General features: G+C 64.7%; 53 protein-coding genes (1 of these 53 cut by a window edge). 34 read left to right on the top strand and 19 right to left on the bottom strand.

Annotation, left to right across the window (positions count from 1 at the left end; genetic code table 11):
• The 5 genes from ileS to dut form a co-directional block, all read left to right on the top strand.
• Positions 1-733, top strand: partial view of an isoleucine--tRNA ligase gene (gene ileS / locus G5S42_RS01615; RefSeq protein ID WP_176105243.1) — the final stretch only. The gene continues 2,105 nt to the left of window position 1, outside the view; only the last 733 of its 2,838 coding nucleotides appear in the window; the start codon falls outside the window, past its left edge; it ends in the stop codon at positions 731-733.
• Entirely contained in the window at positions 733-1,239 is a 507-nt protein-coding gene (lspA, locus tag G5S42_RS01610) for a signal peptidase II (RefSeq protein ID WP_013090301.1), read from the top strand. The genes ileS and lspA overlap by 1 nt, the downstream gene beginning before the upstream one ends.
• 127 nt (positions 1,240-1,366) lie before the next feature.
• Positions 1,367-2,584, top strand: a complete 1,218-nt coding sequence (gene coaBC / locus G5S42_RS01605) for a bifunctional phosphopantothenoylcysteine decarboxylase/phosphopantothenate--cysteine ligase CoaBC (protein ID WP_176105242.1) — start codon at positions 1,367-1,369, stop codon at positions 2,582-2,584.
• 81 nt (positions 2,585-2,665) lie between these two features.
• Positions 2,666-3,682: an LLM class flavin-dependent oxidoreductase gene (locus tag G5S42_RS01600; protein WP_176105241.1), complete on the top strand. Its 1,017-nt coding sequence runs from the start codon at positions 2,666-2,668 to the stop codon at positions 3,680-3,682.
• A 65-nt stretch (positions 3,683-3,747) separates the two neighbouring features.
• Positions 3,748-4,194, top strand: coding sequence for a dUTP diphosphatase (gene dut / locus G5S42_RS01595; RefSeq protein WP_176105240.1), 447 nt, complete (start codon positions 3,748-3,750; stop codon positions 4,192-4,194).
• Between the two features lie 144 nt (positions 4,195-4,338).
• Here the strand turns inward: dut and clpA are convergent, their stop codons facing one another.
• Both clpA and clpS read right to left on the bottom strand, forming a co-directional pair.
• Positions 4,339-6,636 carry an ATP-dependent Clp protease ATP-binding subunit ClpA gene (clpA, locus tag G5S42_RS01590; protein ID WP_176105239.1) on the bottom strand — a complete coding sequence of 766 codons (2,298 nt, stop codon included), beginning with the start codon at positions 6,634-6,636 and terminating at the stop codon, positions 4,339-4,341.
• Positions 6,633-6,947 carry an ATP-dependent Clp protease adapter ClpS gene (gene clpS / locus G5S42_RS01585; protein WP_008919570.1) on the bottom strand — a complete coding sequence of 105 codons (315 nt, stop codon included), beginning with the start codon at positions 6,945-6,947 and terminating at the stop codon, positions 6,633-6,635. The genes clpA and clpS overlap by 4 nt, the downstream gene beginning before the upstream one ends.
• Positions 6,948-7,504: 557 nt before the next feature.
• On the opposite strand from clpS, the gene cspD reads away from it, so the two are divergent.
• On the top strand, positions 7,505-7,711 hold the full coding sequence (gene cspD / locus G5S42_RS01580) for a cold shock domain-containing protein CspD (protein ID WP_176105238.1): 207 nt from the start codon (positions 7,505-7,507) through the stop codon (positions 7,709-7,711).
• Between the two features lie 20 nt (positions 7,712-7,731).
• Here the strand turns inward: cspD and G5S42_RS01575 are convergent, their stop codons facing one another.
• A complete protein-coding gene (locus tag G5S42_RS01575) occupies positions 7,732-7,944 on the bottom strand; it encodes a hypothetical protein (protein ID WP_176105237.1) in 213 nt (70 codons plus the stop codon).
• Positions 7,905-9,161 (bottom strand): NADP-dependent isocitrate dehydrogenase, encoded by a 1,257-nt coding sequence (gene icd / locus G5S42_RS01570; protein WP_176105236.1) that lies wholly within the window; start codon positions 9,159-9,161, stop codon positions 7,905-7,907. The genes G5S42_RS01575 and icd overlap by 40 nt, the downstream gene beginning before the upstream one ends.
• A gap of 261 nt (positions 9,162-9,422) precedes the next feature.
• Here icd and G5S42_RS01565 point away from each other — a divergent pair, with 261 nt between their 5' ends.
• The 12 genes from G5S42_RS01565 (at position 9,423) to G5S42_RS01510 (ending at position 23,665) form a co-directional block, all read left to right on the top strand.
• Positions 9,423-9,992 (top strand): pseudouridine synthase, encoded by a 570-nt coding sequence (locus G5S42_RS01565; RefSeq protein WP_176105235.1) that lies wholly within the window; start codon positions 9,423-9,425, stop codon positions 9,990-9,992.
• 441 nt (positions 9,993-10,433) lie between these two features.
• Positions 10,434-10,625: a hypothetical protein gene (locus G5S42_RS01560; RefSeq protein ID WP_121315523.1), complete on the top strand. Its 192-nt coding sequence runs from the start codon at positions 10,434-10,436 to the stop codon at positions 10,623-10,625.
• Positions 10,626-10,769: 144 nt separating this feature from the next.
• Positions 10,770-11,285 carry a DUF192 domain-containing protein gene (locus G5S42_RS01555; RefSeq protein ID WP_176105234.1) on the top strand — a complete coding sequence of 172 codons (516 nt, stop codon included), beginning with the start codon at positions 10,770-10,772 and terminating at the stop codon, positions 11,283-11,285.
• A 334-nt stretch (positions 11,286-11,619) separates the two neighbouring features.
• Positions 11,620-13,728, top strand: a complete 2,109-nt coding sequence (gene fusA / locus G5S42_RS01550) for an elongation factor G (protein ID WP_176105233.1) — start codon at positions 11,620-11,622, stop codon at positions 13,726-13,728.
• A 159-nt stretch (positions 13,729-13,887) separates the two neighbouring features.
• Positions 13,888-14,415: a cupin domain-containing protein gene (locus G5S42_RS01545; protein WP_176105232.1), complete on the top strand. Its 528-nt coding sequence runs from the start codon at positions 13,888-13,890 to the stop codon at positions 14,413-14,415.
• A 50-nt stretch (positions 14,416-14,465) separates the two neighbouring features.
• The gene (locus G5S42_RS01540; RefSeq protein ID WP_176105231.1) at positions 14,466-15,509 is read left to right on the top strand and encodes a HoxN/HupN/NixA family nickel/cobalt transporter; all 1,044 of its coding nucleotides are present in this window, start codon (positions 14,466-14,468) and stop codon (positions 15,507-15,509) included.
• 288 nt (positions 15,510-15,797) lie between these two features.
• Positions 15,798-17,471 (top strand): ABC transporter substrate-binding protein, encoded by a 1,674-nt coding sequence (locus tag G5S42_RS01535; RefSeq protein ID WP_176105230.1) that lies wholly within the window; start codon positions 15,798-15,800, stop codon positions 17,469-17,471.
• A gap of 41 nt (positions 17,472-17,512) precedes the next feature.
• A complete protein-coding gene (locus tag G5S42_RS01530; protein WP_176105229.1) occupies positions 17,513-18,541 on the top strand; it encodes an ABC transporter permease in 1,029 nt (342 codons plus the stop codon).
• Positions 18,538-19,452: an ABC transporter permease gene (locus tag G5S42_RS01525; RefSeq protein ID WP_176105228.1), complete on the top strand. Its 915-nt coding sequence runs from the start codon at positions 18,538-18,540 to the stop codon at positions 19,450-19,452. The genes G5S42_RS01530 and G5S42_RS01525 overlap by 4 nt, the downstream gene beginning before the upstream one ends.
• Complete coding sequence (locus G5S42_RS01520; protein WP_176105227.1) at positions 19,449-21,638, top strand: ABC transporter ATP-binding protein; 2,190 nt, start codon at positions 19,449-19,451, stop codon at positions 21,636-21,638. Before G5S42_RS01525 ends, G5S42_RS01520 begins: the two co-directional genes overlap by 4 nt.
• A 405-nt stretch (positions 21,639-22,043) precedes the next feature.
• A complete protein-coding gene (locus G5S42_RS01515; protein WP_176105226.1) occupies positions 22,044-22,874 on the top strand; it encodes a hypothetical protein in 831 nt (276 codons plus the stop codon).
• A 329-nt stretch (positions 22,875-23,203) separates the two neighbouring features.
• Entirely contained in the window at positions 23,204-23,665 is a 462-nt protein-coding gene (locus tag G5S42_RS01510; RefSeq protein WP_176105225.1) for a Rap1a/Tai family immunity protein, read from the top strand.
• 93 nt (positions 23,666-23,758) lie between these two features.
• Here G5S42_RS01510 and G5S42_RS01505 read toward each other — a convergent pair whose 3' ends face one another.
• Entirely contained in the window at positions 23,759-24,604 is an 846-nt protein-coding gene (locus tag G5S42_RS01505; protein WP_176105224.1) for an aldo/keto reductase, read from the bottom strand.
• A gap of 196 nt (positions 24,605-24,800) precedes the next feature.
• On the opposite strand from G5S42_RS01505, the gene G5S42_RS01500 reads away from it, so the two are divergent.
• Positions 24,801-25,547, top strand: a complete 747-nt coding sequence (locus G5S42_RS01500) for a GntR family transcriptional regulator (RefSeq protein WP_013090333.1) — start codon at positions 24,801-24,803, stop codon at positions 25,545-25,547.
• A gap of 73 nt (positions 25,548-25,620) precedes the next feature.
• Here the strand turns inward: G5S42_RS01500 and G5S42_RS01495 are convergent, their stop codons facing one another.
• Complete coding sequence (locus G5S42_RS01495; RefSeq protein WP_176105223.1) at positions 25,621-27,036, bottom strand: CoA transferase; 1,416 nt, start codon at positions 27,034-27,036, stop codon at positions 25,621-25,623.
• Between the two features lie 126 nt (positions 27,037-27,162).
• On the opposite strand from G5S42_RS01495, the gene G5S42_RS01490 reads away from it, so the two are divergent.
• Positions 27,163-28,404 carry a citrate/2-methylcitrate synthase gene (locus G5S42_RS01490; RefSeq protein WP_176105222.1) on the top strand — a complete coding sequence of 414 codons (1,242 nt, stop codon included), beginning with the start codon at positions 27,163-27,165 and terminating at the stop codon, positions 28,402-28,404.
• 58 nt (positions 28,405-28,462) lie between these two features.
• On the opposite strand, the gene G5S42_RS01485 is transcribed toward G5S42_RS01490, so the two are convergent.
• Positions 28,463-28,768: a DUF2917 domain-containing protein gene (locus tag G5S42_RS01485; RefSeq protein WP_176105221.1), complete on the bottom strand. Its 306-nt coding sequence runs from the start codon at positions 28,766-28,768 to the stop codon at positions 28,463-28,465.
• 183 nt (positions 28,769-28,951) lie between these two features.
• Between G5S42_RS01485 and G5S42_RS01480 the strand changes: the two genes are divergently transcribed.
• From G5S42_RS01480 to G5S42_RS01470, 3 genes are all read left to right on the top strand, one after another.
• Positions 28,952-30,370, top strand: a complete 1,419-nt coding sequence (locus G5S42_RS01480) for an aminotransferase-like domain-containing protein (protein ID WP_176105220.1) — start codon at positions 28,952-28,954, stop codon at positions 30,368-30,370.
• Positions 30,371-30,499: 129 nt separating this feature from the next.
• Positions 30,500-31,960: a multidrug transporter subunit MdtD gene (gene mdtD / locus G5S42_RS01475; RefSeq protein ID WP_376776856.1), complete on the top strand. Its 1,461-nt coding sequence runs from the start codon at positions 30,500-30,502 to the stop codon at positions 31,958-31,960.
• A 320-nt stretch (positions 31,961-32,280) separates the two neighbouring features.
• Positions 32,281-33,555: an EAL domain-containing protein gene (locus tag G5S42_RS01470; protein ID WP_176105219.1), complete on the top strand. Its 1,275-nt coding sequence runs from the start codon at positions 32,281-32,283 to the stop codon at positions 33,553-33,555.
• On the opposite strand, the gene G5S42_RS01465 is transcribed toward G5S42_RS01470, so the two are convergent.
• Positions 33,511-34,566: a sigma-70 family RNA polymerase sigma factor gene (locus G5S42_RS01465; protein ID WP_176105218.1), complete on the bottom strand. Its 1,056-nt coding sequence runs from the start codon at positions 34,564-34,566 to the stop codon at positions 33,511-33,513. The two genes, G5S42_RS01470 and G5S42_RS01465, sit on opposite strands and share 45 nt — an antisense overlap.
• A gap of 262 nt (positions 34,567-34,828) precedes the next feature.
• On the opposite strand from G5S42_RS01465, the gene clpP reads away from it, so the two are divergent.
• Together clpP and G5S42_RS01450 are read left to right on the top strand one after the other, a co-directional pair.
• Complete coding sequence (gene clpP, locus G5S42_RS01455) at positions 34,829-35,476, top strand: ATP-dependent Clp endopeptidase proteolytic subunit ClpP (RefSeq protein WP_176105216.1); 648 nt, start codon at positions 34,829-34,831, stop codon at positions 35,474-35,476.
• 164 nt (positions 35,477-35,640) lie between these two features.
• Complete coding sequence (locus tag G5S42_RS01450) at positions 35,641-37,188, top strand: NYN domain-containing protein (protein ID WP_176110262.1); 1,548 nt, start codon at positions 35,641-35,643, stop codon at positions 37,186-37,188.
• Positions 37,189-37,307: 119 nt separating this feature from the next.
• On the opposite strand, the gene G5S42_RS01445 is transcribed toward G5S42_RS01450, so the two are convergent.
• The 3 genes from G5S42_RS01445 to xseA form a co-directional block, all read right to left on the bottom strand.
• The gene (locus tag G5S42_RS01445) at positions 37,308-37,862 is read right to left on the bottom strand and encodes a glycine zipper family protein (protein WP_176105215.1); all 555 of its coding nucleotides are present in this window, start codon (positions 37,860-37,862) and stop codon (positions 37,308-37,310) included.
• Positions 37,863-38,396: 534 nt separating this feature from the next.
• Complete coding sequence (gene sodB, locus G5S42_RS01440) at positions 38,397-38,975, bottom strand: superoxide dismutase [Fe] (protein ID WP_013090345.1); 579 nt, start codon at positions 38,973-38,975, stop codon at positions 38,397-38,399.
• A 225-nt stretch (positions 38,976-39,200) separates the two neighbouring features.
• A complete protein-coding gene (gene xseA / locus G5S42_RS01435) occupies positions 39,201-40,580 on the bottom strand; it encodes an exodeoxyribonuclease VII large subunit (protein WP_176105214.1) in 1,380 nt (459 codons plus the stop codon).
• A gap of 548 nt (positions 40,581-41,128) precedes the next feature.
• Here xseA and lpxK point away from each other — a divergent pair.
• From lpxK to G5S42_RS01410, 5 genes are all read left to right on the top strand, one after another.
• On the top strand, positions 41,129-42,145 hold the full coding sequence (gene lpxK / locus G5S42_RS01430) for a tetraacyldisaccharide 4'-kinase (RefSeq protein ID WP_176105213.1): 1,017 nt from the start codon (positions 41,129-41,131) through the stop codon (positions 42,143-42,145).
• Positions 42,126-42,329, top strand: coding sequence for a Trm112 family protein (locus G5S42_RS01425; protein WP_007180583.1), 204 nt, complete (start codon positions 42,126-42,128; stop codon positions 42,327-42,329). Before lpxK ends, G5S42_RS01425 begins: the two co-directional genes overlap by 20 nt.
• 191 nt (positions 42,330-42,520) lie before the next feature.
• A complete protein-coding gene (kdsB, locus tag G5S42_RS01420) occupies positions 42,521-43,315 on the top strand; it encodes a 3-deoxy-manno-octulosonate cytidylyltransferase (RefSeq protein ID WP_176105212.1) in 795 nt (264 codons plus the stop codon).
• Positions 43,316-43,525: 210 nt separating this feature from the next.
• Entirely contained in the window at positions 43,526-44,191 is a 666-nt protein-coding gene (adk, locus tag G5S42_RS01415) for an adenylate kinase (RefSeq protein ID WP_176105211.1), read from the top strand.
• Between the two features lie 261 nt (positions 44,192-44,452).
• Complete coding sequence (locus tag G5S42_RS01410) at positions 44,453-45,211, top strand: 3-hydroxyacyl-CoA dehydrogenase (RefSeq protein WP_176105210.1); 759 nt, start codon at positions 44,453-44,455, stop codon at positions 45,209-45,211.
• Positions 45,212-45,294: 83 nt separating this feature from the next.
• On the opposite strand, the gene G5S42_RS01405 is transcribed toward G5S42_RS01410, so the two are convergent.
• Positions 45,295-46,137, bottom strand: coding sequence for a SirB1 family protein (locus tag G5S42_RS01405; protein WP_176110260.1), 843 nt, complete (start codon positions 46,135-46,137; stop codon positions 45,295-45,297).
• 5 nt (positions 46,138-46,142) lie between these two features.
• Positions 46,143-47,693: a murein biosynthesis integral membrane protein MurJ gene (gene murJ, locus G5S42_RS01400; RefSeq protein ID WP_176105209.1), complete on the bottom strand. Its 1,551-nt coding sequence runs from the start codon at positions 47,691-47,693 to the stop codon at positions 46,143-46,145.
• 473 nt (positions 47,694-48,166) lie between these two features.
• Between murJ and rpsT the strand changes: the two genes are divergently transcribed.
• On the top strand, positions 48,167-48,445 hold the full coding sequence (rpsT, locus tag G5S42_RS01395) for a 30S ribosomal protein S20 (RefSeq protein WP_013090353.1): 279 nt from the start codon (positions 48,167-48,169) through the stop codon (positions 48,443-48,445).
• Between the two features lie 157 nt (positions 48,446-48,602).
• Here the strand turns inward: rpsT and G5S42_RS01390 are convergent, their stop codons facing one another.
• Positions 48,603-48,950, bottom strand: a complete 348-nt coding sequence (locus tag G5S42_RS01390) for a DUF3579 domain-containing protein (protein ID WP_176105208.1) — start codon at positions 48,948-48,950, stop codon at positions 48,603-48,605.
• 509 nt (positions 48,951-49,459) lie between these two features.
• Between G5S42_RS01390 and argF the strand changes: the two genes are divergently transcribed.
• A complete protein-coding gene (gene argF, locus G5S42_RS01385; RefSeq protein WP_176105207.1) occupies positions 49,460-50,389 on the top strand; it encodes an ornithine carbamoyltransferase in 930 nt (309 codons plus the stop codon).
• A gap of 135 nt (positions 50,390-50,524) precedes the next feature.
• On the opposite strand, the gene murB is transcribed toward argF, so the two are convergent.
• Positions 50,525-51,607: a UDP-N-acetylmuramate dehydrogenase gene (gene murB / locus G5S42_RS01380; protein WP_176105206.1), complete on the bottom strand. Its 1,083-nt coding sequence runs from the start codon at positions 51,605-51,607 to the stop codon at positions 50,525-50,527.
• A 202-nt stretch (positions 51,608-51,809) separates the two neighbouring features.
• Here murB and G5S42_RS01375 point away from each other — a divergent pair, with 202 nt between their 5' ends.
• Positions 51,810-52,295, top strand: coding sequence for a YajQ family cyclic di-GMP-binding protein (locus G5S42_RS01375; protein WP_018421633.1), 486 nt, complete (start codon positions 51,810-51,812; stop codon positions 52,293-52,295).
• Positions 52,296-52,393: 98 nt separating this feature from the next.
• On the opposite strand, the gene plsY is transcribed toward G5S42_RS01375, so the two are convergent.
• Complete coding sequence (gene plsY / locus G5S42_RS01370) at positions 52,394-53,029, bottom strand: glycerol-3-phosphate 1-O-acyltransferase PlsY (protein ID WP_176105205.1); 636 nt, start codon at positions 53,027-53,029, stop codon at positions 52,394-52,396.
• 142 nt (positions 53,030-53,171) lie between these two features.
• Positions 53,172-53,663 carry a Cys-tRNA(Pro) deacylase gene (ybaK, locus tag G5S42_RS01365; RefSeq protein WP_176105204.1) on the bottom strand — a complete coding sequence of 164 codons (492 nt, stop codon included), beginning with the start codon at positions 53,661-53,663 and terminating at the stop codon, positions 53,172-53,174.
• Positions 53,664-53,800: 137 nt separating this feature from the next.
• Between ybaK and G5S42_RS01360 the strand changes: the two genes are divergently transcribed.
• Entirely contained in the window at positions 53,801-55,363 is a 1,563-nt protein-coding gene (locus tag G5S42_RS01360) for a class I adenylate-forming enzyme family protein (protein WP_176105203.1), read from the top strand.
• Positions 55,364-55,396: 33 nt separating this feature from the next.
• Here G5S42_RS01360 and xerD read toward each other — a convergent pair whose 3' ends face one another.
• Entirely contained in the window at positions 55,397-56,347 is a 951-nt protein-coding gene (gene xerD, locus G5S42_RS01355; RefSeq protein ID WP_176105202.1) for a site-specific tyrosine recombinase XerD, read from the bottom strand.
• Entirely contained in the window at positions 56,344-56,814 is a 471-nt protein-coding gene (locus G5S42_RS01350) for a methylated-DNA--[protein]-cysteine S-methyltransferase (RefSeq protein ID WP_176105201.1), read from the bottom strand. Before G5S42_RS01350 ends, xerD begins: the two co-directional genes overlap by 4 nt.
• Positions 56,815-56,838 lie beyond the last annotated feature (24 nt).

The following is a 56,838-nucleotide window of genomic DNA, read 5'->3' as shown; positions in this document are numbered from 1 at the left end:
TGAAATCGACCGTTACGCGGTGGCGCTGTCGGCGAATCTGCAGAACGACATCCTCGCGCACTACGAGAAGTACGAGTTCCACCCGGTCGTCGCCAAGCTGCAGACGTTCTGCTCGGAAGACCTGGGCGGCTTCTACCTCGACGTGCTGAAGGACCGCCTGTACACGACCGCGGCGGATTCGGTCGCGCGCCGCTCGGCGCAGACCGCGCTCTACCACATCGCGCACGGCCTGCTGCGCGTGATGGCGCCGTTCCTGTCGTTCACCGCGGAAGAAGCGTGGAAGGTGTTCCAGCCGGACAGCGAAACGATCTTCACCGAGACTTACCACGCGTATCCGGCCGTGCCGGACGCGGGCGCGCTGCTCGACAAGTGGACGCTGCTGCGCGCGGTCCGCGGCGACGTGACCAAGGCGCTCGAAGAGGCGCGGGTCGCGAACCTGATCGGCTCGTCGCTGCAGGCGGAAGTCGAAATCCGCGCGAGCGGCGCGCGTTACGACGCGCTCGCGAGCCTCGGCGACGACCTGAAGTTCGTACTGATCACGTCGGCGGCGACCGTCGTCAAGGTCGATAGCGAAGCGGACGAAGGTGTCGAAGTGATCGCCTCGAAGTACCTGAAGTGCGAACGCTGCTGGCACTATCGCGCGGACGTCGGCGCGAACCCCGAGCATCCGTCGCTGTGCGGCCGCTGCTTCAGCAATCTGTTCGGCAGTGGCGAAACGAGGAGCGCGGCATAATGGCGAGAACCATGTCGAAAACGTCCACCGCAAGCGGCTCGCTCGCACCTTGGCTCGGCATCGCGCTGATCGTCATCCTGTTCGACCAGCTGACGAAAATCGCGGTGCGCAAAGTGTTCGCCTACGGTGTGCCGCACGAAGTTACGCCGTTCTTCAACCTGATTCTCGTGTTCAACCGCGGCGCCGCGTTCAGCTTCCTGGCGATGGCGGGCGGCTGGCAGCGCTGGGCGTTCACCGCGCTCGGCGTGGTCGCGGCGCTCGTGATCTGCTACCTGCTCAAGCGGCATAGCGGGCAAAAAATGTTCTGCACGGCGCTCGCGCTGATTCTCGGCGGCGCGCTCGGCAATGTGATCGACCGGCTCGCGTACGGCCACGTGATCGACTTCCTCGACTTCCACGTGGGCGGCTGGCACTGGCCGGCGTTCAATCTCGCCGACAGCGCGATCACGATCGGTGCGATTCTGCTCGTGATCGACGAGTTGCGGCGGGTACGCGGCACACGCTAACGTCGCCGACGTGAGGCACGGCCGCGGTTGCGAGAGCCGCGCCTCACGTCCGGTTTGAAACGTGCGGCGACGGCGACGGGCAACGCCCTCGCGCCGCCTCGCGATCACGCTTTGTCGGAGGCTTTCGTTGGCAACCGCTGAACTCGCAGGCAAACATCTCGTCCTCGGCATGACGGGCGGCATCGCCTGCTACAAGATCGCCGAACTCACGCGTCTGCTGACCAAGGCAGGCGCGACCGTGCAGGTCGTCATGACCGATGCGGCCACCCAGTTCATCACCCCCATCACGATGCAGGCGCTGTCGGGCCGGCCGGTCTACACGAGCCAGTGGGACGCTCGCGTGCCGAACAACATGGCGCACATCGATCTGTCGCGCGAAGCCGATGCGATCGTGATCGCGCCGGCGTCGACCGACTTCCTCGCCAAGCTCGCGCACGGCATGGCCGACGATCTGCTGTCGACTCTGTGCATCGCGCGCGACTGCCCGCTGCTCGTCGTTCCGGCGATGAACCGGCAGATGTGGCAAAACCCGGCCACGCAGCGCAACGTCGCGCAATTGCGCGCGGACGGCATCGCCGTGCTCGGCCCCGATTCGGGCCCGCAGGCTTGCGGCGAAATCGGCGACGGCCGCATGCTCGAAGCGGCCGCGACCTACGAGGCGATCGCGTCGTTCTTCGCGCCGAAGATCCTGTCCGGCCGCCGTGTGCTCCTGACCGCCGGGCCGACCTTCGAACCGCTCGACCCGGTGCGCGGCATCACCAATCGCTCGAGCGGCAAGATGGGCTTCGCGCTCGCGCGCGCCGCGCAGCAGGCCGGCGCCGACGTGCATCTGGTCGCTGGTCCGGTCGCGCTGGAAACGCCGTGGGGCGTATTGCGCGAGGACGTGCAGACCGCGCAGCAGATGCACGACGCGGTGATGCGCGCGGTCGCCCAAGCGGACATCTTTATCGGCGTCGCGGCGGTGGCCGACTGGCGCGTCGACCACGTGAGCGATCAGAAGATCAAGAAGACCGCCGAGCGCACGCTGCCGAGCTTTTCATTCGTCGAAAATCCGGACATCCTCGCGGCGGTCGCCCGGCTGCCGAAGCCGCCGTTCGCGGTCGGCTTCGCCGCCGAAAGCGACAATCTCGAAGTCCACGGCGAGGAAAAGCGCGCGCGCAAGAACGTGCCGCTGCTGATCGGCAATCTGGGGCCGCAAACGTTCGGGCTCGACGACAATGAAGTGATTCTGTTCGAAGCAGGCCGCGCGACGAAGCTGCCACGCGCCGACAAGCAGACGCTGGCGCGCGCGCTGATCGCGGAAATCGCGAAGCGTGTGCCGGCCGGCATCAGTCCGGTTGGCTGAACGAGCGAGCGGCATTGGGCCCGTGTGGCCCTGCTGCCTTTGCCCGGCTAGCCGACAGGAACCATCTGGAGCACTACTGCCATGACGCTACTCTCCGTGCTCGATCAAACACCGGTGATCGCCGGCCATTCGGTGGCGGACGCGATCGCCGCGACCATCGAACTCGCGCAGCTTGCCGACGACCTCGGCTACACGCGCTACTGGTGCGCCGAGCACCACGGCCTGCGCGGCGTGTCGAATCCCTGCCCTGAAGTGATGCTGGCGCGCCTCGGCAGCGTGACCAAACGCATTCGCATCGGCTCGGGCGGCATCATGCTGCCGTACTACAGCCCGTTCAAAGTCGCCGAGCAGTTCATGATGCTCGAGGCGCTATTTCCGAACCGCGTCGATCTCGGCGTCGGACGCGCGCCGGGCGGCGACATGCGCACCGCGCAGGCGGTCGCGGCCGGCGCTTACAATCGCGGCGAGATTTTTCCGCAGCAGGTCGCCGAGCTGCTCGGCCTCATGCACGGCGCGCTGCCCGTCGATCATCTCGCGCAGGGTGTGCTGCTGCAGCCGCAGATCGATACGCGCCCGCAACTGTGGATGCTCGGCTCGAGCGAATTCGGCGGTCTGCTCGCGGCGCAGCTCGGCATCCGCTTCTCGTTCGCGCATTTCATCAACGCGCATTTCGGCAAGCAAGTCGCGCTGGCGTATCGCGAACGCTTCCAGCCTGGCAACGAGGCGTCGCAGCCGTATCTGGCGGCCGCGGTCTTCGTGATCTGCGCGGATACCGAGCAGGAAGCCGCGGACCTCGAAAAAGCCGTCGATCTACGTCGCGTGCAGATGGCGTATGGTCTGAACGAACCGATTCCGTCGATCGAGCAAGGCATCGCGCAGGAATATGGCGAACGCGAACAGCTCGTGATCGACCGCGAAAAGCCGCGCAGCATCATCGGCACGCCTGAGCGCGTGACCGAGCGGCTCACGGATTTGCAGCAGCAGTTCCAGGCCGACGAGCTGATGGTGCTGACCGTCGCGGGCAGCTATCGCGCGCGCTTGCGCTCCTACGAACTGCTCGCCGACGCATTTCAGCTCGGCTCGAACCAGGCGGCTTGATCGCAGAGGTTTTGCCGGTCAGCCGTGTGCCCCTCCACCAAACCCACCCCCACTCTCGAACCTGAATGAAACTCGACCTGAAGATTCTCGATCAGCGCATGCGCGAACAGCTCCCCGCCTACGCGACGACCGGTAGCGCCGGCCTCGATCTGCGCGCCTGCCTCGACGAACCGCTGACGCTGAAACCCGGCGAAACTGCGCTGGTGCCGACCGGACTCGCGATCCACGTCGGCGACCCCGGTTATGCGGCGCTGATTCTGCCGCGCTCTGGTCTCGGCCATAAGCATGGGATCGTGTTAGGCAATCTGGTCGGCCTGATCGATTCCGACTATCAGGGGCAACTGATGATTTCGACGTGGAATCGCGGCGAAACGACGTTCGTGCTGAATCCGATGGAACGCCTCGCGCAACTGGTGATCGTCCCGGTCGTGCAGGCCAGGTTCAACATCGTCGATGACTTCGAGGAAAGCGTGCGCGGCGCGGGCGGGTTTGGCAGCACCGGCAAGCATTGATCGATTGCTGCGACGCGGCGGCTGCGGCGTTAAGCGCGCGCCGCGACCAGAAGATCAGAGCATAAAAAAACGGCGCGGGATAAAACCCGCGCCGTTCTGTTTTTGGCGTCTGGCCAGCTTAAGTCAACGCCGGCCTGACTGATATCACTCGACTTCCACCGCCTCCGGATTCGGATTACGCGGCGCCGGATGCTCGTCGAAGGTCAACTGCACCTTGTCGTCCGCATCGACGTCGACCGTCACGCGGCCGCCGTTCATCAGCTTGCCGAACAGCAGCTCGTCGGCGAGCGCGCGACGGATCGTGTCCTGGATCAGGCGCTGCATTGGCCGCGCGCCCATCAACGGATCGAAACCGTGCTTCGCCAGATGCTTGCGCAGCGCATCGGTGAACAGCGCATCGACCTTCTTCTCGTGCAACTGATCTTCCAGCTGCATCAGGAACTTGTCGACCACGCGCATGATGATTTCCTCATCGAGCGCACGGAAGCTGATCGTCGCGTCCAGACGGTTGCGGAACTCCGGCGTGAACATGCGCTTGATGTCGACCATCTCGTCGCCCGCCTCGCGGCGATTCGTGAAGCCGATCACTGCCTTGCCCATCGCCTCGGCGCCCGCGTTCGTCGTCATGATGATGATGACGTTGCGGAAGTCCGCCTTGCGGCCGTTGTTGTCCGTCAGCGTGCCGTGGTCCATCACCTGCAGCAGCACGTTGAAGATGTCCGGATGTGCCTTCTCGATTTCGTCGAGCAGCAGCACGCAGTGCGGCTTCTTCGTGATCGCCTCGGTCAGCAGGCCACCCTGGTCGAAACCGACGTAGCCCGGCGGCGCGCCGATCAGCCGGCTCACCGCGTGACGCTCCATGTACTCCGACATGTCGAAGCGGATCAGCTCGATGCCGAGCGTGAACGCGAGCTGCTTCGCGACCTCGGTCTTGCCGACACCGGTCGGACCGGAGAACAGGAACGCGCCGATCGGCTTGTCGAGCTTGCCGAGGCCCGCTCGCGCCATCTTGATCGCCGCCGACAGCGCGTCGATGGCCGGGTCCTGGCCGAACACGACGCTCTTCAGGTCGCGGTCGAGCGTCTGCAGCTTGCTGCGATCGTCTTGCGACACGCTTTGCGCCGGCACGCGCGCGATCTTGGAGATGATTTCCTCGATCTCGTTCTTGCCGATGGTCTTCTTCTGCTTCGACTTCGGCAGAATGCGCTGCGCCGCGCCCGCTTCGTCGATCACGTCGATCGCCTTGTCCGGCAAATGACGATCGGTGATGAAGCGCGCCGACAGCTCAGCCGCCGCCGACAGCGCACCCGACGAATACTTGACGCCGTGGTGCTCCTCGAAACGCGACTTCAGCCCGCGCAGGATCGCCACCGTCTGCTCGACGGTCGGCTCGGTCACATCGACCTTCTGGAAACGACGCGACAGCGCCGCGTCCTTTTCGAAGATGCCGCGATATTCGGTGAAGGTGGTCGCGCCGATGCACTTCAGCGTGCCCGACGAGAGCGCCGGCTTCAGCAGGTTCGACGCATCCAGCGTGCCGCCGGACGCGGCGCCCGCGCCGATCAGCGTATGGATTTCGTCGATGAACAGAATGGCGTGCGGACGCTCCTTCAGTTCCTTCAGCACCGTCTTCAGACGCTGCTCGAAGTCGCCGCGGTACTTGGTGCCAGCGAGCAACGCGCCCATGTCGAGCGAATACACCTGGGCATCCGCGAGGATATCCGGCACTTCGCCGCGCGTGATGCGCCATGCGAGCCCTTCGGCGATCGCGGTCTTGCCGACACCGGCTTCGCCGACCAGCAGCGGATTGTTCTTGCGCCGGCGGCACAGCACCTGCACCACGCGCTCGACTTCCGACTCGCGCCCGATCAGCGGATCGATGCGGCCGTCCTTCGCCATCTGGTTCAGGTTCTGCGTGAACTGGGCGAGCGGCGTTTCCTTCTGCGCGGCGGCTTCGTCGGACTCGGCATTCGCGTCGCTCGCTTTCGCGGCGTCCGAACTGCTCGTCTTGGCGATGCCGTGCGAGATGAAATTGACCACGTCCAGACGCGTGACGCCCTGCTGCTGCAGGTAGTACACCGCGTGCGAATCCTTCTCGCCGAAGATCGCGACCAGCACGTTCGCGCCGGTCACTTCCTTCTTGCCGTTCGAGGTGGACTGCACATGCATGATCGCGCGCTGGATCACACGCTGGAAACCGAGCGTGGGCTGCGTGTCGACGTCGTCCGTGCCCGGCACGGTCGGCGTGTTGTCATGAATGAAGTTGCGCAGGTTCTGACGCAGATCCTCGATATTGGCCGCGCATGCGCGCAGTACCTCTGCCGCCGTCGGGTTATCCAACAGCGCGAGCAAAAGATGTTCGACCGTTATGAACTCGTGCCGTGCCTGGCGCGCTTCCATGAACGCCATATGCAGGCTGACTTCCAGTTCCTGGGCAATCATGCTTCCTCCATCACACACTGCAGCGGATGCCCGGCCTGCCGTGCGTGGGTAACGACTTGCTCGACTTTGGTCGACGCGATGTCCCGCGTATAGACCCCACAAACTCCCCTGCCCTCGCGATGCACCTTCAACATGACCTGCGTTGCGGTTTCACGATCCTTATTGAAATATTCCTGCACGATCATCACGACAAATTCCATCGGCGTGAAGTCGTCATTCAGCAGCACCACCTTGTACATGGACGGCGGCTTGAGTTTCTGCTCCTGCCGTTCCAGTACGGTGCCGTCCTGCTTGTCCGGGATAATCGCCATACACCCATTCTAAACAACTAGGACAGGCCCGCAATCCTGTCAAAACCCGGCCGCCCGGCCGATGAGCCCGTTCGCTGCCGCCCGGCTGTCACGACGCTGTCATGATCGGCGCGGCCTCTCGCGTTATCGACGGGCCGATTGCGGTGCCGGCCCCCATCCTGTCATGCACGGTGCGTGCTGCACCGCGGTCGGATCGAGTATCGCACAACCTGCCGGTACTGGCTGCGAGCGCTCGCAGCGCTGGGCGTCGGCGCCGCGGGCACAGTCAGCATGTGAGTCGATTATGCGACTTTTCAAGCCACGCCGCTTGCGCCACCGCACATACGGAAGCGGTAAAAACCCTGGAAAGCGGCCTGTTTGCAACGCGACAACGACGTCTCAAAATTTTCTTGACACTCGAATAAAGAGCCCCAACAATCAAGCTGGCACTTTTTTCACTAAGCCATAATTTCGAAAAAATGCCGATGGTGAGCTTGTGAGGAGGGGACGACTGCCTCGCGCAGTCGTGGCTTTTCGAGGGCTCGTGGTAGTGACATGAGTTACAGGGGAAGTTGGAAATGGCAACTGGTACGGTCAAATGGTTTAACGACGCCAAAGGTTTCGGATTCATCACGCCTGATGAGGGCGGTGAGGATCTGTTTGCACACTTCTCGGCCATCCAGATGAATGGGTTCAAAACCCTGAAGGAAGGTCAGAAGGTCACCTTCGAGGTCGTGCAAGGCCCGAAAGGCAAACAGGCATCGAACATTCAGACTCCTGCCTGAGGCGGCTCTGCGGCGGTTCGTTACCCGTCCTTTTTGAAACCCGGCTTCTTGCCGGGTTTCTTTTTTGCGGTGGCTTTCTGTTGCAGCGGATTTTCCCGCCGGAAAATCGCGCGAAAATCCAGGGTATAAAAATACCCCGGCCGTTTGCTGGCGCCGGGGTTTTTATGCAAACTGGATAATCCCGGCGCATCAATTACATATTTTCGATCATCACTTGCCCAAATGCGGAACACGACACCTGGGTCGCGCCTTCCATCAGACGGGCAAAATCGTAAGTCACGCGCTTTTGCAGGATCGATTTTTCCATCGATCTGATTATCAGATCCGCCGCCTCGAACCAGCCCAGGTGGCGCAGCATCATTTCCGCCGACAGGATTTCCGAGCCGGGATTCACGTAGTCCTTGCCCGCGTATTTCGGCGCCGTGCCATGAGTCGCCTCGAACATCGCAACCGAATCCGACATATTCGCGCCCGGCGCGATACCGATGCCGCCAACCTGCGCGGCGAGCGCGTCGGAGATGTAGTCGCCGTTCAGGTTCAGCGTGGCGATCACGTCGTATTCGGCCGGGCGCAGCAGGATCTGCTGCAGGAACGCGTCGGCGATCACGTCCTTCACGACGACGTCGCCGCCGGTCTTCGGATTCCTGACTTTCATCCACGGACCGCCGTCCATCAGTTCCGCGTTGAACTCTTTCTGCGCGAGCGCGTAGCCGTAGTCGCGAAACGCGCCTTCGGTGTACTTCATGATGTTGCCCTTGTGCACCAGCGTCACCGAGCGGCGTTCATTGTCGATCGCATACTGGATCGCCTTGCGCACCAGACGTTCGGTCCCTTCGCGCGACACCGGCTTGATGCCGATGCCCGACGAATCCGGGAAGCGGATCTTCTTCACGCCCATTTCTTCGCGCAGGAACCTGATGATCTTCTTCGCCTGTTCGGATTCGGCCGGCCATTCGATGCCCGCGTAAATGTCTTCCGAGTTCTCGCGGAAGATCACCATGTTGGTCTTCTCGGGCTCACGCACCGGCGACGGCACGCCCTTGAAATACTGCACCGGACGCAGGCACACGTAGAGGTCCAGTTCCTGGCGCAACGCGACGTTCAGCGAGCGGATGCCGCCGCCGACCGGCGTGGTGAGCGGCCCCTTGATCGATACGATGTATTCCTTGACCGCCTGCAACGTTTCGTCCGGCAGCCATACGTCCGGGCCGTACACCCGGGTCGCCTTCTCACCCGCGTAGATTTCCATCCAGTGGATTTTCTTCTTGCCGCCGTACGCCTTTTCGACCGCCGCATCGACGACCTTGAGCATGACCGGCGTGATGTCCAGACCGGTGCCGTCGCCTTCGATGTACGGGATGATCGGTTCGTCGGAAACGTTGAGCGAGAAGTCGGCGTTGACGGTGATCTTATCGCCACCTGCCGGAACCTTGATGTGCTGATACGGCATGATCGGACTCCAGTGAAAGCCGTGCAAAAGCTGATGGGAGACTGCGAAAGAGATACGCTCGCCACGCAATGCCGAACCGCCGCGAGCGGCCTGGCCGCTATTCTAGCCCACGCCCCAGGCACGACGCGGCCGCCGCGGGCTCCGTGCTTTCCAACATCGACGACCCCTCGACCGCGCCACGCTCCTCTATAAGATACAAGAATCTGCCTGCCGATTTATGCATTATCATCGCGCCGTACCGCTCTGCCGTCTCGCTCTCCTATGCGCCTTCTCGCCCTCAACAAGCCGTTCGGCACCATCTGTCAATTTTCGCCACATGAGACGCGCGCGTCGCTTGCAGACTGGGTCAAGGTACCCGGTGTCTATCCGGCCGGCCGCCTCGACTCGGATAGCGAAGGCCTGCTGCTGCTCACCGACGACGGCGCGCTGCAGGCGCGCATCGCGGAGCCGCGTCACAAGCTCGTCAAACGCTATTGGGCGCAAGTCGAAGGCGCGGTCGACGACGCCGCGTTGAAACAGCTCGCACGCGGCGTCGATCTCGGTGACTACGTGACACGCCCATGTCAGGCGAGCTATGTCGAACCGTCTGGCTCGCTATGGACGCGCACGCCGCCGATCCGCTATCGCGCTGCGATCCCGACCACGTGGATCGAACTGTCGATCACAGAAGGCAAGAACCGTCAGGTGCGTCGCATGACGGCCGCGGTCGGTTTTCCGACGCTGCGTCTCGTGCGCGTCGGCATCGGTGCGCTTGACATTTTTTCACTCGGACTACAACCGGGTGAGAGCGTCGAGTTGCGAGCGAACGCGCCGTGGGATGGCGTCGCCTGAACGCGAATCAGGCTGCACGTGATCACTGGAAACACGTTTCACGGCCGTGACAATCAACGCTAACTCGTTGTAGCAGCACACAAAACAATGCGTGAAACGCAAGCCCGAAATGCGTGAAACAAATGAGCTCGCGCGAGCCTGCGTGATGCAGTTCGATCGCGTGTGATGACGACAAAAATTTCCGCGCAATTCACGTCAACCGCCGTACAAGTCCACGCGTTATTCGACGCAGATGCCGCCGAAGCTATCCGGCATTCAGCCTTAAAGACCTTTGCATAAGCCGTTTTTGCGCGGCGAGTACGAAAGTCCGAACGCTAGCAGACGCGTCGAAAAATTTTGTTCGATGCGGCTGTCAACCGAAAGGTGGATGGCACGTTTACCGACATGACTCTACATTTGCCGGGTCATTTGGTTAATTAACTCAAGCTGAGGATTCACAAAATGAACAAACTGATCGCCGCTCTGGTCGCTGGCCTCTTCGCAACGGCAGCATTCGCACAAGCATCGGCACCGGAAGCAGCTTCGGCAGCTCCGGCAGCAGCCTCGTCGGCAAAGAAGACCACCAAGCACGCTCACAAGAAGTCGCACAAGAAGGCAGCAGCAGCTGCTGCAGCTTCGGCAGCTTCGGAGTAAGTTGCTTGTAAAAACGCAGTAAAGAACTAGCTTCATTGCCGTTCTTACGGCGTTGTAAGGCAGATCACCGCAAGGCGATCTGCCTTTTTGTTTTTGACACGCTCGCGTAACATGCGCGGGTCGATTTCAGCAAGGAGTCTTGTCGTGCGATTTTCCATCCGCTCGTCGGTGGCGCGTTTCGCCGTTGCCGTTGCACTGCCGCTCGCGGCGCTGTCGTTCGCCGCTACCACGGCTCCCGCCCTGGCGCAGCAGATGCCGCCGGGCGCCAAGCAGCCGGGCGAGTTTCCGCGGGTCAAGCTGACCGCTGGTATGTTCGTGATCGACGCGGCCGTCGCCGCCAATGACGCGGATCGCGAACAGGGCTTGATGTATCGCACGAAGCTCGGGCCGAACGAAGGCATGCTGTTCGTGTTCAACGAGAACGCGGGCCACTGCTTCTGGATGAAGAACACGCTGATTCCGCTGTCGATCGCGTTCATACGCGCCGACGGCACGATCACCGACATCGACGAGATGCAGGCCGAGACCACCAACAACCACTGCCCGACGCACAACGGCGTGTTCGCGCTGGAAATGCCCAAGGGCTGGTTCACGGCGAAGGGCATCAAGCCGGGCATGCAGATCCAGGGCTTGCCGCCGGTGCCGGGTATCACGCAGTAGAGCACCTCACAGCCGGGCTGCGCCCCTGCGCGGCGCCCCGCAGATGGCCACCCGAGCGTCTCCGTAAACTGCCACTGGCCAGCCCGGCCGTCCCGCCCTGCTTTCCCGCAAAAACCCGGCGCCTCAACCCGAGGCCCCGGTTTTTTTTCCGCCCGCACAGCCCCGCGCGGCCAGCCTTCGCGCCGGCTGGCAGGATTCATGCAAAAGACCCATCGAAGCGCTATCCTTGTAATCTCGATTTGGTAACGCCACATAAAGCACCACCCAGACTCCCCGGGCGGCTTACGCGGTCGCCCGGCATGCGTTTCAGGCGCGCCATTACAAGGAGATTCACGTGCCCCGCAAGACTCCAATCGAGCGCTACCGGAATATCGGCATCAGCGCTCACATCGATGCCGGCAAAACCACCACCACCGAACGGATCCTGTTCTACACCGGCGTGACCCACAAGATCGGCGAGGTTCACGACGGTGCGGCGACGATGGACTGGATGGAACAGGAGCAGGAGCGCGGCATCACGATCACGTCGGCGGCCACGACCGCGTTCTGGAAAGGCATGGCCGGCAACTACCCCGAGCATCGGATCAACATCATCGACACCCCCGGGCACGTCGACTTCACGATCGAAGTCGAGCGCTCGATGCGCGTGCTCGACGGCGCGTGCATGGTGTACGACTCGGTCGGCGGCGTGCAGCCGCAATCGGAAACCGTGTGGCGCCAGGCAAACAAGTACAAGGTGCCGCGCATCGCGTTCGTCAACAAGATGGACCGCGTCGGCGCGGACTTCTTCCGCGTGCAGCGGCAGATCGGCGAACGCCTGAAGGGCGTCGCCGTGCCGATCCAGATTCCAATCGGCGCGGAAGAGCACTTCCAGGGCGTGGTCGACCTCGTCAAGATGAAGGCGATCTACTGGGACGACGCGAGCCAGGGCATCAAGTTCGAGTATCGCGACATTCCGGCTGAACTCGCCGCAACGGCGAAGGAATGGCACGACAAGATGGTCGAGGCCGCGGCCGAGGCGAACGAGACGCTGCTCGAAAAGTACCTGGGCGGCGAGCATCACCTCAGCGAAGAAGAAATCAAGCAGGGCATTCGCGCGCGCACGATCGCCAACGAGATCGTGCCGATGCTGTGCGGCAGCGCGTTCAAGAACAAGGGCGTGCAGGCGATGCTCGACGCGGTGATCGACTATCTGCCGTCGCCGGTCGACGTGCCCGCGATCACCGGTCACGACGAGCACGACAAGGAGATCGAGCGTCATCCGAACGACGACGATCCGTTCTCGGCGCTCGCCTTCAAGATCATGACCGACCCGTTCGTCGGCCAGTTGATCTTCTTCCGCGTGTACTCGGGCGTCGTCAATTCGGGCGACACGGTCTACAACGCGGCCAAGGAAAAGAAGGAGCGCCTCGGCCGCATCCTGCAGATGCATGCGAACGAGCGCAAGGAAATCAAGGAGGTCTACGCGGGCGACATCGCCGCGGCCGTCGGCCTGAAGGAAGCGACTACCGGCGACACGCTGTGCGATCCTAATCATGTGATCATCCTCGAAAGGATGATCTTCCCGGACCCGGTGATCTCGCAGGCCGTCGAGCCGAAGACCAAGGCCGATCAGGAGAAGATGGGCATCGCGCTGAATCGTCTCGCGCAGGAAGATCCATCGTTCCGCGTGCAGACCGATGAGGAATCCGGACAGACGATCATCTCCGGCATGGGCGAGCTGCACCTGGAAATTCTGGTCGACCGGATGAAGCGCGAGTTCGGCGTCGAAGCAACTGTCGGCAAGCCGCAGGTCGCCTATCGCGAAACGGTGCGCAACAAGGTAGAGGACGTCGAAGGCAAGTTCGTCAAGCAGTCGGGCGGCCGCGGCCAGTACGGCCACGCGGTGATCGCGCTCGAACCTTCCGAACAGGGCAAAGGCTACGAGTTCGTCGACGCGATCAAGGGCGGCGTGATCCCACGCGAATTCATCCCGGCGGTCGACAAGGGCATCCAGGAGACGCTGAAAGCCGGCGTGCTGGCGGGCTATCCGGTCGTCGACGTGAAGGTCACGCTGACCTTCGGTTCGTACCACGACGTCGACTCGAACGAAAACGCGTTCCGCATGGCTGGCTCGATGGCCTTCAAGGAAGCGATGCGCAAGGCGAAGCCCATACTGCTCGAACCGATGATGGCCGTCGAGGTGGAAACGCCCGAGGACTTCATGGGCAACGTGATGGGCGACCTGTCGAGCCGGCGCGGCATGGTGCAAGGCATGGAAGACATCGCGGGCGGCGGCGGCAAGCTGGTGCGTGCGGAGGTGCCGCTCGCCGAGATGTTCGGCTACTCGACGTCGCTGCGCTCGGCCACTCAGGGCCGCGCGACTTATACGATGGAGTTCAAGCATTACGCCGAAACGCCGAGCAACGTCGCCGAGGCCGTGATCAACGCGAAGAAGCAATGACGCTGACGCGGCACCGCCGAGTGTCTTGAGTCGAAGCCCGCTCCTTGTGAGCGGGCTTTTTTTCGTGGCGCCCTTGCCATCATCACGCCACGCAGCCGTTTTTTGAACGTGCCAGAATGTCGAACAGGTACGCGGCACGCAAGCCAAGGAGGGGACACGATGAGCCAGGATCACGAACATCCGCATTACCGGGCCGAGCACGAGACCGCCGAAACCGGCGGGCAGATCGACTGGCGCGAGCACGGCGTGAAGGTCATCCGCGGCGATCAGCTCGATACCAACACCGCGCAAACGCCGGGCATGAACCGCGCGGCTGCGATCAACGCGGCGCGCGTCGGCGCGCAAAAGATCTGGGCCGGCACCGTGACGATCCATCCGAACGCGAAGACCGGCGCGCATCATCACGGCGCGCTCGAAAGCGTGATCTACGTGGTGCGCGGCCAGGCGCGCATGCGCTGGGGCGAGCATCTGGAGTTCACCGCCGAGGCCGGTCCTGGCGACTTCATCTTCGTGCCGCCCTACGTGCCGCATCAGGAGATCAACGCGAGCACCGACGAGCCGCTCGAATGCGTGCTCGTACGCAGCGACAACGAAGCGGTCGTCGTCAATCTGAACATCGATGCTGTCGAGCAGCCGGAAACGGTCTACTGGGTCGATCCGATCCACAAGCATCCGCACGATCACTGAGTCGCTCATTTGCCTGCTCATTCACCTGCTGACTGATCCGCCCGCGCCACATGACGCCTACCGCTTCGCTGCGCCGTCGCCTCGTCACGCTCTACGCGGCGCTGATCGCCGCCAACCTCGGCACCTGGCTGTGGGCGCTGATCGCGTTTCGCCACTTCCCGCTGCTGCTCGGCACCGCGCTGCTCGCGTATGGCTTCGGTCTGCGTCATGCGGTCGACGCCGACCACATCGCGGCGATCGACGCGGTCACGCGCAAGCTGATGCAAACGGGCAAGCGGCCGCTCGGCATCGGGCTCGCGTTTTCGCTCGGACACTCGACCATCGTGATCGCGGCGACGATCGGCATCGCGTGGACCACGCATTCGCTGCACGGGCGCTTCGAGTGCCTCAAGGAACTCGGCGGCACGCTCGGCACGCTGGTTTCGGCGACGTTCCTGCTGGTGCTCGCGGCGGTCAATCTCGTGATCCTGCGCGATGTGTGGCGTCGCTACCGGCACGCGCAACACGATGGCGCCGTGGCGACCGCGTCAACCGATTCGCTCGCCCCAGCCGGGCTGCTGTCGCGTGCGTTACGGCCGCTGTTCCGGCTGGTGACCAAAAGCTGGCACATGTACCCGGTCGGCGTGCTGTTCGGGCTCGGCTTCGATACCGCGACCGAGATCGGCCTGCTCGCGATCGCCGCGTCGCAGGCGAGCACCGGTCTGCCGCTCTACTCGATCCTCGTGTTCCCCGGGCTCTTCACGGCCGGCATGACGCTCGTCGATTCGACCGATAACGTGCTGATGGTGCACGCATACGGCTGGGCGATGGATGACCCGAAGCGCAAGCTGTACTACAACGCGAGCATCACGTTCGTGTCGGCGGTGGTCGCGATCGTGATCGGCGGCATCGAGGCGTTGGGACTACTGTCGGACCGCTTCGGCTGGAGCGGCGGCATGTTGGATGCGATCGCCCGCATCAACGATCACTTTGGCGCGCTCGGCTATGCGATCGTCGCGGCCTTCATGGCGTGCTGGATCGGCTCGGTCCTGTTTCATCGCTGGAGACGGCCAACCGCGGCGACAGGCGCGGCAACAAGCGCGGCGCCCAAATGACTCGTTCCGGTATAACTCACTCGACCCATGCGAGGCGATCGGTAAGGATTCCGGCGCGATGCCGTCATTCTGTCCGCTACGGCGCGCACCGCTCGCAAGCATGCATCGCGCAAGCGTTGCGACGACGACACACCGCGCGCCGTTTATCGCCCGATCGGCTGGCGCGGTGCGCCGCCGGCGCGCCAGAGCCGCGAGCAATCGCTTACACTGAGACGGCTTTTCTCGCGCTGTCGCGCCGCTCGCGCGACGCTTCGGAACCGGCAACAGAACGGACTGGACACGCCATCGATGAAAACGCCAGCGGACCGCCTTCTCGCATCTGACGCACTAAACACAGCCCGCCTCACCGCCGACGCCTACGGCAACCACGCCCTCGACGAATTCCTCGCCGGCCGCATCACGCGCCGCGAACTGCTGCGCTACGCGAGCGTGATCGGTCTTTCGGTCGCGGGCGGCGGCTTGCTCGGCGCGCCGCGAGCGAGGGCGCAAGGTGCGCCGGCCCCATCGAACCAGACGATCCGCGTCGCGCATCTGACGCCGGCGGGCGCCGTCGATCCACTGACGGTCACCGACGCCGCGAGCCTCGCGCTGCTGAACCAGACCGGCGAATTCCTGATCGATGACGACGGCGAGAAGCTGATGCTCAAACCCGCGCTCGCGCTGTCGTGGAAGCCGAACGACAAGGGCGACGTGTGGACGTTCAGGCTGCGCCCCAACGTGAAATTCCACGACGGCCAGAGCTTCGGCGCGAAAGACGTGGTCGCCACCTTCGACCGTCTCGCCGATCCCGCGAGCGGCTCGGCCGCGTTGTCGGTATTGAAAGGCGTGCTGTCGAAAGGCGGTGCGAAGGTCGTCGACGAACACACGGTCGAGTTTCATCTCGACGCACCGATCGGCAATTTCCCCTACTACGTTTCCTCGGATAATTACAACGCGGTGATCCTGCCCGCGAACTTCGCGGGCAACTACGAAAAGAGCTTCATCGGCACCGGCCCGTTCAAACTCGAAAAGTATCAACCGAAGGTCGGCGCGTCGTTCGTGCGCAATCCCGACTACTGGGGCGACAAAGCGTTACCGCAACGGGTACAGTTTTCGTTCTATGCGGACGAACAGGCGCAACTGCTCGCGCTGCAAGGCCACCAGGCCGACGTGATGGGCACCTTCACCGTGCAGGGCGGCGCGGCCATTCTGAACAATCCGGACTACAAGGCAGTGGGCGTGAAGTCGAGCGCGCATCGGCAGATCCATATGCGCAACGACAGCCCGCTCTTCAAGGACAAACGCGTGCGCCAGGCGCTCGCGTTGTCGCTCGATCGCGACGTGCTCGTGCGTGGTCTCTTCAAGGGTCGCGCGCAACTCGGCAACGACAGCCCGTTCGCGCCGGTGTTTCCGTCGTCGGACGCGGGCGTGCCGCAACGCAAAAACGATGTCGCGAAGGCGAAGCAGCTGCTCGGGCAAGCCGGCGTGCCGAACGGTTTCGATGTCACGCTGACCACCGAAAAATACATGGAGATCCCCGACCTCGCGGTCGTCGTGCAGAACGCCGCGAAGGCGATCGGCGTGCGCATCAACCTGAAGGTCGAGAGCCAGTCGCTGTACTACGGCGCGGGCACGCCGGGCAAATCCGACTGGCTCGACTCGCCGCTCGGCATCACCGACTACGGTCATCGCGGCGTGCCGAACGTGTTCCTCAACGCGACGCTCACGAGCAACGGCACGTGGAATGCTGCGCACTTCAAGAATCCGCAATACGATCAACTGGTCGCGCAGTTCGTCGCGGCGATCGACCTCGCCACGCAGAAGAAACTCTCCGGACAGATCCAGACGCTGCTGCTCGACGAAACGCCGCTGATCATCCCGTTCTTCTACGATCAGCTGATCGCGATGCGCAAGGGCGTGAACGGCGTGCGCTTCACCGCGCTCGCGCAGCTGTATTTCGATCGCGCGACGCTGAGCGCGTAAGTACCGCGCTGCTCAACGCACCTTTCGCAGGAGAACTCACGATGTCGGCTCCGGCGCCCTCTCCCGCCTCGAACGCATCGCGTTTACCGCGTGCGACGAACGGCAACGCAGGCCGCGTCGCGCGTTTTCTGGCGACGCGCGTGGGTCTGTCGCTGATCACGCTGTGGCTGCTGTCGCTGACCGTGTTCGCGGGCGGCCAGTTGCTGCCCGGCGATATCGGCCGCGCGGTGCTCGGGCCGCTCGCCGATGCGCGCGCGGTCGCCGCGCTCAATCATCAGCTCGGCGCCGACCGGCCGCTGCTCACGCAATACATCGACTGGATCACGCATTTCGTGCGCGGCAACATGGGGCTGTCGTACGCGTATCGCGAACCGGTCGGGCCGTTCATCGCCGATGCGCTAGCGCATTCGGCGAAGCTCGGCCTCTTCGCGTTCATCGTCGTCGTGCCACTCGGCATTGCGGGCGGCGTGTGGTCTGCGATGCATGCGGGACGCTGGCTCGATCGCACGATCAGCATTGCCGGTTTGTCGGCGACCGTGGTGCCGGAGTTCGTGTCGTCGATTGTGCTGATCCTCGTGTTCGGCGTGTGGCTGCGCTGGCTGCCGATCGAGGCCTCGTTTCCGCCCGATGCAAGCGTGCTCGAACAGCTGCGGCATCTGGTGCTGCCGGTGCTGCCGCTCGTCTTCGTATTCTTCGGCTATATCGCGCGGATGGCGCGCGCGGGCACCGTCGAAGCGCTCGACGCCGACTACACGCGCACCGCGATCCTTAAGGGCCTGCCGCGCCACGTCGTGATCTGGCGGCACGTGCTGCGCAACGCGCTGCTGCCGACGATCACCGTCGCCGCCACCCAGCTCGGCTACATGATCGGCGGACTCGTGGTGGTCGAAACGCTGTTCCACTACCAGGGGATCGGCTCGCTGATCTACAACGCCGCCAAGGCGAAGGACTTTCCGATGCTCGAAGCGGGCGTGCTGACGATCGGCGTCGTCTATACGCTCGCGAATCTGGTCGCCGATGCGCTGCACGTGCTGCTCAATCCGCGGCTGCGGGTGAGGACCGCGGAATGAATCCGAGCGCGCCACCGGCTCCTTCGACGCCACCAGCGCCGCCCACGCCGGGCGCACCGGGCTCCGCGCCGCGCGCGCCCGCCGAGCCACGCTTCCCGCGCCTCCTGCTGCTTCTGAGTTCGCCGACCTTCATCGTGGGCGCGCTGATCGTAGCGTGGTGGATCGTCTGCGCGATCGCCGGGCCCTGGTTCGTGCATCTCGATCCGTACGCGTCCGATCCGCTCAATTCGCTCACGCCGCCCGATCGCACGCACTGGTTCGGCACCGATCAGCTCGGCCGCGACGTATTCTCACGCGTGATCGTCGGCGCGCGCGACATCCTGACCATCGCGCCGCTCGCGACGCTGCTCGGAACCGCGGCGGGCACCGCGCTCGGCCTGCTGGTCGGCTACTTCGACGGATGGGTCGACGACGTGATCGGCCGCGTGATCGACGCGGTGCTCGCGCTGCCGCTCGTGATCATCGCGCTGCTCGCGCTCGCCGCGGTCGGCGCATCGAATCTCACGGTGATTCTCGTGATCGGCCTCACCTTCACGCCGATCACCGCGCGCACCGTGCGCGCCGCCGTATTCGCCGAGCGCCATCTCGACTACGTGGCCGCCGCGCAGCTGCGCGGCGAGCGCGCCCCGTACATCATGTTCGTGGAGATCCTGCCCAACGTGCTGCCGCCGATCGTCGTCGAAGCAACGGTGCGGCTCGGCTATGCGATCTTCGCGGTCGCGACGCTGTCGTTTCTTGGCTTCGGCATCCAGCCGCCGTCGGCCGACTGGGGGCTCGCGCTGTCCGAGTCGTACACGCTGATGGCGGGCGGCGCGTGGTGGACCGTCGTGTTCGCGGCGGGCGCGATCGCGTCGCTGGTGGTCGGCGTCAATCTGATCGCCGACAGCGTGCAGGGAGTGCTCGACCGATGAACGGCGCGCCGCCCTCCTCGTTCGCCGCGTTCGACGTGTCGAAGAGCGATCGCACCGATGCGCTGACCGTGGTCGGCCTGACGGTCACCTACCGGATTCGCGGACGCGATCGCGAAGTGCTGCAGGACGTGTCGTTTCGCGTGCGGCGCGGCGAGGCGTATGGGCTCGTCGGCGAATCGGGCTGCGGCAAGTCGACCGTCGCGATGGCGACGCTGCGCTACCTGCCACGCAACGGCAAGGTGAAGGCCGGCAAGATCGTGATCGCCGGCGCGGACGTGCAGAAGCTCGGCGCCGATGCGCTGCGCAGCATGCGGGCGACGACCGTCTCGATGGTCTATCAGGACCCTGGGCGCGCGCTGAACCCGTCGCTGACGATTGCCCGCCAGATATCCGAAGCATTCGAGGCGGCCGGCGTCGCACGCGACGAAGCGTTGCATCGCACGCTCGAGATGTTGCAGCGCGTGCGTATCGCGGCGCCCGAGCGCGTGATGGACAGCTATCCTCATCAACTGTCGGGGGGCATGCAGCAGCGCGTCGTGATCGCGATGGCGCTCGCGTCGAACCCCGCGCTGCTGATTCTTGACGAACCGACCACCGGCCTCGACGCGACCGTCGAAGCGGAAGTGCTCGACCTCGTCGCGCAGTTGCGCGAGGAGCTCGGCACCGCGGTGCTGTTCATCAGCCACAACCTCGCCGTGATCGGCCGCATGTGCGAACGCATCGGCGTGCTGTACGCGGGCAAGCTGGTCGAGGAAGGCGCGACCCAGGACGTGTTCGCGCGGCCGCGTCATCCATACACGGTCGGATTGCTTCGCTGCCTGCCGAGCGCCGGACGCAGCAAGGACCGCGAACGGCTCGATACGATCGCGGGCGGCCTGCCGCTGCCGGGCTCGGTCACGCAGGGCTGCATCTATGCGCAACGCTGCCGTCTCGCCGACGAACGCTGCCGCCGCGACGCGCCGCCGCCCTATCGGCTCGGCGCTCCGCATGGGGATCAGATGGCGCGCTGCCACTATCACGAGCGCGCGATCGAGTTGCCGCGGGCGGCATCGAGCGAGGAGCCGGTGGCGGCCGCATCATCCAACGCGGCGGCGCGCGCGTCCTCTGCGCCGGTCTTGCGCGCTCGCAACCTGTCGAAAACATTCCACGTATCCGGTGCGCCGCTGCGCGCGGTCGACGACGTGTCGCTCGAACTCGCGAGCGGCGAGACGCTCGGCCTCGTCGGCGAGTCGGGCAGCGGCAAGACGACGCTCGCGCGGCTGATGCTCGGCCTGCTCGCACCCGATGCCGGCGGCGTACTCGAACTCGACGGCGCACCGCTCGCCGCGCGCGTCACGCGACGCAGCGACGAGCAGCTGAAGTCGCTGCAGATCGTGTTCCAGAATCCGGACTCGGCGCTCAATCGCGCGCATTCGGTCAAGCGGCTGATCGGTCGTGCGCTCGCGCGCTTCACCGCGCTGCGCGGACCCCAGATCGACGAAAGGCTCGGCACGCTGACGGACGCCGTGCGGCTGCCCGAGCGCTATCTCGACGCACGTTCGCGCCAGCTATCGGGTGGGCTCAAGCAGCGCGTCGCGATTGCGCGCGCGTTTGCCGGTGAACCACGCGTCGTCGTGTGCGATGAGCCGACTTCGTCGCTCGACGTGTCGGTGCAGGCCGCGATCCTGAACCTGCTCGCCGATCTGCAGCGCGAGCGCGGCGTCAGCTACGTGTTCATCTCGCACGATCTGCACGTGGTGCGCTATGTGTCGGATCGCATCGCGGTGCTCTATCTCGGCCGGCTCCTCGAAATCGGCCCGGCGGCGGCCGTGTTCGATGGACCGCAGCATCCCTATACGGAGGCGCTGTTGTCCGCCGTGCCGACGCTGCCGGGCGAACGCGCGTCCGGCGAGGAACATCGACGTGCGCGCATCCATCTGACGGGCGAGTTGCCCGGGGCCGGCGCGATGCCGTCGGGCTGCGTGTTTCACACGCGCTGTCCGCGCAAGCTCGGCGCGATCTGCGAGCAGCAGGACCCGCCGTTCCTCGACGCCGGCGGCGCCGCCGACTCGCCTTCCGCGCATCGGATTCGCTGCCATATTCCGGTCGCCACGCTGCGCGAGCTGCAATGCGAGCAGCGCGACGACGACGCGGGCAACCCGACGAACGGCGCCGATTCCGACGACGCGTCGGAAAACGCCAGCTAGCGTCGACTCGGCTCTCATCGACGTCGCGTGACGCGGCGCCACCCAGTACAGCGTCCCCTTTACGAATCCCGCGTCGGAACACGCTTTTGTGTCCGCGCGTTTCATCGTCGCAACGTTTTCAGGCGTTTTTCCGGCGTGCGCATCGTACATACCTAAGTCGCCCGCGTCGCTTCAAGGCTCTGCGACGCGTGGCATGGATATCGCTAAATTTGCGGCCAGAGATTCGAAGCCAAACCGGGCGCGCAACGCCGCGCACATCCGCACGACGAGCGTCACCACGCGATGACGCGATATCAAGCGATCAGCACGGCAGCGACGCGCGGCCAACTTCGACACGACGGACTCGGGGTTCGACAAGACCCGCGTGCATAGGTCGGCCGCCGCTTTGGCAGCTGGAGACGCGCGATGAAAACCAGGAAGTTAGATCAGCATTACTGTGCAATGATGCGCCGCGCAGTGGTCCTCATCGGGGCCGCGGTGCTGGCGGCCGACGCCGCTTACGGGGCGTCGGCGGACGTGATCCCGCGCTCGACGGTGCTGGCCGACGCGTCGCGAGCGCCATCCGGCGATTCAGCGCCGCTGCTGCTCGCGCAGAACGACGATGCGGCGAACGGCGCCGAGGCCGGCACCGCCACCGCCGCAGACGATGCCGCGTCGGTGTTCGCGCCGGTAGGCTGCGGCGGGCTCGGCGGTCCGGGCTGCGGCCGGCTTGGCGGCGGCAGTGGCAATGGCAGCGGTAGTGGTACTGGCGGCGCGGCGGGTTCGAGCAATAGCGGGGCTGGCGCAAGCGGTAACAGCGGCGCCGGGGCGGCGGGTTCAGGGAGCGGAAGTGGGAGTGGCGGTGCGGGCACGGGCGGTAAGGGAAATAGCGGTGGTGGAAGTAACGGTGCTGGTAGCAGTAGTGGTGGTGGAAACGGTGGGGGCGGCAGTAGCGGCGGTGGAGGCGGTGGAGGCGGCAGCAGCGGCGGTGGCGGTGCTGGGGGCGGAAGCAGCGGCGGCGGCGGGAGCGGCGGCTGCGGTTGCGGAGGCTCCAGCGGTGGTCCGGGCGGTGGCTTTGGCGGTGGCGGCCCCGGTGGTGGTTTCGGCGGCGCGCATGGTGGTGGCTTTGGCGGTGGCTTTGGTGGTGGCTTCGGTGGCGGGTTCGGCGGAGGCTTTGGCGGAGGCTTCGGCGGCGGTCACGGAGGCAAGGGTGGCGGCAGCGGCGGCAGTGGCAACGGCGGCGGGAACGGGCACTAGGCGTCGCCCGTTGCCCCGGGTAGGGGGGCCCCCGCGCCCTACCCGCCGGCGACATGTCCCGGCATACTGTCCGCTATCCGCTGGCAACGGCGGTGGCGTCCCGATCCCCCGGTCGGGCGTCACCGCCGCAGGCCGGTCGGAGCGGCCCGCCCGCCTGCGGCGCGCGCTGACGGAATGGCCCGGAGAGTGCGCGAGCCGCGCCTCGCATCGTCGCGCGAACCGCACGGCGAGCGGCGGGAACACAACCTTCCCTGCGCGTGAGTGTCATGGAACCAATCCGAGACGACCGCCTCATATCAAATTCATCGTTCGATATGAGGGCCCACAACATGCATAGAAGTGTCCCCCCCTCCGCGACCCGCACGGCAGCCGCCGTGCTGATGGCTACCGCCCTGGGCCTCGCATCGCTCGCCAATGCGCAAACTCCCGCGCAGCCAATGGCGCAAACCCTGTCGCAAGCGGCGCCACCGGTCGATCCGAGCTTCTCCGCCTACTCGCTCGTACAGAGCTGCAAACAGCGCCACGACAACGTCGCGCAAGGGCAGTGCGTCAGCGCGATCCGCGGCATCATCCACGGTTATCAATACGGCGTGCTGTTCCTCGCCCAACGCGCCACCTTCCCCGCCAACGAAACCCAGCGCGTGTCGCTATGTCTGTCCGACGTGCCGGTGTCGTCGATCGTCGACGACTTCCTCGCCGATGCCGCTCAGGTACCGGACGACGCACTTCAGCACACCCCCGCCGAAGTCGCCGTGCTCGGCTCCGTGCATCAGCACCACCCCTGCACCTGAGCGCCGCGTCAGCGCGCGCGGCGTCATCCGCGCCCACCTCGCTGAGAGCCTCGCGCGCCGCCGCTCCGCAACGGACGGCGGCCGCGCCGGCGCTTACAACATCTCCAGCGCACGCTTGCCGCGCGGCGGCTTGAAGTACGCGTCGAGCGCGGCGAGTTCGCCGGCTTCCAGCACCAGTTGCGACGCGCGATAGTTGTCGCGCACATGCTCGACCCGCGCCGCCTTCGGAATCGCGCACACATTGGGCTTGCCCAGCACCCACGCGAGCGCCACCTGAAACACGGAGACGCCGCGCGCGTCGGCGATGTCGTCAAGCGGCGAGCGTTTTGGCAGCCGCGCATGATCGACCGGGCTGTATGCCATCGCCGGCATGACGCGCGCGGCGAGCCATGGCAGCAGATCGAACTCCGGCCCGCGCCGCGCCACGTTGTACAGAATCTGGTTGGTCGCGCATGCGTCGCCGCCTGGCGTCGCGACGAGTTCTTCCATGTCGTCGGTATCGAAGTTGCTCACGCCCCAGTGACGGATCTTGCCCGCGTGCCGCAGCGCCTCGAAGCCATCGACGGTGTCCGCGAGCGGCACAGAGCCACGCCAGTGCAGCAGATACAAATCCAGCCGGTCCGTCTTCAGACGCTTCAGGCTCTGCTCACACGCGGCGATCACGCCGCGCCGGCTGGCGTTGTGCGGATACACCTTGCTGACCAGAAACACCTTGTCGCGCAAACCGGCGAGCGCTTCGCCGAGCAGCGACTCGGTCGCGCCGTCGCCGTACATTTCGGCGGTGTCGATCAGCGTCACGCCGAGTTCGATGCCGCAGCGCAGCGCATCGATTTCCGCCGCGCGTCGTGCCCGCTGCTCGCCCATCTCCCACGTGCCCTGCCCCAGTGCCGGAATGCGCTCGCCGCCCGGCAAGCTCACGCTTACGATTTCGCTCGTCATGCTGACTCCTTCGAAAGTGGCTCGATCCGGATGCGATGCAATTGCGCGCGGCCTCACCGCGCAACGCATGCTACGAAAAACCTGGAGATGAGTTTAGCGGCTACGCGGCCTAACGACGGCGCGCCAGGCAAAAGCCCGCTATAACGGGACGCGCCGATGTTTTAAAATTGCCGCTTGCCCATCTTGCGTGAGCCCCATGACCTCTGCCTCGGAAGACCGCTGGCGCGACCTGCGCCCGGACCCGGAAAACGACACGCCGCTCTATCTGCAACTTGCCCGCAAGCTCGGCAGCGCGATCCACGAAAACCGCTGGAACGCCGGCGAGGCGCTCCCCTCCGAGCGGGTGCTGTCGGAGGCGCTCGGCGTATCGCGCATCACTTCGCGTAAGGCGATCGCGCTGCTCGTCGAGCAGGGTTTGATTCGCCGCACCCAGGGCGCGGGCAGCTTCATCACGCCGCGCTATGAAGATCCGTTGTCGCGCCTGTCGAGCTTCAGCGAAATGCTGCGGCGGCGCGGCTTCACACCGAGTTCGAAGTGGCTGTCGCGGGAAATCTCGCCGGCCAATCGCGACGAGGTGATCCAGTTGGGGCTGTCGCCGGCCGCCGCGGTCACACGGCTGCGGCGGCTGAGACTCGCCGACGGCATCGTGATGGCGGTCGAGAATTCGACGTTCCCGGCCGCGGTGATTCCCGATCCGCAGGCAATCGGCGACTCGCTGTACACGTATCTGGAGAATCGCGGATTGACGATCGTGCGCGCGTTGCAGCACTTTCGCGCGGTGAACGCGAGCGACGAGATCGCGCAGCAGATGAGCATCGCGCCGAACGAGGCGTTGCTGTTGATCACGCGCGTGGGCTATACGGCGGATCAGCGCGCGATCGAGTTGACGGACACGTACTGCCGCAACGATTACTACGACTTCGTGGCGGAGTTGAGGAAGTAGGCTGCGGCTCGGTGAATGGTCCCGCAGCCGGGCGCGCCGCGCTTCAAACTCCAACGCGGCGCACGCTACCCTGTTACGTCCACCGGGCTTCGTGCGCGCCGATGCGCGCCGGCGGCAGCGCATAAAACGCCGGCGTCTGTTCCAGTTCTTCGGCGGGCTGAACGCCCAGCACGCACCCAAACTCCGATTGCACGCTCGCGACGCAATCGCGCACATCGTCGAGCGACATCTCGGGCGCCTGCTGTCCATCGGCCAGCAGCCCGAACGACTGCAGCCAGCGCCCGGTCTGCGCAAGCGACACCTTCACATGCCAGCTGCCACCCTCGCGTGCCCGCCGCGCGAGCGCGACCATCGCGCCGAACGCGGCCAGATAGCCGGTCGCGTGATCGAGCGCCTGACATGGCAGATGCCGCGGCTCGGCCGAACCCGCCGCCGCGCGCTCCGTCCACGCGATGCCGCTCGCCGACTGCACCAGACTATCGAAGCCGCGTCGCTGCGCCCACGGCCCCGTGTACCCGTACGCGCAAACCGACACATAGACGATGCCAGGCCGCAGGCGCGCCAGCTCGGCCGGCCCGAAGCCGCGCGCCGCGAGCGCGCCCGGACGATAGGCCTGCAGGAACACGTCGGCATCGCGCGCGAGTCCGCGCAACGTGTCGCAGCCAGCGGCGTCGCGCAGATCGACGAGCGCCGAACGCTTGCCGCGGCCGTTGTCGATCACGAGCGGCGCGATGTTCGGCAGATGCGGCCCGTTGATCGTCATCACGTCCGCGCCATGATGCGCGAGCGCGCGGCCGGCCACCGGTCCGGCGATGATCCGCGACAGATCCAGCACCCGCACGCACGCGAGCGGACGATCGACGCCTGGTTCGGCGTCGGCGTCGGCGTCGGCGTGGCGCGGCGGCTCGGCCGGCGCGTCGCCGATGCGCTCGATCTCGAACAGCGGCAAGCGCCCGATCGCTTTGGCCTGCTCGAGCGCGGCCCATTCGTCGGGCGTGCGAATCAAGGCGGCGCATAGGCCCGCGTCGGCGAGCGTTTGATCGAGCGTCGCGCCCTCCCAGCCGCGAATCGCGGCCGCCACCGACTCCGGGCCGTTGTCGCAGCCGAGCACGTCGAGCACGCCCTTCAAGTGATGCGCAAAATTCGTGTGCAGTTGGATCCAGCGGCCGTCGCCCGTTTCGTAGAAGCCAGTGACCGGATCGCGCAGCGCGGGCGGCGGCCCATCGTCGATCCGCAGATAGCGTTCGCTGCGAAACGCCGCCAGTGCGCGATGCATCTGCACCGACACCCGTTGCCTGTGTCCGCTGCGCAGGTGCCAGTATTCGGCGGCCGCGAGGCCCGTCGCCGCGATGGTCGACGACGCGAGGCTGCCGACGCGATAGACCGAAGGCAAGCCGGGGTCCGCGCCGGCAAGCGACACGGCGTGCAGCGCGACCGGATCGCAGCCGGCGAGGGTCCAGATGTGCTTGAGGGCGAGTTCGGGTGTCATGGCATCGGGCGCGTTGACCGCGCGCACAGGAAGCAGGTGCACCGAGTCTAAATTTGCGCCTTGCTGCAATCAATCTTGATTATGATAATCAACATATATTGATTTCTTCGGTTTTCACTCGCTTTCATGTCAGCCCCGATTTATCTGACCGCCGCCGAAGCAGCCGCGACGCTCGGCGTCAGCTTGCCGACGCTGTACGCGTACGTGAGCCGCGGCATGCTCGGCTCGTCGCCGGATGCGCAAGGCAGGCATCGCCTCTACGATGCCGCCGAGGTGCGCCGCCTTGCGCGTCGCAAGGCGGACGGCAAGCGAGCGGGCAAGGTCGCGCAGAAGGTGCTCGACTGGGGCGTGCCGGTGCTCGAATCGTCGATCACGCTGGTCGCGGACGGTCGGCTGCTGTATCGCGGGCACGATGCGATCGAGCTTGCACGCAGTGCGTCACTCGAAGACGTCGCGGCGCTGCTGTGGCAATGCAGCGCGCGGCGCATCGCCGATGCGCCCGCCGTGCCGCTCGCCCCCGCGCAATGGGCCGCGTGGCTCAAGCTGTGGAGTGACAGCACGCCACTCGATCGCGCGCTCGTGCTGCTGCCGGCCGCCGCCGCGCAGATGCCGCGCGTGTGGGCGCTCGGCCGCGACGCCCAACTGGACACCGCGTGCGCCGTGATGCGGCTGCTGGCCGCCGCGATGCTGCTAGCGGCGCCGTCGAACGAACCGCTGCATCGGCAGATCGCGACGGCCTGGCGGGTGCGCAGCCGGCCGCAAAGCGGGCTGCTGCGCGCGGCGCTGGTCGCGTGCGCGGATCACGAGCTGAACGCGTCCACGTTCACGGTCCGCTGCATCACGTCGACGGGCACGCACTTGTTCGGCGCGGTCGCGGGCGGCCTCGCGGCGCTCTCCGGGCCGCGTCACGGCGGCGAAACCGTGCGCATTGCGGCCCTGCTCGATGAAGCGTCGCGCTCGCCCGATCTGGACCGCTATCTGGCGAACCGCCTCGCGCGGCACGAGCACGGCGCGCAAGGTCCGGTGCTGTCGGGCTTCGGTCATCCGCTCTATCCGGACGGCGATCCGCGCGCGCGGTTGTTGCTGATGATGCTCGCCGACTGCGCGCCGGCCCGCTCGCCGCTCAACGAGGTGCTGCAGCTTTCACGTGCGGTGCGCGACACGACCGGCGCCGAGCCGACCGTGGATTTCGCGCTTGCGGCGATCGAGCGCGTGCTCGGCTTGCCGACCGGCGCCGCGTTCACGCTCTTTGCGCTCGGGCGGGTGGTCGGCTGGATCGCGCACGCGATGGAGCAGACGCGCGATGGCCGGTTGATCCGGCCGCGAGCGCGGTATATCGGGGAGTATCAGGCGGGAGGGGATGCTTAGGGGCTGCTTTGGGGGCTAGGTCGGGCCCGCAAAGCGGCGGCTCGCCGTTCGCCACGCATCAGACCACGCCCGGCCGACGCGCCAGCCAAGCCGGGACCGGCCAGCCGAGTAGCAGCGTCGGCAGCTTGCGTTGCGAGCCGCTCGCCAGCGCGAAACGCGCCCCCTCCCGCCCCGCGCTGATCCATGCCACCGATCCACGCGCCAACTCGATCGACTGCCCTGCCGCCAGCCAGTGATCTTCATGCTCGCCCTCGACGGTCAGCCAGACCTTGCCGCTGATCATCTTGAAAATCGACGGGCGCGCAACGCGCCAGGCCGTGACGGGCTCGCCATGTTCCAGTTCGAAAACTCGCACTTCTCGCATCGCCGTTCTCCTCGAAGAACTTTCTGTTGTACCGATTATTGGCGTGCGATGATCGGAAACCCATGCACAGTTCCGAACACTTTCATCGGAACTGTTCAGTCAAAAAACCGAACAGTTGGCATGGCTCGCCCGACGCAGGTTAAAAGCTTGCGCGCTCGCGGGCCGGCGATAGAAGGCAAGCGTATGAAACTCGAAATCCAGCTCGATCGGGACAACGGCGTACCGCTTACCGAGCAGATCGTCACGGGCGTTTCGGCGTGGATCCGTTCGCGCAATGCGCATCCTGGCTCGAAGCTGCCGTCGATCCGCCAGTTCGCCGCCGACTTCGGCGTGAGCCGCTTCCCGGTGATCGAGGCATACGACCGGCTGGTGTCGCTCGGCTATGTCGACTCGCGCCACGGCTCCGGCTTTTACGTCGCCGATCGCCAGCCGACGGACATGCGTTGTCAGGGCACGTCGGACCCGCGCCGCGCCGATGTCGAGTCGGACCATTTGCTTGAGCAATTCAACTTTCCGGGCGAGACGCTGAAGCTCAGCACCGGCTTCATTCCCGAAAGCTGGCGGGACATCGATGGCATTGCGCAGGCGATTCGCCACGTGTCGCGAACCGATCCGGCGAGCATGGTCGAATACGCGACGCCGCTCGGCAATCCCGTCTTGCGCGAACAGTTGCGCGGCCGTATTGGCCAATTGGGCATCCAGGCGGACGCGTCGCAGATTCTGATCACCAATGGCGCGAGCCAGGCGTTCGATCTGCTCGTGCGCTACATGCTGAAGCCTGGCGACACGATCTTTGTCGAGGACCCCGGTTACTACAACCTGTACGGCCTGTTGCGACTGCACGGCATGAAGCTGATCGGCATTCCGCGCACCGGCAGCGGTCCCGACCTCGATGCGATGCAGGCGCAACTGAAGCTGCACCGGCCCAGATTGCTGCTCATCAACACCGTGTTCCACAATCCGACCGGCACCACGGTCGCACCGCAGGTCGCGTTCCGTTTGCTGCAACTGGCGCGTGAGCATCGCTTCCAGATTATCGAGGACGATATCTACGCGGATTTTCAGACCGAGCTCACCGATCGCCTCGCGACCCTCGACCAACTCGAACAGGTGATCTACATCGGCGGACTGTCGAAGACGCTGTCGTCGTCGCTACGGATCGGCTGCGTGGTTGCGAGTCACGCGATCATCAAGGATCTGGTCGATATCAAGATGCTGACGAGCATCGGCGGCTCGCGGTTTGCCGAAGCGGTGGCGGTGTGGATGCTGGAGCGCGGCGCATATCGCAAATATCTGGAGCGACTGCGCCGCCAGATGCGCGGCGCGCTCGGCTCGACCGTCCAGACACTCGAAGATTCCGGCTGGGAGATTTTCGAAGAACCAGCGGGCGGCAAGTTCGTGTGGGCGCGCGTGCCCCATGTCGCGGACGCCGAGCGGCTCGTTGAATGCGGTGTGCCGCTCGGTGTGACGGTGCTGCCTGGACAACATTTCAGGCCGAATCGCGAGGCGAGCCCGTGGATCAGGATTCATGTGGCGTTTGGCAACGAGCCACGGGCGCAGGCGTTTTTTCAGGCGGCGGCGCAGTTGCCGGCTGATGTGTGAACACGGCGCAGAGCGCGGCCGAGCCGCAGCGCCGACACTTGCGCAAGACCGCGCCGCTTGCTGCGCCAGGACTCGCTTTTCCCTAGAATAGCGAGTCCCAGCCCGACCGAGCGCGCCCAGCCGCTTCATATGTCTACGACGCCGACTCCGCCCGCCCTCGCTCCCGACCTCCCCTCTGGCCCTTCGCCCCGCGCACTGACGGTGATGCTGTGGCTGGTCGCCACCGGCTTCTTCATGCAGACGCTCGATTCGACGATCGTCAACACCGCACTCCCCGCGATGGCGACAAGCCTCGGCGAGCTGCCGCTGCGCATGCAATCGGTGGTGATCGCCTACTCGCTGACAATGGCGGTGATGATCCCGGTGTCCGGCTGGCTCGCCGACAGACTCGGCACGCGGCGCGTGTTCTTCAGTGCGATCCTCGTGTTCGCAGTGGGCTCGCTGCTGTGCGCGAACGCGCGCACGCTGAACCAACTGGTGCTCTTCCGCGTTCTGCAAGGCGTGGGCGGCGCGATGCTGCTGCCGGTTGGGCGGCTCGCGGTGCTGCGTACCTTTCCGGCGGAGCGCTATCTGACGGCGTTGGCCTTCGTGGCGATCCCGGGCCTGATCGGACCGTTGATCGGACCGACGCTCGGCGGCTGGCTCGTCAAAATCGCGTCGTGGCACTGGATCTTTCTGATCAACGTGCCGGTAGGCATCGTGGGCTGCATTGCCACGTTTATTTTCATGCCGGATAGCCGCAACGAACACACAGGCAAATTCGACCTCGGCGGCTACCTGCTGCTGGTGGTGGGCATGGTGGCACTTTCGTTCGCGCTCGATGGCCGCACCGAGTTCGGCATTCAACATGCGACGGTGCTGGTGCTGCTGATTCTGAGCATGGCGTGCTTCGTTGCATATGGTCTGCACGCGGTGCGCGAGCCCGAGCCGATCTTTCCGCTCGATCTGTTCAAGATTCACACGTTTAGCGTCGGGCTGCTCGGCAATCTGTTCGCGCGGATCGGCAGCGGCTCGATGCCCTACCTGATTCCTCTGCTGTTGCAGGTGAGCCTCGGCTATAGCGCATTCGAAGCCGGGCTGATGATGCTGCCCGTGGCGGCCGCGGGCATGGCAACGAAGCGTCTCGTGACGACGCTGATTCAGAAGTACAGCTACCGGCGCGTGCTGATGGCGAACACGATTCTGGTGGGTCTGATGATGGCGAGTTTCGCGCTCACGAGCACGAATCAGCCGCTGTGGCTGCGGCTCGTGCAACTGGCGATCTTTGGCGGCGTGAACTCGATGCAGTTCACCGCGATGAACACGTTGACGCTGAAGGACCTGGGCACCGGCGGCGCGAGCAGCGGCAATAGCCTGTTTTCGCTCGTGCAGATGCTTTCGATGAGTCTCGGCGTGACCGTGGCCGGTGCGTTGCTGACGACCTTTACCGGCATCATGCAGCGTGTGACCGCCGCGAATTCGCTGCCCGCGTTTCATGCGACATTCCTGTGTGTCGGCATCATTACCGCATGTTCGTCATGGATCTTTGCGCAGTTGTCGCCGGAGATCCGCACGCCAGCGACGAAGACCGATCCTTCAGAGCGAACCTGAAAGCCGCGCGCGCCAGGACGACGCATCCTCGCGCGCTCACAAACGGATTTCCTGGCATCGCTCCGCGCGGCCCGTACGCAGCATCCTTGAACAGCGTCACCGACCCGCAACAGGGCGCGTGCCGCACCAGCGAAGTGCGTGTCGTCGCCTTCGTAGCGGAGCGGGCGCAGCGGGTTTTCCTCGGAGCATTACTGGTGGGCGCTCGAGCATTGTTGGTACACGCGCATAGTTCTTGCTCGACTATCCTGTAAACTCTTAGTCTGCGCGTGCGAACTCCTGCCGAGCCCTGCAAGCGCCGCCATTTCCACACGACCGACATGATGAGCATGATCGAACTCGAACATCCCGGCTTCCAGCCACCACGCCCGATGGCCGGCGACGAAGGCTCCCGCCGTACCGTTCTGTATGGCGGCTACACCGTTTTCAGCGTGTTTCAACCGGTCTTCTCGGTATCGCACCGGCGCGCGATCGGGTATCACGCGTCGCTGCGCGTGCACGACGAGCATGAGCAGCAAGTGCCCTCGCACGAAGTCTTTACGCAGGCCGCGCGACGCGGCGACCTGCTCGAACTCGGACGGCTGGCCGAATCGCTGCACCTCGGCAACTTCAACGCGTTCGACAGCCACGACGAATGGCTCTTCCTCAGCCTGCATCCGGCCGCGCTGATGGACACCAGCTACGGCGACGCGCTGCTTGCCAGCCTGAAGACGCTCGGCCTGCCGCCGCAACGCGTGGTGCTCGAAGTTTCCGAACAGGCCGGCGGCGAAACCACGCGCTTCGCCGAAATCGTCGATTCGCTGCGCAAGTCCGGTTTTCTGATCGCGCTCGACGGCTTTGGCGCCAAGCATTCGAACATCGACCGCGTGTGGAATCTGCGGCCGGACATCGTGACGCTCGACCGCTGCATCCTCGCGCAAGCGAGTGAACACTCGCACATCGAACGCGTGTTGCCGGGCCTCGTCTCCCTGTTGCACGAGTCCGGGCAACTGGTGCTGATGGGCGGTCTGAGCACCGAGCGCGACGCGCTGATCGCGCTCGAATGCAATGTGGACTTCGTCCAGGGCGCATTTTTCGCGGGCCCGAGCGTCGAACCGGTCAAGCCGCAGGTTGCCGCTGGCCTGATGGATTCGCTCTCCGCTTCGCTGCGCGAACGCGTTGCCGCTCGAGAGAAAGCGCAATCCGCGCGGCTCGCGCCGTATGTCACTGCGCTCGAGGCTGCCGCAGCTCAGTTGATTGCCGGGGAATCGATCACGCAGGCGACCGCACCTCTGCTCGCGCTGGGAGAAACGGCGCGCTGCTTTGTCCTGGACGGATCGGGCCGGCAGATCGGCGACAACGTGCTGCCGCCGGGCCGCACATCGCAACGCGCAAAGCGCTTCAGCCCGCTGCTGCATTCCGAAGGCGCCAGTTGGGAGCGCCGCCCGTACTTCATTCAGGCGATGCGTCAACCGGGGCGGGTTCATCTAACACCGCCGTATCTGTCGATCAACGAAGCGCATCTGTGCGTCACGGCCTCGATTGCCGCGCATAACTCGCATGGTACGCAGGTGCTATGCGTCGACATCAACTGGGAAGTCGCGGCTCACCGCAGCTGACACCTCCGGATGGCCCTTGATGCGGGCAAGCAGTTCCTTGACCGCCTCACGGCCCAGCATTCGGTTGGCCGCCCGCAAATGCGCGGCGCTGGCCACGATGCGCAGCGAGACGATTCTCGCCGAAAGGTCCGTTGCGCCGTCCGTCACCACGTCGATTAGCCCGACGATATCGCCGTCGCAGAACAGCGCGATACACACGGCACCCGCCATCGACACCACCTCGGTATAGCTCGCCTGTTGCGCGAGCGATGTAACCACAGCGATCCACTTCGGACCTGAGCCCGGTTCGCGGGCGCGCTGCGCTTCGGCTCCAGGTGTTGGCCCTTGTGCCCGAAGGGCCAGGTTGGCCGTAGGAAATGGAGTGGGCGTAGCGTACAGAGGTACGTCGCTGATCAGTTGCGGCGCGTCGTTGAAAAGCTGCAGCAAGCCCGCCCGGTCTTGCGCTTCGAGCGCCGCGCGCAATCGCTCGACGATTCGCCCATGCACCGCTGGATCGGGCCGCTCCAACGGCGCGCCCGCCCGTTTCAGACGCTCCTTGGCGCGATGAACCATTTGCCGGCAAGAGGCCGGTGTGCGCTCGAGTATCGACGCGATTTCGGCATAACCGCACTCGAACGCTTCATGCAGGACGAACGCCGCGCGTTCGTCTGGCTTCAGATGTTCGAGCAGCAACATCACGCCATATGACATATCGGCCGCGCGCAATGCCAACTCCTCCGCCGATGGTGCGACCTCGTCGAGCCACGGCTCCGGCAACCAGCCGCAAGCCTGCGACGCGCGCTCGCGCTGCGCGTGCCGCAGACGGTCGATCGCCGTGCGGGTGGTGAGCGTGGTGAGCCATGCGACCGGCGTTTGCACCGCCTGCGTATCGGCCAGATGCCATTTGAGCCAGACGTCCTGCACCACGTCTTCGGCCTCCGCACGACTGCCAAGCATCCGATATGCGAGCGCCAGCAGACGGGCGCGCGCGGCCTCGAAACTGGATGCCTTGTCGATTCCCTGTTCCGTCATGCGTAGACCTCCCGATGTTGCGTCGTGAAAAAGCGGCTGTACACCAGTGGCATGGGTCAGGCGCGCGTCATGTTCGGTATTCCTGAGCTTGACGCATGGGCAACGGGTGATGTGACAGCTCGGCGCAAAAAAAATTTCTGTCACAACTCGGGCCGCTGCTTCGTCAAATGAGCAAGAACCGGCGCATGTCACGCGGCTTCTGCCCCGAGGCCGCCTGTTGCATCTCCGGATGCCCGTGCCATCCATCCTGAACGAGGAACCCATGCCTTCCAGTTACCCGTCTGTCTCCGCCCTGGGCCTCGTGCCCACGGTGATCGAACAATCCGGCCGGGGCGAGCGCGCCTATGACATCTATTCCCGCCTGCTGCGCGAGCGCATCGTGTTTCTTGTCGGGCCCGTGAACGAGCAGTCAGCCAGTCTGATCGTCGCACAATTGCTGTTTCTCGAATCGGAGAACCCCGACAAGGATATTTCTTTTTACATCAACTCGCCCGGCGGCTCGGTGTATGACGGCCTCGCGATTTACGACACCATGCAGTTCATCAAGCCGGAGGTCTCGACCTTGTGCACGGGCTTTGCCGCGAGCATGGGCACTTTTCTGCTCACCGCGGGCCAACGCGGCAAACGGTATGCGCTACCGAATGCCCGCATCATGATTCACCAGCCTTCCGGCGGTGGTCAGGGCACCGCAGCGGACATCGAAATCCAGGCGAAGGAGGTGCTGTATGTGCGAGCGCGTCTCAATGCGATGATGGCCGAGCGCACCGGACGCAGCATCGAAGATATCGCGCGCGATACCGACCGCGACAACTTCATGTCGGCGCTCGAAGCGAGGGAGTACGGATTGATCGATGACGTGCTGGAAGCTCGCGCGACGTGGAACAACGCAGGTCGTCGCGACACCCTGTAACGGAACTGACATGGAACCGCTCGCTGGGCCGCCGGACAAACCGCTTGCTGCAAATTCCCATCCACCTATCGGTGCGAGCGCACCACAAAAGCTGCTCACCTTCGCTGGAATCGCTATCATGTCGCGATTCGTCGACTTCGACGACCGCTTCAATGGAGATACACATGGCGTCATCCAACGAAAACGTCAGCATGGCGCTGTTCTGCGACTTCGAGAATGTCGCGCTTGGCGTGCGCGATGCGAAATACGACAAGTTCGATATCAAGCTTGTACTCGAGCGCCTGCTGCTGAAGGGCAGCATCGTCGTCAAGAAGGCGTATTGCGACTGGGATCGCTACAAGAGTTTCAAAGGGGCCATGCACGAGGCCAATTTTGAGTTGATCGAGATTCCTCATGTGCGCCAATCGGGCAAGAATTCCGCCGACATTCGGCTTGTCGTCGATGCGCTCGATCTCTGTTATACGAAATCGCACGTCAATACGTTCGTCATCATCAGTGGTGATTCGGATTTTTCGCCGCTCGTGTCGAAGCTGCGCGAGAACGCCAAACAGGTCATCGGCGTCGGTGTGCAGCAGTCCACCTCGGATTTGCTGATTGCGAACTGCGACGAGTTCTTCTTTTACGACGATCTCGTACGCGAAAGTCAGCGCGCAGTCGCGAGGCGCGAATCGTCGCGCCAGCAGCAGAGCGCGCAGCAGGCAGCCAAACGTGCGGCTGATGAAGAGAAAGCCCCGCCGAAGGAAGATCTGGAGAAGCGTCGCAGCAAGGCCGTTGAAATTGCGGTGCAGACGTTCGACGCGCTCGCTTCCGAACGTGGCGACAGCGGCAAGATCTGGGCGTCCGTGCTGAAGAACGCGATCAAACGGCGCAAACCGGACTTCAACGAAACGTATTACGGGTTTCGCGCTTTCGGCAATCTGCTGGAAGAGGCGCAGGCGCGCGGGCTGCTCGAATTCGGCCGCGATGAAAAATCAGGCGCGTACGTTTATCGAAGCACGGCTGTGAACGTCGCGAGCGAAGCAGCCAGTGAAACTATCGGCGAAACCGCGGCAGAGTCTGCCGAAACGGGGTCGGCTGAGTCGGCGTCGGCTGAACAGGCGGCCGAACATTCGTATCAAGCGCAGGCGGCGCAAGCGGCCGCGTCCGAGCCGGGCGGCAAGCACAAGTCGCGTCGCAAGGACCGCGCCAACCGCAAGGCGGGGCGGGGACAGGAGGCCCCGCACGGCAAGCGCGGTCACCACGAAACGACTGATGAAGAACCTGCGGCTGGCGTTCCTGCTCTCACCGAACACGCGCAGCCCGCCGAGCAGCTCCAGCGACAGGAGCCGCGTGAACACGCGCCGCTCCCAGATGAGTTCGTCGTTAAACCGATAGCTGAAGAGACCGAAGCTCGCGCTGTAAAAGCGGCAGCGGATACAGCCGCTGAACAAGGCGTCTTCGGTCAAGAAATCGAGCAGACCGCCGACAGCGACCAACTCGCACAGCGTGAAAGCGCCAAAAAGCGCGCATCCCGCAAAACGGCCGCGAAGAAAGTGAAGAAAAGTACGCCGCGCACCATCGAGGAAGTCCCTGAGATCGCGGCGCCGGCCGAAGCCCCTGCTCCAGCAGTCGATTCGGAAGAAGGATCTGAGGCCGCCAGGAAGGCCGCCCGTAAAACTGCGTCTCGCAGCCGTCGTCCGCGCAAAGCGGCGGCGACGGACAGCACGGAGTAAGAAGCGGCGCGGATTTGACGATCGTCGCTACAAGCTACCGCCCAACCGGGCTACGCATTGAAACCCGGTACCGGCCGACAATGCAAGACGAGCAAGCCGGCCGGCCCCACTATCACCGCTCAGTAAGCCGGATAAGGCGCATACATGACGGGCGGAGGCGGTGCGTAGTAGTAAGGACGGGGCGCGACATACACCGGCTGCGTCGAATAATAAGGCTGCGGCTGAGCGATCGTCTCGCCCTTCGATGTCATGCACTGGGCGTAGGCGGTGTCATAGCGTGCCTGCATGCCGGCCGCCGAGTACTGGGCGCCATTCGCACCGTTCGCGCCACCGATCAGCAGGCCGCTGCCCGCCCCGATCGCCGCGCCCGCGCCGGCGTTGCCCGCCGCGGCGCCGAGCAGCGCGCCGACCGCCGCGCCGCCGAGCGTGCCGAGCGCCGCGCTGTTCACGCTGTTCGTGGTGGCAGCCTGCGCAGCGCCGGACGGATTTGTCGTTTGATTCGCGTAGTCGCGACACGCGTAGTCGTTCTGTTGGAACTGGCTGAGCGGCTCGCCGGCGCGCGGCATCGCGGCTATGCTCGGGCCGCTCGGTGGCGCCACTGCGCAACCGCCTAACGCGGGCGCGATGACTGCGGCGGAAATCGCCAGGCTGATCGTTTTATTGCTGGAAATCATGGTGGTGCACTTCGGAGGATTGGAATTCAAACGTTAGGCTAATCGCAAAATTCCGTGGTTACGGCTCCGTTACAGAAAGTTTTTGCACGGCCGGCTGGCCTCGACCCGCCTGCGCGTCGTCGCGGCATTGGGTACGTTATATCAAGTGATGCTTGTAAATGCGCGGGCAATCAATTGACAAGGAACGCCGCCCACACTCGCGTCAAACGACCCCGCCGCCCAAGCCAATCGACCGCGCGGAGGCCGCCTCAATCAACCGGCTCATTCTCGCCGCCGCAGCAGCTTGCATTGCCTGCGGCGCGCCCGCCCCCGCCAGCTCGGCGAAGTCGACGGGCGGCGGCCGAGGTCCACTTAGCGCCCCGCGAAATCGCAGTTACCAACTGTGACAAACTTCTTTCAGAAGCGCCCCTCCCGTTCCGCTCGCCTCAGAAAAGGAAAAAGCCCTCGCGATGGAGAGCTTTCGTCTCTAGCTAACCATCTTCAATCGCGACCGCAAGGATCACGACATCAGACGACGAGCTGCAACCGGTAACCTCAAGCGAAGTTCTTCGCCGCGAAGTCCCAGTTGACGATGTTCCAGTACGCTTCGACGAACTTCGGACGCGCATTGCGATAGTCGATGTAGTAAGCGTGCTCCCAGACGTCGATCGTCAGCAGAGCCTTGGCGTCGGTGGTGAGCGGCGTGGCGGCGTTGCTCGTCGACACGAGGTCGAGCGAACCATCGGCCTTCTTCACGAGCCATGCCCAGCCCGAGCCGAACGTGCCGACCGCGGTCTTCGCAAACTCTTCCTTGAACTTGTCGAACGAACCCCACTTCGCGTTGATCGCGTCAGCGAGCGCGCCGGTCGGTGCGCCGCCACCTTGCGGCGACAGGCTGTTCCAGAAGAACGTGTGGTTCCACACCTGAGCCGAATTGTTGAAGATACCGCCCGACGACTTCTTGACGATCTCTTCCAGCGACAGGTTCTCGAACTCCGTGCCCTTGATCAGATTGTTCAGGTTGGTCACATAGGTCTGGTGATGCTTGCCATAGTGAAACTCGAGCGTCTCTTCCGACATGTGCGGAGCGAGCGCGTTTTTCGCAAACGGCAGCGGCGGGAGCGTATGTTCCATGGTGCTTTCCTTCTCTATATCTGTTGTGGGGAGTCTGCGGATGACGCTATCGAGCACTCGATTGTAGGCGAGTTGGAATAACCCCGCAAACGACCGGCCTTTATGTCCGGCATGTCGAACACGCCGTGCGCAAGGCCCTTCGGAAGGGTGCGCATGGCGCGTGCCCGGGTCGTCGGCAGGCAGGACATGACAGCAGATGGGCGCCACGCGCCCACCGGCAAAACGTCAGAAGCCCTCGGTCAGACGCGCCTGCACGTCGGCGAGCGCGACGTCGGCCGACCCTTCGGCGAGATGCATCGTCAAACGACGTCCGGGTTTCAGCGACGACGGCGTGCGAATCGCCCGCCCGCTTTGCGCGTCGAGCACGGCCGCATAACCGCGCTCGAGCGTGCGCTGTGGACTCAGCACTTCGAGTCGCGCGCGGAGCATGTCGATACGCGCGACCTGACGTTCATGCTGGCGCGATAGCGCCGCATTCAGGCGCTGCGCCAGCGTGTCGACGCGCGTGCGCTCGGCCGCGAGATCCGGACGCCAGCGCTGCCAGCGCATCTGCAGCAGCGAGAAGCGCGCTCGAGCGTCCCGCACCGGCCGCGCGCCCGCCGACACGAGCCGCACGCGCAATTGCTGCAAATGCGTACGCTGCCGCGCGAGCCGCTCGGCCGGCGACACGAGCCGGCGCGCCAGCCAGTCGAGCTGCTGCGCGCGCCGCTCCATCATGCGGCCGAACGCACGCGCAAGCGTCGCGTGCCGATGATCGAGTTCGCGCAGCAGCATGACGCGCTGCGGACTCACGAGTTCGGCGGCACCGGTTGGCGTCGGCGCACGTACGTCGGCGGCGAAATCGGCGATCGTGAAATCGGTCTCGTGGCCGACGCCGCTCACCACCGGTATCACGCTTTCCGCAATCGCGCGCGCGAGCACTTCTTCGTTGAAGGCCCACAGATCTTCGATCGAGCCGCCGCCGCGACACACGATCAGCACGTCGACCTCGCGGCGGGCGCCAGCCGTCTCGACCATCGCCGCCAGTTTCGCGCTGACGCCCGAACCCTGCACCGGCGCCGGATAAACGATCACCGGAATATGCGGCGCGCGGCGCGACAGCGTCGTCAGTACGTCGCGCAATGCGGCCGCCTGCAACGATGTGACGATACCGATCGCGCGAGGATGCGTCGGCAGTGCGCGTTTGCGCTCGACGGCGAACAACCCTTCGGCTTCGAGTTGCGCCTTCAACCGCAGGAACGCTTCGTACAGACGCCCCTGACCGGTGCGGCGCACCGCTTCGACATTCAGTTGCAATTCACCGCGCGGTTCGTACATCGTCACGAGGGCGCGCACTTCGATGCGATCGCCTTCGCGCGGCATGAATTCGGCGTACTGCGCGCGACCGCGGAACATCACACAGCGCATCTGCGCCTGTGCGTCCTTGATCGAGAAATACCAGTGACCACTCGCAGCGCGCGTGAAGTTCGACACTTCGCCCGCGACCCATACGAGTGGAAACGAGCGTTCGAGCATCGTGCCGATCGCGCGATTGAGCGCGGAGACGGGAACGACGACCTCACCGCCTGGTGTGGCCGCAGAAGCAAAAGGATTTTCGGGGTTCATGCGAGGAATAAATAGCGCTGGCGGGACAGACGATAGACCGAGCGACGTGCGGCGTCCAGCCGGAATCGCAGGATTGTTAAAAGTGTCCACATGGCGGGAACCGCCTGACGAATTCCGCCAGAACGCCCGCCAACGCCAGTAGATTCCTGGCAGACCCTTGATTTATATGGCGTTTGCATCTCAATAGAGAGCGAGCACTTCGATCCAAAGCGCACGGAATGGCCCTCCCGGACGATCGGATGGCAGGTTCTCCACAAAGTTATCCACAGACTGTGGGCGACCGCACATAGCATGGACCAGCGTCCATCAAGCCCTGCGCGACTTGCCGGCCGGGACGCCCGCGCGCTAGAGTTGCGGGTTTCGACGGCATGCCGATCGCGCAGCGCGCCAGGGAGCTTGCCGGCCTGAGGCCAATCAGCACGAGCCCTTTCGCCGCGCGGTTTGCAACTCATTTTTCGACCGTATTCGCATTCGATTGCCCGGAGAACCGCGTTGAAGTTGACCCCGCGTAGTGCGCACGGCACGCAGTCCTTGCCCGCAACCCGCCCATGAGCGAACTCAGCGACCGTCTCGCAGCGCGCCTCGCGCGCGAATGGCAGCAACGCGGCCCGCTCGCGTGGGCGCTGACGCCGCTCGCCTGCGTGTTCGGCGCGGTCGCGGCCGCGCGCCGCGCCGCGTTTTCGCAAGGCTGGCTGAAGTCGGTGCGCGTCGGCGTGCCGGTGGTGGTGGTCGGCAACGTGACGGTTGGGGGCACCGGCAAGACGCCGACCGTCATCGCGCTCGTCGAAGCGTTGCGCACCGCGGACTTCACGCCTGGCATCGTGTCGCGCGGCTACGGCGCGCGCGTGAGCACGCCGACCCAGGTCACGCCCGGTTCTTCGGCGCGCGTCGGCGGGGACGAACCGTTGCTGATCGCGCGCCGCACCGGCGCACCCGTATGGGTCTGTCCCGATCGCGTCGCCGCCGCGCAGGCGCTGTGCGCTGCGCATCGCGACGTCGACGTGATCGTCAGCGACGACGGCTTGCAGCACTACCGCCTCGCGCGCGACGTCGAACTCGTCGTGTTCGATCACCGGCTCGGCGGCAACGGCTTCCTGCTGCCGGCCGGGCCACTGCGCGAGCCGTTGTCGCGCCGCCGCGACGCGACGCTGATCAATGATCCGTACGCGCGCACGCTGCCCGCGTGGCCGAACACGTTCGCACTGCAGCTCGCGCCCGCCGACGCGTGGCATCTCGACAATCCCGCACTGCGCCGCCCGCTCGCGCAATTCGCCAGTCAACGCGTGCTGGCCGCGGCCGGCATCGGCGCGCCGGAACGCTTCTTCGCGACAGTGCGCGCGGCCGGCATCGCGCCCACGACGCGCGCACTGCCCGATCACTACGCGTTCGAGCGCAATCCGTTCACCGACGTCGACGCCGACGCGATCCTGATTACCGAAAAGGATGCGGTAAAATTGGGGGCCTGGCACGACGCGCGCATCTGGGTAGTCCCGGTCGAAGCCGCGCTTGATCACCGCCTCACTGCATTAGTTGTGGAGAAAGTCCGTGGACGCTCGCCTGCTTGAAATCCTCGTTTGCCCGATCTGCAAGGGCCCGCTCAGCTACGACCGCGCCGCGCAGGAACTGATCTGCAACGCGGACAAGCTCGCCTATCCGATCCGCGACGGCATTCCCGTGATGCTCGTCGACGAAGCGCGGCAGACCGTCGAAGGCACGCCGGTCGATCTGAATCCCGGCTCGGTCGCCTGACCCGGCGCGGCGCCGCGTCGTCTCGCTCGCGCGCGGGTCAAGGGGCAAAGGTTCGTCAACGCCAACCCGCCCGTATGTGCTCCACGATCGATCCGTAGCCGTTTTAGCCGCTCCGGCTTACGTCCGACTCTGCGTGCGCGTCGCGCGCGCAGCCTCTTCCTTCGGCCTGATTGCCGCCCGTTCCCGATCCGATGATCCAACCCACCCCTTATCCGTTTATTGCCGTCGTGCCGGCCCGTCTGGCGTCGACGCGTCTGCCCAACAAGCCGCTCGCGGACATCGGCGGCAAACCGATGGTCGTGCGCGTCGCCGAGCGCGCGCGCGAATCGGGCGCGCAGCAGGTGCTGGTCGCGTCGGACGCGCAGGAAGTGCTCGACACGGCGCACGACCACGGCTTCGACGCGGTCCTCACGCGCGCCGACCATCCGTCGGGCACTGACCGTCTCGCGGAAGTGGCGACGCGCTTCGGGTGGAGCGACGACACGATCGTCGTCAACGTGCAGGGCGACGAGCCGCTGATCGACCCGGCGCTGGTGCGCGGCGTCGCCGCGCATCTGGCAACGACGAGCGACTGCGCGATCGCGACGGCCGCCCATCCGATCACCGATCCCGCCGAAATTTTCAATCCGAACGTCGTCAAGGTCGTGCCCGATGCGCGCGGCGTCGCGCTGTATTTCTCGCGCGCGCCGATCCCGTGGGCGCGCGACGCATGGCAGCCGCACTGGCCCAACGTCGCGTCGATGCCGGCGCCGCCCGCACCCACCGCCGTATACCGGCACATCGGACTGTACGCGTATCGCGCGAAATTTCTGCGCACGTACCCGAGTCTCGCGATCTCGCCGATCGAACAGGTCGAAGCGCTCGAACAGCTGCGCGCGATGTGGCATGGCGAGCGCATCGCAGTACTCGTCACGCACGACGTGCCGTTGCCGGGCGTCGATACCCCCGCCGATCTCACGCGCGTACGGGCTTTATTCGGGTCTTGAGCGCGGGAAGCCGTGGCATAATCGAACGGTTATGCGCGCCTCCCAGCGCAGGCGACACTCGGGTTATCCCGGTCGCGCCGTGCGGATCTTGCAGCGCCGTCATTTCGACGTGCAGCGCGAACTAGCCAACGGTAGCCGATGCGGAGCCTGCGAGAATCGCCGGGAAGCCTGCTGCGTAAACAAAGAATTCACATAGATCTGGAGATATCCATGCGTTTGATCCTGTTGGGTGCACCGGGTGCTGGCAAAGGCACTCAGGCCAACTTCATCAAGGAAAAGTTCGGCATCCCTCAAATTTCGACCGGCGACATGCTGCGCGCGGCCGTCAAGGCTGGTACGCCGCTCGGCCTCGAAGCAAAGCGCTTCATGGACGCCGGCGAGCTGGTCACGGATGAGTTGATCATCAACCTCGTGAAGGAACGTCTGCAGCAGCCGGACTGCGCGAACGGCTATCTGTTCGACGGCTTCCCGCGCACGATTCCGCAAGCCGAAGCAATGAAGCAGGCCGGTGTCGCGATCGACTACGTGCTCGAGATCGACGTGCCGTTCGACGAGATCATCGTGCGCATGAGCGGCCGCCGCTCGCACCCCGCGTCGGGCCGCACGTATCACGTGACGTTCAACCCGCCGAAGGTCGAAGGCATCGACGACGTGACTGGCGAGCCGCTGATCCAGCGCGACGACGACAAGGAAGAAACGGTCAAGAAGCGTCTGGAAGTGTACGAATCGCAAACCAAGCCGCTGATCGAGTACTACAACGGCTGGGCGAAGAACGGCGATGCGTCGAGCTCGGTGAAGGCGCCCCAATATCGCCGCATTTCGGGCCTCGGCAGCGTCGATGAAATTCGCGCCCGTGCGTTCGATGCGCTGAAGTAAGCTGGATTGATCTAAACATTTCCGCTGTTTGCGTTCGGCCAAAACCCGCCCACATTGGGCGGGTTTTTTATTGGCTCAGCGCGCCAACCGCAACGGCAAGCGCTGTGTGCGGAGCGTCCAACAGAACCAGTTGGTCTTCCCTGGCGCTCGCATGACCGGGACCCACGTCGCTTTCCGCAGCGCAGCACAGCCGCTACAATCGATCGTCGAAAAAATGCTTCGATCCAGACTGCACTGAACAACCGTAGCGAAGGAGAAGACATGGAAATTCGTGACAACGTGTTCCTGATCACCGGCGGTGCATCAGGGCTCGGCGCTGCCACCGCGCGCCTGCTGGTCGAGAACGGTGGCAAGGTCGTGCTCGCCGACCTGAATCTGGACGCGGGCGAGGCGCTCGCCAAGGAGCTCGGCGGCGTATTCGTCAAATGCGACGTGAGCCGGGAAGAGGACGCGCAACAAGCCGTCGAAGCCGCGACGAAGCTCGGCGTGCTGCGCGGACTCGTCAACTGCGCGGGCGTCGCGCCGGCCGCGAAGACCGTCGGCAAGGATGGCCCCCACTCGCTCGATCTGTTCACGCGCACGATCTCGATCAACCTGATCGGCACGTTCAACATGATCCGGCTCGCCGCCGCGCAGATGTCGAAGAACGAGCCGAACGCCAACGGCGAGCGCGGCGTGATCATCAACACCGCATCGGTCGCCGCGTTCGACGGCCAGATCGGCCAGGCGGCCTACTCCGCGTCGAAAGGCGGCGTGGTCAGCATGACCCTGCCGATCGCGCGCGACCTGTCGCGCAACGCGATCCGCGTGATGACGATCGCCCCCGGCCTCTTCGAAACGCCCATGCTGCTCGGCATGCCACAGGAAGTGCAGGACGCGCTCGGCGCAATGGTGCCGTTCCCCCCGCGTCTGGGCAAACCGGCCGAATACGCGATGCTCGCCAAGCAGATCTTCGACAATCCGATGCTGAACGGCGAGGTGATTCGGCTGGACGGCGCGATCCGTATGCAGCCGAAGTGAGGAGCGCCTGGCGATGAAAAAACGCCTGTACATGTGCGACATGTGCAGGCGTTTGCCTTTTATGCAGCGTGAAACGCGCGGCGCTATTCGCCGCCATCGTGCCGCGTGCGCTGCCGCAATTCATGCAGCTGCGACTCGACCACGGTGGCGTCTTCCGCATCGGGGCGATCCCCGAGGTAGCTTTCGAGGTCCTCGAGCGCGGGCCGCAGATAGTCGAGCCGCGCATACGCGAAACCGCGATCGCGCACTTCCTCGATATTGTCCGGCAGCAGAATGACGAGCCGCTGTTGCACCGCGAGCAGTCGTTGCCAACGCTCGGTTTGCAGATAGATCGCCTTCAGGTTGCGCAGCATCCGCGCGACGATCTCGCGACGCGTGGCCGGTTGCAGCAGCATGCGCAGCGCCCGGCCGACCGAATCCCCAGCCGACGCGACGTACGGTTCGAGCATCTCGACCATCTGCGCTTCGGACAGCGAATGACCGGTGGTGGGATCGAGCATCACGTCGCCGTCGGGCGTCGTCACGCGCAGCAGGAAGTGGCCCGGAAACGACACCCCGCGCACCGGAACGCCGAATTGCTCGGCCATCTCCAGATAGAGCACCGCGAGTGAAATCGGGATGCCGCGGCGACGTTTGAGTACGACGTTCAGATGACTGTTGTCGGGGTCGTAGTAATCGTTCAGATTGCTCGCGAAACCGAGTTCACGGAAAAAGAACCGATTGAGGATGCCAACCTTCTGACGGATGTCGGCGTCGTCTGGCATGCGGCGGCGCAGCCGCAGCACCAGCTCGTCGATCTCGGCGAGCACCGACTGCAGATCGAGGTCAGGATAGGCGTCCTGCGCCAGCGAGAGCGCCGTCTCGGTCAGCGGCAGGCTCTCGTCTTCGGCGACGAGCGTACTGAAATAATCGAGAACCCGCGACATGGTGATCACTTCACTCGCCTTTTGAAATACGCGTACTTGAAGCCCATCAGCCAAAGCATACCGAAATATAGCGCGGCGAACAGCACGAGACACGCACCGAGCAATACCATCCGGCTGACCGGCTGGGTATGCATGCCGACCCAGTCGAAGCTGATCGCAAGCCAGCGCATCACGCCGGCAAGCACGAGGCACGCGCCGAGCAGCTGCACGAAAAACTTGAGCCAGCCGCTCGACGGCGTATAGATGCCGCGTTTGCGCAGACCGATGAACAGCAGCAACGCATTCACGCAAGCGCCGAGCCCGACGCTCAGCGTGAGACCCGCATGCGCGAACACCGGCACGAACGCGTAATTGCACAGCTGCGTGACGACCAGCACGCCGATGCCGATCTTCACCGGCGTCTTGATGTCCTGCTTCGCGTAGAAGCCCGGCGCGAGGATCTTGATCAGGATCAGGCCGACCAGGCCGACGCCGTAAGCGGCGAGCGCGCGGCTCACCATCACGACCGCGGTGCCGTCGAACTTGCCGTAGTTGAACAGCACCGCTGTCAGCGGCTGGGCGAAAAAAAACAGCGCGATCGCGCTTGGTGCGGCGAGCAGGAACGTCACGCGCAGCCCCCAGTCGAGCAGCGACGAATACTCGTGCGAATCGGCATCGACATGCGCCTTCGACAGGCTCGGCAGCAGGATCGTGCCCAGCGCGACGCCGAGCAGCGCGGTCGGAAACTCCATCAGCCGGTCGGCGTAGTTGATCCACGACACCGCGCCGGGGCCGATGTGCGACGCGATGTTGGTGTTGATGATCAGGCTGATCTGCGCGACCGACACCGCGAACATCGCCGGCACCATCTTCGCGAGCACCCGTTTTACGCCGCGATGCGCGAGCGCGTGCAGCGGGTTCAGGCCGATGCGCGGCACCATGTCGATCTTCTTGAGGCCCGGCAGTTGCACCGCGAATTGCAGCACGCCGCCGATGATCACCGCCCACGCGAGCGCATAGACCGGCGTTTGCAGGCGCGGCGCGAGAAACAGCGCAGAGACGATGAACGAAACGTTCAACAGTACCGGCGCGAATGCGGGCAACGAAAAGTTCCGGTACGTATTCAGCACGCCCGACGCCAGCGACGTCAGCGAAATGAAAATGATGTACGGGAACATGATGCGCGTCATCGTGACCGCGAGCTGGTATGCGTGGCCCTCGCGCGCAAGGCCCGAAGCGACGACGAACACGACGCCCGACGCGCCGACCACGCCGATCACCGATAGCACGGCGAGCGCCCACGCGAGCACGGTCGAGGTCGCGTCGACGAGCGCCTTGGTGGCGTCGTGGCCTTGCTGGTTCTTGAACTCGGCGAGGATCGGCACGAAGGCCTGCGAGAACGCGCCTTCGGCGGAAATGCGGCGCAGCAGGTTCGGAATGCGAAAGGCGACGTAAAAAGCGTCGGTGTATTGACTGGCGCCGAACGCACGGGCGATCAGGGTTTCACGGGCCAGTCCGGTCACGCGCGACAGCAGCGTGAAGCCGCTGACCGTCAGCAGGGCTCGGAATAGATTCATGGGGCGCTTATTATACGGGTCCGCTAATGCGGGCGACGAGCCGGAACGCGATTCGGACCGATTTGCCGCGCGGACGTTCGCCGCAATCGGCTGGAAAGTGCGATTTTTGTATTTTCAGCGGCTTTCCGTGCTGCGCCAGCAGTTCAGCGTCAACATGACGCCACTCCCGTCACTGCGACGCCGTCGCGCGTTTCCCGTTGTCACGTGCCTGATTTTGTTGCTATAATCGTCGGTTTCGAAGCTTGCTCAGTTTTCGCACGGTCTTCGGACGGGATTCTCAGGTTGGCGCAGCGCCGCTTGTCAATACATCCGGAAGCCTGGAAACACGGGCCCGCCTTCGCGTAGTTCGATCGATTTTTTCGACACTTTTGCGCCCTTGGGCAATCGCTTCCAAGGGTTCGGATCGAGAAGCAGCACCTCGCCTCATCGTTGAAGGCCGGGTACTGGAAACAGGAACAGGATAAGGAACCGTCATGGCTAACTCCGCACAAGCACGCAAGCGCGCCCGCCAGGCCGCGAAGGCAAACTCGCACAACTCGGCACTGCGCTCGAAATTCCGCACGGCTATCAAGGCTGTCCGCAAGGCAATCGACGCAGGCGACCAGGCTAAGGCCGCCGAAATCTTCAAGGCATCGTCGAAGACCATCGACATCATCGCCGACAAGAACATCATTCACAAAAACAAGGCAGCTCGCCACAAGAGCCGCCTCGCTGCAGCCATCAAGGGTCTGCAAGCGCCCGCAGCGCAGTAATTCCGGTCGGCCCGCTTCGGCGGGCTACCTCCTGTTTCCGCTGCACAAGAAGCCCGCTTTGGCGGGCTTTTTTGTTTTGGCCGGATGACCAGCCACAAAAAAACCCGCTGCTTGCGGGTTTTTGTTTTTCTGCTTTTGCCGATCCGGCCAGCTTGCGTCAGATCGCATGCCGTTTGGCTTGCGGCGCAGGCGCATGCTCGAGTTCCAGTTCGCATGCCTCGGTGACGAGGAGGTCGTTGTCTTTCGCGAAGTTCATAACGAAATCGAAGGCCATTGGCTCGATGTCGCGCAGCCGCGAATCGAGAATCACGCATTTGAGATCGCCGATCATGGTTGGCCGCACGTACAGCGAGTACTGCATATAGGCGTTCGGCCCCTTCCTCACGCCGGGCCCGAACGACGACATGACGCCCGCGAGCCGCTCCGACCAGTCGCTCGGCCGAAATCTTTTTCCGGTCGACGTAATGCCCTGAATGAAATATTCGATTGGAGCTGCTTCGGCCATGTAGAAATACCTGTGTGACTGCCCAGCGGAATGACGACCAACCGGCGACACCGGTTGCACGCTCGAATTCACCGCAAGCGGCATGCACGGCAAGCGCTTGCAGCCACCTGCGACGTGCGTGGCAGCTTGGCGCTAACGCAACAATGACGAGCCGCACCACGAGAACCGCTGCGGCGAACCGGCTGAACCGCTCTGGCGCCCGGCCACGCCGTGACAGACTTTCCGCGCCGCGCCACCCGCGTTTCTTGATGCGAAACGCCGGCCTGCTGGGCTATGGGATAACCCTTAAATTATAGCGCAGCGGGCCCTTTTCCGCAGCGCACACAAGCACCGTCCGATGACCCCGCGCAGCCCAACACGACGCCTTCTGATAGCTTTCTAAGCGCTTTCACGGCCTTCCAGCCGACTCGTCAAACAGGGCGAAATCCTTTATGCTGGATTGAGTTACCACCAAACCCACGGCGGCACAGTCCGGCAACCCTGCCGGGTGAGACCGCCGTATTTGTTTCATGACCGCCAAGAAAATTCGCCACTACCTGCAGTTCAAGGACTTCTCGCTGGAAGACTACGAGTACGTGCTGGAACGCGCGCGCATCCTGAAACGCAAATTCAAGAACTACGAGACCTATCACCCGCTGCACGACCGCACGCTGGCGATGATCTTCGAAAAGAATTCGACGCGCACGCGCCTGTCGTTCGAAGCCGGCATCTTCCAGCTGGGCGGCCACGCGGTGTTCATGAGCACGCGCGACACGCAGCTCGGCCGCGGCGAGCCGATCGAAGACGCCGCCCAGGTCATCTCGCGCATGGTGGACATCATCATGATCCGCACGTTCGGCCAGGACATCATCCAGCGCTTCGCCGAAAATTCGCGCGTGCCGGTGATCAACGGGCTCACGAACGAGTATCACCCGTGCCAGGTGCTCGCGGACATCTTCACGTACTTCGAGCATCGAGGTCCGATCCGCGATAAAACGGTCGCGTGGGTCGGCGACGCGAACAACATGCTGTACACATGGATCGAAGCCGCACAGATCCTCGGCTTCAAACTGCGCCTATCCACGCCGCCCGGCTACAAGCTCGACCGTGCGCTCGTCTCGGCGGAAAGCGCGCCGTTTTACGAGGAGTTCGACGACCCCAACGAAGCCTGCGCGGGCGCCGATCTCGTCACCACCGACGTGTGGACCAGCATGGGCTTCGAGGCCGAAAACGAAGCGCGCAAGAAGGCCTTCGCCGACTGGTGCGTGGACGCCGACATGATGGCGCGCGCGAATCCCGATGCGCTCTTCATGCACTGCCTGCCCGCGCATCGCGGCGAGGAAGTCAGCGCGGAGGTGATCGACGGACCGCAGAGCGTCGTGTGGGATGAAGCGGAAAACCGTCTGCACGTGCAGAAAGCGTTGATGGAATACCTGCTGCTCGGCAAGCTCAATCATTGAGCGAGGCGTTCCCCCAGGCACCAACCTGGACCGCGTTACAAAAAAGGCGCCGGGAGGAAACTCCCGGCGCCTTTGTGCATTCGTCGACGGTGAAGCTCAGCGCGGCCAGTCAGCGCGAAAAGAGCGCGCTTCCGCTCATAGGCAAACCGGCTCCGCCTCCAGCTCCACGCCAAATTGCCCGAACACTTCGTGCTGGATCGCCCGCGCCAGCGCCAGCACTTCCGTGCCGCTCGCGCCACCGCGATTGACCAGCACCAGCGCCTGGCGTTCATGCACGGCCGCCGCGCCCATCGCGCGGCCCTTCCAGCCGCATCGGTCGATCAGCCAGCCGGCCGCCAGCTTGACCCGCCCGTCCGCCTGCGGATACGACACGATTTCCGGTTCGCGGCGCTTCAGCGCCTCGAACTGCGCGGCATCGATCACCGGATTCTTGAAGAAGCTCCCCGCGTTGCCCAGTTCGAGCGGATCGGGCAGCTTCGCCCGCCGCACGGCGACGACCGCATCGAAAATGGTCTGCGCGGTCGGCTGCGGGGCCGCGCCACCGGCTTTCCCTTGGCTCGCCGCAGGACCCCGCGCCGCCAGCTCGCGCGCGAGATCCGCGTAGCCCGCGCGCGGCTGCCATGCCTTCGGCAAACGAAACGTGACCGACGTGATCACGAAGCGCTCCCGCCCTTCCCGCTTGAAGAAGCTGTCACGATAGCCGAACCGGCACGCATTGGCGTCGAGTTCGACGGCGTTGCCGGTCGCGAGCTCGATCGCCCGCAGCGACGCGAAGCGTTCGCACATTTCGAGCCCGTACGCGCCGATGTTCTGGATCGGCGCCGCGCCGACCGTGCCCGGTATCAGCGCGAGATTCTCGAGGCCGGGCATGCCCTGCGCCAACGTCCACGCGACGAACTCGTGCCACGGCTCGCCGCCGGCCGCCTCGACATACCACGCATGCTGATCCTCGCGCACCACGCGGCGGCCGCGCAGCGCCACCAGCAGCACGAGCCCGGCGAAGTCGCCGCTCAGCACGACGTTGCTGCCGCCACCGAGCACGAGGCGCGGCAGGCCCGCGACGCGCGGATCGCGCACCGCGGTGGGCAACTGCTCCTCGCGCTCGATCAGGCACGCGAACTGCGCGCGTACGTCGAAGCCGAACGTGTTGTGGGCCTTCAGCGAATAGCCGGCCAGGAGAGACGCGACGACGGGAGCGGCAAGAGCGGATTGGGGCATCGGAATGGCAGCAGGGCAACAACGGGAAGCGACAGGAAACAACGACCAATGACGAGCCTGACGACACGAGCGGCGCCGCGCGGCGGCCTTGGGCAAAAGAGAGCGGCGTCGGTAAAATGACGTCCGGTCCGTGATTATAGCGAGTGCCTCGCGCGCAGCCGACCGGCCGCGTCGCGCACTGCCGCACTATTGGGAGAAAGCAATGCCATCGTTTGACGTCGTCTGCGAAGCGAACATGATCGAAGTCAAGAACGCGATCGAGCAGTCCAACAAGGAAATTTCGACGCGTTTCGACTTCAAGGGGTCCGACGCGCGCGTCGAGCACAAGGAAAACGAAATCACCGCGTACGCCGACGACGACTTCAAGCTCGGCCAGGTGAAGGACGTGCTGCTGTCGAAAATGGCCAAGCGCAACGTCGACGTGCGCTTCCTCGACTACGGCAAGATCGAGAAGATCGGCGGCGACAAGGTCAAGCAGGTCATCAAGATCAAGAAGGGCGTGTCGGGCGATCTGTCGAAGAAAATCGTGCGTCTGGTGAAGGACAGCAAGATCAAGGTGCAGGCGAGCATTCAGGGCGATGCGGTGCGCATCACCGGTGCGAAGCGCGACGATCTGCAAAGCGTGATCGCGATGCTGCGCAAGGACGTGACCGACACGCCGCTCGACTTCAACAACTTCCGCGACTAAGCGGCACGGCGCGCGAGGCTTGCAACGCAACGGGCCGCGCCGCGCGCAAAGTCTTCGAGCCGCTTCAGCTCAGGCGGGGCGATGCGGCGCAGCCCGCTTCAAAGATCGTTGCCCGCAGCCGGGCTGGCGGCCTTCTTCTTGTCGCCGATACGGCTCTCCTGCCCCTTCATCAGCTTCGCGATATTGCCGCGATGGCGCCATACGAGCAGCAGGCTCATCGCCAGAACCGCGAGCGCAACGATGCGCGGCCCGAACAGGAACACGTAGAAAAGCGGCGCGAACAGCGCCGAGCACAGCGCCGCCAGCGACGAATAGCGCGTGAAGAACGCGACGATGATCCAGGTCAGCAAGGTCGCGACGCCGAGCGTCGGGTTGATCGCGAGCAGTACGCCCGCGGCGGTCGCGACACCCTTGCCGCCCTTGAAGCGGAAGAAGATCGGATACAGATGGCCGAGAAACACCGCGAGCGACGCAATCGCGATCGAGCGCTCGTCGAGCCCGTAGCGCGCGCCGAAATTCACGACCGGCCACACCGGCAGCCAGCCCTTGAAAGCGTCGCCGATCAGCGTCAGAATCGCGGCCTTCTTGCTGCCGCTGCGCAGCACATTGGTGGCGCCCGGGTTGCCCGAGCCGTACGAGCGCGGGTCGTCGAGACCCATCGCGGCGCTCACGATCACGGCAAACGACAACGAACCGATCAGATAGGCAACGACAGCGACGATCAGGTTTTGCATCTAGGACTCTTATAAGGATCGCGGTCTGACATTCGATACCCCAACCGCAACAGGGTACGCCCGTCGAAACAAGGCGGCGCACATTTTACCGAAGGCGTCCGCGCGAAAAACATTCAGGCAAACGTCAACTGGCGCGTCGGCGTCAGTCCACGCTCGCGCACTGCACCGGCTTCGCCGCAAGCAGATCCGTGAGCACCTTCGGCTCGATGCTGACGAGAAAGCCGCGCCGCCCTCCGTTCAGCCAGATTTTGTCCATCTCGAGAATGGTCGACTCGACATACACCGGCATCTGCTTGCGCGTGCCGAACGGCGAGGTGCCGCCGATCAGATAACCCGAGTGCCGGTTCGCGACTTCGGGCTTGCACGGCTCGACGCGCTTCGCGCCGATCTGCCGCGCGAGGTTCTTGGTGCTGACGGTGCGATCGCCGTGCATCAGCACGATCAACGGCTTCGCGTGCTCGTCTTCCATCACCAGCGTCTTCACGACGTGATGCTCGTCGACGCAGAGCTGGCGCGCCGATTCCGCGGTGCCGCCATGCTCGACGTAGTCGTAAGGATGCTCGCCGAACGTAACGCCGTGACGGCGCAGCAGCTGCGTGGCGGCGGTTTCGGACACGTGTCTGGATTTGCTCATCGGCGCATTGTAATGGCGAGATTGCACAACGGCTATTTGCCGAACCGGCAATTGTGCGCGCTCGACGCTTGTGGCACGATCGTTCGAAATTATGCCGGCATGGTGCGAGATAGTGCGCGCAGAGCTAGGAGACAGCGTTGAACCAGGCTTCATCCATCCGTTCCACGATCGACATCCCCGCGCTGCTCGCCGCGCTGCCCGCCCGCATCAGCGACATTCCCGCGCTCGCCGCCGCACGCGATCCGCGGCATGTCGCGCTGATCGAAGACGCGCGCCGCCTGACCAATGCGCAACTGCTAGAGGCCGTCGATGCCGCCGCCGCGCTGCTGCGCGAATGGGGCGTGCGCGGCGGCGATCGCGTGATGATCGTCGCGGAGAACAGCATCGCGCAGGTCGTGCTGCTGTTCGCGACCGCCAGGCTCGATGCGTGGGCGCTGGTGTCGAACGCGCGCCTCTCGGCGGCCGAACTCGATTCGATCCGCGCGCACGCGCAACCGCGCGTCGTCGCATATGCGGTCGAAAGCTCGCCCGACGCGTGCCAGCATGCTGAGCGTCATCGAGCGACACCGGCACCCACGCTGTCACCAGACATCGGCGCATGGTCGTATGCGTTGGACGGCAGCGTGCAGGCCGAAGCCGTCGAAGCCGCCAGCGACAGCCAATGCGCGGCACTGATCTACACGACCGGCACCACCGGCGCACCGAAGGGCGTGATGCTGTCGCATCGCAATCTGCTGTACATCGCGGCCGTGTCGAGCCGGCTGCGCCAGGTCGGGCCCGACGACGTCGTCTATGCGGTGCTGCCGATCTCGCATGTGTATGGCTTCGCGTCGGTATGCCTCGGCAGCCTGCATGCGGGCGCGACATTGCGGCTCGCGCCGCGCTTCGTGCCGGAAGCGGTGCGCCGCGCCCTCGCCGACGAGCAGGTGTCGATCTTCCAAGGCGTGCCGGCGATGCACGCGAAGCTGCTCGAACATCTGCACACGCACGGCCACGCATGGTCCGCGCCGCGGCTGCGCTTCGCGTACTCGGGCGGCTCTCCGCTCGACGCCGCGTTGAAGGTGCAGGCCGAAGCCGTGTACGGTCTGCCGCTGCACAACGGCTACGGCATGACCGAAAGCAGCCCGACCGTATCTCAGACGATGGTCGACGCACCGCGCGCCGATTGCTCGGTCGGCGAAGTCATTCCGGGCGTCGAAGTGAAGTTCGTCGGACTCGACGGCGCGCAAGCCTCGCCGGGCGAGATTGGCGAACTGTGGGTGCGCGGCCCGAACGTGATGCTCGGCTACTATCGCAATCCCGAGCAGACCCGCGCGACCGTCACCGAGGATGGCTGGCTGAAGACCGGCGACCTCGCGCGCCGCGACGCGGACGGCGCCTTGCATATCGTCGGGCGCAGCAAGGAGCTGATCATCCGTTCGGGCTTCAACGTGTATCCGGCCGAGGTCGAGCACGTGCTGAACGCGCATCCGCAGGTCGTGCAGTCGGCGGTGATCGGACGCGCGGTCGAGGGCAACGAGGAGGTGATCGCGTTCGTCGAGCTGATTGCCGGCGCGACGGTCGCGCCCGCGGAGTTGATCGCGTGGTGCGGCGAGCGGCTCGCGCCGTACAAGCGGCCGGCCGAGGTGATGGTGCTCGCGGCGCTGCCGGCCGCATCGACCGGCAAGATTCTCAAGCACCGGTTGCGCGAGTTGGTGTGAAGCGAGCGCAGCCCCGCGCGCTTCAAGTCGCGCTCAGCCGCGCGGATGATGCTGCGCATGCAGCGATTTCAGACGCTCTCGCGCGACGTGCGTATAAATCTGCGTCGTCGAAATATCGGTGTGGCCGAGCAGCAATTGCACGACGCGCAGATCGGCACCGTGATTGAGCAGGTGCGTCGCGAACGCATGCCGCAACGTATGCGGCGACAACGGCGCATGCACACCCGCCGCCTGCGCGTGTCGCTTGATGATGTTCCAGAACTGTTGGCGCGTCATGCCTTCGGCGCGTGCCGTCACGAATAGCGCGTCGGCCGCGCGCGGGCCGAGCAGCGCCGGGCGCGCCTCGCGAAGATAGCGCTCGATCCACGCGTGCGCCTCTTCGCCGAACGGCACCAGCCGCTCCTTCGAGCCCTTGCCGGTTACACGCACGACGCCTTCATTGAGCCCCACCTCGACGGTCTTCAGCGTGACCAGTTCGGTCACGCGCAATCCGCTCGCGTACATCAGCTCGAGCATCGTGCGATCGCGCAAGCCGAGCGGCGTATCGAGGTCGGGCGCGCCGAGCAGCGCTTCGACCTGCGCTTCGCTCAACGTCGACGGAAAACGCGGCGGCTGCTTCGCCGAGCGGAGGCGCACCGTAGGATCGGCGGCCGCGCGATGCTCGCGCACCGCCCAAGCGTAATAGCGGCGAAACACCGACAGACGGCGGTTCGCCGAGGTCGCCTTGTCCTTTTGCCGCGCCGCGCTGTAGGCGCGCAGGTCGGCTTCGCTCGCGGTGTCGAGCGACGCATTGCGGGTGTGCGCGAGCCATTCGCAGAACAGGCGCAAGTCGCGGCGATACGCGTCGAGCGTGTTGCGCGACAGGCCGTGTTCGAGCCACAGCGCGTCGCAAAAGGCGTCGATCGATGCGGAGCTGGTCAGCAACAGCGGCGATACGGCGGCTGTATCTTCGACGTTTTCAGCGGTATCGGGGCTCATGCTCATGCGTACGGCACACCTTCATGCGCGAGCAGCCAGCGCTTCACGTCGCGAAAGAAGCCGTCGCCCCCGTCGTGCGCGAAGCCGCCGATGCCGCTCGCACTCACCACGCGGTGACACGGAATCACGATCGGAAAGAAATTCGCGCCGCACGCCTGGCCGACCGCGCGTGGCACGCTGCCGAGCTGCTTCGCGAGTTGTCCGTAAGTCAGCACGACACCCGGCGGAATGTCGCAGATCGCCTGCCACACGCGCCGCTGGAACGCGGTGCCGCACTCGGCGAGCGGCAGCTCGAACTTCGCCGACGCGCTCTCGAAGTAACGCTCGATCTGTTCGGCCGCCTCGCGTGCGAGCGGCGTCTCGGGCGCGACGTTGCGCGTCGAGTCGGGCAGATAGACGATCTCGCGCACCGCCTCGCCTTCGAGCCGGATGCCGACCTTGCCGAACGGCGCATCGATCACTGCGTTGAACATGATTGCCTGCTCCTCTAGCGTGCC

It is taken from the genome of Paraburkholderia youngii (genome assembly GCF_013366925.1).
Lineage (GTDB): Bacteria > Pseudomonadota > Gammaproteobacteria > Burkholderiales > Burkholderiaceae > Paraburkholderia > Paraburkholderia youngii.
This window is presented reverse-complemented; position numbering and strand designations above follow the sequence as displayed.

Coding starts and splice junctions, on each gene's coding strand:
- lspA (WP_013090301.1), top strand. CDS start 733: ATGGCGAGAACCATGTCGAAAACGTCCACCGCAAGCGGCTCGCTCGCA.
- G5S42_RS01600 (WP_176105241.1), top strand. CDS start 2,666: ATGACGCTACTCTCCGTGCTCGATCAAACACCGGTGATCGCCGGCCAT.
- dut (WP_176105240.1), top strand. CDS start 3,748: ATGAAACTCGACCTGAAGATTCTCGATCAGCGCATGCGCGAACAGCTC.
- clpA (WP_176105239.1), bottom strand. CDS start 6,636: ATGATTGCCCAGGAACTGGAAGTCAGCCTGCATATGGCGTTCATGGAA.
- clpS (WP_008919570.1), bottom strand. CDS start 6,947: ATGGCGATTATCCCGGACAAGCAGGACGGCACCGTACTGGAACGGCAG.
- cspD (WP_176105238.1), top strand. CDS start 7,505: ATGGCAACTGGTACGGTCAAATGGTTTAACGACGCCAAAGGTTTCGGA.
- icd (WP_176105236.1), bottom strand. CDS start 9,161: ATGCCGTATCAGCACATCAAGGTTCCGGCAGGTGGCGATAAGATCACC.
- G5S42_RS01565 (WP_176105235.1), top strand. CDS start 9,423: ATGCGCCTTCTCGCCCTCAACAAGCCGTTCGGCACCATCTGTCAATTT.
- G5S42_RS01560 (WP_121315523.1), top strand. CDS start 10,434: ATGAACAAACTGATCGCCGCTCTGGTCGCTGGCCTCTTCGCAACGGCA.
- G5S42_RS01545 (WP_176105232.1), top strand. CDS start 13,888: ATGAGCCAGGATCACGAACATCCGCATTACCGGGCCGAGCACGAGACC.
- G5S42_RS01540 (WP_176105231.1), top strand. CDS start 14,466: ATGACGCCTACCGCTTCGCTGCGCCGTCGCCTCGTCACGCTCTACGCG.
- G5S42_RS01535 (WP_176105230.1), top strand. CDS start 15,798: ATGAAAACGCCAGCGGACCGCCTTCTCGCATCTGACGCACTAAACACA.
- G5S42_RS01530 (WP_176105229.1), top strand. CDS start 17,513: ATGTCGGCTCCGGCGCCCTCTCCCGCCTCGAACGCATCGCGTTTACCG.
- G5S42_RS01525 (WP_176105228.1), top strand. CDS start 18,538: ATGAATCCGAGCGCGCCACCGGCTCCTTCGACGCCACCAGCGCCGCCC.
- G5S42_RS01520 (WP_176105227.1), top strand. CDS start 19,449: ATGAACGGCGCGCCGCCCTCCTCGTTCGCCGCGTTCGACGTGTCGAAG.
- G5S42_RS01515 (WP_176105226.1), top strand. CDS start 22,044: ATGAAAACCAGGAAGTTAGATCAGCATTACTGTGCAATGATGCGCCGC.
- G5S42_RS01510 (WP_176105225.1), top strand. CDS start 23,204: ATGCATAGAAGTGTCCCCCCCTCCGCGACCCGCACGGCAGCCGCCGTG.
- G5S42_RS01505 (WP_176105224.1), bottom strand. CDS start 24,604: ATGACGAGCGAAATCGTAAGCGTGAGCTTGCCGGGCGGCGAGCGCATT.
- G5S42_RS01500 (WP_013090333.1), top strand. CDS start 24,801: ATGACCTCTGCCTCGGAAGACCGCTGGCGCGACCTGCGCCCGGACCCG.
- G5S42_RS01495 (WP_176105223.1), bottom strand. CDS start 27,036: ATGACACCCGAACTCGCCCTCAAGCACATCTGGACCCTCGCCGGCTGC.
- G5S42_RS01490 (WP_176105222.1), top strand. CDS start 27,163: ATGTCAGCCCCGATTTATCTGACCGCCGCCGAAGCAGCCGCGACGCTC.
- G5S42_RS01485 (WP_176105221.1), bottom strand. CDS start 28,768: ATGCGAGAAGTGCGAGTTTTCGAACTGGAACATGGCGAGCCCGTCACG.
- G5S42_RS01480 (WP_176105220.1), top strand. CDS start 28,952: ATGAAACTCGAAATCCAGCTCGATCGGGACAACGGCGTACCGCTTACC.
- mdtD (WP_376776856.1), top strand. CDS start 30,500: ATGTCTACGACGCCGACTCCGCCCGCCCTCGCTCCCGACCTCCCCTCT.
- G5S42_RS01470 (WP_176105219.1), top strand. CDS start 32,281: ATGAGCATGATCGAACTCGAACATCCCGGCTTCCAGCCACCACGCCCG.
- G5S42_RS01465 (WP_176105218.1), bottom strand. CDS start 34,566: ATGACGGAACAGGGAATCGACAAGGCATCCAGTTTCGAGGCCGCGCGC.
- clpP (WP_176105216.1), top strand. CDS start 34,829: ATGCCTTCCAGTTACCCGTCTGTCTCCGCCCTGGGCCTCGTGCCCACG.
- G5S42_RS01450 (WP_176110262.1), top strand. CDS start 35,641: ATGGCGTCATCCAACGAAAACGTCAGCATGGCGCTGTTCTGCGACTTC.
- G5S42_RS01445 (WP_176105215.1), bottom strand. CDS start 37,862: ATGATTTCCAGCAATAAAACGATCAGCCTGGCGATTTCCGCCGCAGTC.
- sodB (WP_013090345.1), bottom strand. CDS start 38,975: ATGGAACATACGCTCCCGCCGCTGCCGTTTGCGAAAAACGCGCTCGCT.
- xseA (WP_176105214.1), bottom strand. CDS start 40,580: ATGAACCCCGAAAATCCTTTTGCTTCTGCGGCCACACCAGGCGGTGAG.
- lpxK (WP_176105213.1), top strand. CDS start 41,129: ATGAGCGAACTCAGCGACCGTCTCGCAGCGCGCCTCGCGCGCGAATGG.
- kdsB (WP_176105212.1), top strand. CDS start 42,521: ATGATCCAACCCACCCCTTATCCGTTTATTGCCGTCGTGCCGGCCCGT.
- adk (WP_176105211.1), top strand. CDS start 43,526: ATGCGTTTGATCCTGTTGGGTGCACCGGGTGCTGGCAAAGGCACTCAG.
- G5S42_RS01410 (WP_176105210.1), top strand. CDS start 44,453: ATGGAAATTCGTGACAACGTGTTCCTGATCACCGGCGGTGCATCAGGG.
- G5S42_RS01405 (WP_176110260.1), bottom strand. CDS start 46,137: ATGTCGCGGGTTCTCGATTATTTCAGTACGCTCGTCGCCGAAGACGAG.
- murJ (WP_176105209.1), bottom strand. CDS start 47,693: ATGAATCTATTCCGAGCCCTGCTGACGGTCAGCGGCTTCACGCTGCTG.
- rpsT (WP_013090353.1), top strand. CDS start 48,167: ATGGCTAACTCCGCACAAGCACGCAAGCGCGCCCGCCAGGCCGCGAAG.
- G5S42_RS01390 (WP_176105208.1), bottom strand. CDS start 48,950: ATGGCCGAAGCAGCTCCAATCGAATATTTCATTCAGGGCATTACGTCG.
- argF (WP_176105207.1), top strand. CDS start 49,460: ATGACCGCCAAGAAAATTCGCCACTACCTGCAGTTCAAGGACTTCTCG.
- murB (WP_176105206.1), bottom strand. CDS start 51,607: ATGCCCCAATCCGCTCTTGCCGCTCCCGTCGTCGCGTCTCTCCTGGCC.
- G5S42_RS01375 (WP_018421633.1), top strand. CDS start 51,810: ATGCCATCGTTTGACGTCGTCTGCGAAGCGAACATGATCGAAGTCAAG.
- plsY (WP_176105205.1), bottom strand. CDS start 53,029: ATGCAAAACCTGATCGTCGCTGTCGTTGCCTATCTGATCGGTTCGTTG.
- ybaK (WP_176105204.1), bottom strand. CDS start 53,663: ATGAGCAAATCCAGACACGTGTCCGAAACCGCCGCCACGCAGCTGCTG.
- xerD (WP_176105202.1), bottom strand. CDS start 56,347: ATGAGCATGAGCCCCGATACCGCTGAAAACGTCGAAGATACAGCCGCC.
- G5S42_RS01350 (WP_176105201.1), bottom strand. CDS start 56,814: ATGTTCAACGCAGTGATCGATGCGCCGTTCGGCAAGGTCGGCATCCGG.